58 protein-coding genes (2 of these 58 cut by a window edge) are annotated in these 56,097 nt (G+C 59.1%); 26 read left to right on the top strand and 32 right to left on the bottom strand.

The genetic code is table 11. The features are described from left to right. The 7 genes from AACL53_RS02960 to AACL53_RS02930 all read right to left on the bottom strand — a co-directional run. On the bottom strand, window positions 1-750 hold the 5' portion of the coding sequence (locus tag AACL53_RS02960; protein WP_339082321.1) for an NAD(P)/FAD-dependent oxidoreductase. Its footprint begins 747 nt before the window's first position; 750 of the gene's 1,497 nt are visible here — the first part of the coding sequence; its start codon is at window positions 748-750; the stop codon falls past the left edge of the window. Between the two features lie 31 nt (window positions 751-781). After that, entirely contained in the window at window positions 782-2,113 is a 1,332-nt protein-coding gene (locus tag AACL53_RS02955) for a glutamine synthetase family protein (RefSeq protein ID WP_339082320.1), read from the bottom strand. Beyond that, a complete protein-coding gene (locus tag AACL53_RS02950) occupies window positions 2,114-2,908 on the bottom strand; it encodes an ABC transporter permease (protein ID WP_339082319.1) in 795 nt (264 codons plus the stop codon). A gap of 8 nt (window positions 2,909-2,916) precedes the next feature. Next, window positions 2,917-3,828 carry an ABC transporter permease gene (locus AACL53_RS02945; protein WP_339082317.1) on the bottom strand — a complete coding sequence of 304 codons (912 nt, stop codon included), beginning with the start codon at window positions 3,826-3,828 and terminating at the stop codon, window positions 2,917-2,919. 1 nt (window position 3,829) lies between these two features. After that, a complete protein-coding gene (locus AACL53_RS02940; protein WP_339082315.1) occupies window positions 3,830-4,918 on the bottom strand; it encodes an ABC transporter ATP-binding protein in 1,089 nt (362 codons plus the stop codon). 82 nt (window positions 4,919-5,000) lie between these two features. Then, complete coding sequence (locus AACL53_RS02935; RefSeq protein ID WP_339082313.1) at window positions 5,001-6,059, bottom strand: ABC transporter substrate-binding protein; 1,059 nt, start codon at window positions 6,057-6,059, stop codon at window positions 5,001-5,003. Continuing rightward, window positions 6,049-6,810, bottom strand: coding sequence for a GntR family transcriptional regulator (locus AACL53_RS02930; RefSeq protein WP_339082311.1), 762 nt, complete (start codon window positions 6,808-6,810; stop codon window positions 6,049-6,051). The genes AACL53_RS02935 and AACL53_RS02930 overlap by 11 nt, the downstream gene beginning before the upstream one ends. 328 nt (window positions 6,811-7,138) lie before the next feature. Here AACL53_RS02930 and AACL53_RS02925 point away from each other — a divergent pair, with 328 nt between their 5' ends. Further along, window positions 7,139-8,251: an alpha/beta hydrolase gene (locus AACL53_RS02925; RefSeq protein WP_339082309.1), complete on the top strand. Its 1,113-nt coding sequence runs from the start codon at window positions 7,139-7,141 to the stop codon at window positions 8,249-8,251. Next, window positions 8,248-9,438, top strand: coding sequence for an iron-containing alcohol dehydrogenase (locus AACL53_RS02920; protein WP_339082307.1), 1,191 nt, complete (start codon window positions 8,248-8,250; stop codon window positions 9,436-9,438). Before AACL53_RS02925 ends, AACL53_RS02920 begins: the two co-directional genes overlap by 4 nt. A 217-nt stretch (window positions 9,439-9,655) precedes the next feature. Here AACL53_RS02920 and AACL53_RS02915 read toward each other — a convergent pair whose 3' ends face one another. After that, entirely contained in the window at window positions 9,656-10,015 is a 360-nt protein-coding gene (locus AACL53_RS02915; RefSeq protein ID WP_339082305.1) for an SPW repeat protein, read from the bottom strand. A gap of 345 nt (window positions 10,016-10,360) precedes the next feature. Between AACL53_RS02915 and AACL53_RS02910 the strand changes: the two genes are divergently transcribed. The 8 genes from AACL53_RS02910 to AACL53_RS02875 all read left to right on the top strand — a co-directional run bounded on the left by AACL53_RS02910 (window position 10,361) and on the right by AACL53_RS02875 (window position 18,490). Then, window positions 10,361-11,191 (top strand): cytidylate kinase family protein, encoded by an 831-nt coding sequence (locus AACL53_RS02910; RefSeq protein ID WP_339082303.1) that lies wholly within the window; start codon window positions 10,361-10,363, stop codon window positions 11,189-11,191. Between the two features lie 62 nt (window positions 11,192-11,253). Beyond that, the gene (locus AACL53_RS02905; RefSeq protein WP_339082300.1) at window positions 11,254-11,964 is read left to right on the top strand and encodes an SDR family NAD(P)-dependent oxidoreductase; all 711 of its coding nucleotides are present in this window, start codon (window positions 11,254-11,256) and stop codon (window positions 11,962-11,964) included. A 71-nt stretch (window positions 11,965-12,035) separates the two neighbouring features. Next, the gene (locus tag AACL53_RS02900; protein ID WP_339082298.1) at window positions 12,036-12,470 is read left to right on the top strand and encodes a CBS domain-containing protein; all 435 of its coding nucleotides are present in this window, start codon (window positions 12,036-12,038) and stop codon (window positions 12,468-12,470) included. 632 nt (window positions 12,471-13,102) lie between these two features. Then, a complete protein-coding gene (locus AACL53_RS02895; protein ID WP_339082296.1) occupies window positions 13,103-13,402 on the top strand; it encodes a hypothetical protein in 300 nt (99 codons plus the stop codon). A gap of 117 nt (window positions 13,403-13,519) precedes the next feature. Beyond that, on the top strand, window positions 13,520-14,089 hold the full coding sequence (locus tag AACL53_RS02890) for an HdeD family acid-resistance protein (RefSeq protein WP_339082294.1): 570 nt from the start codon (window positions 13,520-13,522) through the stop codon (window positions 14,087-14,089). Window positions 14,090-14,158: 69 nt separating this feature from the next. Further along, complete coding sequence (locus tag AACL53_RS02885) at window positions 14,159-15,211, top strand: patatin-like phospholipase family protein (protein ID WP_339082292.1); 1,053 nt, start codon at window positions 14,159-14,161, stop codon at window positions 15,209-15,211. A gap of 4 nt (window positions 15,212-15,215) precedes the next feature. After that, complete coding sequence (locus tag AACL53_RS02880) at window positions 15,216-16,667, top strand: GntP family permease (protein ID WP_339082290.1); 1,452 nt, start codon at window positions 15,216-15,218, stop codon at window positions 16,665-16,667. A gap of 56 nt (window positions 16,668-16,723) precedes the next feature. Then, window positions 16,724-18,490, top strand: a complete 1,767-nt coding sequence (locus AACL53_RS02875; RefSeq protein WP_339082288.1) for a metallophosphoesterase — start codon at window positions 16,724-16,726, stop codon at window positions 18,488-18,490. Here the strand turns inward: AACL53_RS02875 and AACL53_RS02870 are convergent. The 5 genes from AACL53_RS02870 to AACL53_RS02850 form a co-directional block, all read right to left on the bottom strand. Next, the gene (locus AACL53_RS02870) at window positions 18,477-19,571 is read right to left on the bottom strand and encodes an AI-2E family transporter (protein ID WP_339082286.1); all 1,095 of its coding nucleotides are present in this window, start codon (window positions 19,569-19,571) and stop codon (window positions 18,477-18,479) included. The two genes, AACL53_RS02875 and AACL53_RS02870, sit on opposite strands and share 14 nt — an antisense overlap. Window positions 19,572-19,655: 84 nt before the next feature. Then, window positions 19,656-19,874: a hypothetical protein gene (locus AACL53_RS02865; protein ID WP_339082284.1), complete on the bottom strand. Its 219-nt coding sequence runs from the start codon at window positions 19,872-19,874 to the stop codon at window positions 19,656-19,658. Window positions 19,875-20,198: 324 nt separating this feature from the next. Next, window positions 20,199-21,026: a transglutaminase family protein gene (locus tag AACL53_RS02860; protein ID WP_339082282.1), complete on the bottom strand. Its 828-nt coding sequence runs from the start codon at window positions 21,024-21,026 to the stop codon at window positions 20,199-20,201. Window positions 21,027-21,060: 34 nt separating this feature from the next. Then, window positions 21,061-21,288: a hypothetical protein gene (locus tag AACL53_RS02855; protein ID WP_339082280.1), complete on the bottom strand. Its 228-nt coding sequence runs from the start codon at window positions 21,286-21,288 to the stop codon at window positions 21,061-21,063. Between the two features lie 207 nt (window positions 21,289-21,495). Further along, entirely contained in the window at window positions 21,496-21,741 is a 246-nt protein-coding gene (locus tag AACL53_RS02850) for a hypothetical protein (protein WP_339082278.1), read from the bottom strand. Window positions 21,742-22,139: 398 nt separating this feature from the next. Between AACL53_RS02850 and AACL53_RS02845 the strand changes: the two genes are divergently transcribed. Then, window positions 22,140-22,400 (top strand): hypothetical protein, encoded by a 261-nt coding sequence (locus AACL53_RS02845; RefSeq protein WP_339082276.1) that lies wholly within the window; start codon window positions 22,140-22,142, stop codon window positions 22,398-22,400. Window positions 22,401-22,426: 26 nt separating this feature from the next. After that, window positions 22,427-22,624, top strand: a complete 198-nt coding sequence (locus AACL53_RS02840) for a hypothetical protein (RefSeq protein ID WP_339082274.1) — start codon at window positions 22,427-22,429, stop codon at window positions 22,622-22,624. A 202-nt stretch (window positions 22,625-22,826) separates the two neighbouring features. Here AACL53_RS02840 and AACL53_RS02835 read toward each other — a convergent pair whose 3' ends face one another. Beyond that, the gene (locus AACL53_RS02835; protein ID WP_339082272.1) at window positions 22,827-23,195 is read right to left on the bottom strand and encodes a hypothetical protein; all 369 of its coding nucleotides are present in this window, start codon (window positions 23,193-23,195) and stop codon (window positions 22,827-22,829) included. 135 nt (window positions 23,196-23,330) lie between these two features. On the opposite strand from AACL53_RS02835, the gene AACL53_RS02830 reads away from it, so the two are divergent. Next, entirely contained in the window at window positions 23,331-23,780 is a 450-nt protein-coding gene (locus AACL53_RS02830; protein ID WP_339082270.1) for a hypothetical protein, read from the top strand. A gap of 893 nt (window positions 23,781-24,673) precedes the next feature. Here AACL53_RS02830 and AACL53_RS02825 read toward each other — a convergent pair. The 4 genes from AACL53_RS02825 to AACL53_RS02810 form a co-directional block, all read right to left on the bottom strand. Then, window positions 24,674-24,961 carry a hypothetical protein gene (locus tag AACL53_RS02825; RefSeq protein WP_339082268.1) on the bottom strand — a complete coding sequence of 96 codons (288 nt, stop codon included), beginning with the start codon at window positions 24,959-24,961 and terminating at the stop codon, window positions 24,674-24,676. Window positions 24,962-25,271: 310 nt separating this feature from the next. After that, window positions 25,272-25,559 carry a hypothetical protein gene (locus AACL53_RS02820; RefSeq protein ID WP_339082266.1) on the bottom strand — a complete coding sequence of 96 codons (288 nt, stop codon included), beginning with the start codon at window positions 25,557-25,559 and terminating at the stop codon, window positions 25,272-25,274. A 132-nt stretch (window positions 25,560-25,691) separates the two neighbouring features. Beyond that, window positions 25,692-25,922 (bottom strand): histone deacetylase, encoded by a 231-nt coding sequence (locus tag AACL53_RS02815; protein ID WP_339082264.1) that lies wholly within the window; start codon window positions 25,920-25,922, stop codon window positions 25,692-25,694. 19 nt (window positions 25,923-25,941) lie between these two features. Beyond that, window positions 25,942-26,169 carry a hypothetical protein gene (locus tag AACL53_RS02810; protein WP_339082262.1) on the bottom strand — a complete coding sequence of 76 codons (228 nt, stop codon included), beginning with the start codon at window positions 26,167-26,169 and terminating at the stop codon, window positions 25,942-25,944. An 815-nt stretch (window positions 26,170-26,984) separates the two neighbouring features. Here AACL53_RS02810 and AACL53_RS02805 point away from each other — a divergent pair. The 3 genes from AACL53_RS02805 to AACL53_RS02795 all read left to right on the top strand — a co-directional run bounded on the left by AACL53_RS02805 (window position 26,985) and on the right by AACL53_RS02795 (window position 28,762). Beyond that, window positions 26,985-27,239, top strand: a complete 255-nt coding sequence (locus AACL53_RS02805) for a hypothetical protein (RefSeq protein WP_339082260.1) — start codon at window positions 26,985-26,987, stop codon at window positions 27,237-27,239. Between the two features lie 471 nt (window positions 27,240-27,710). Beyond that, a complete protein-coding gene (locus AACL53_RS02800; protein WP_339082258.1) occupies window positions 27,711-27,857 on the top strand; it encodes a hypothetical protein in 147 nt (48 codons plus the stop codon). A 167-nt stretch (window positions 27,858-28,024) separates the two neighbouring features. Further along, window positions 28,025-28,762, top strand: coding sequence for a lysophospholipid acyltransferase family protein (locus AACL53_RS02795; RefSeq protein WP_339082256.1), 738 nt, complete (start codon window positions 28,025-28,027; stop codon window positions 28,760-28,762). Between the two features lie 15 nt (window positions 28,763-28,777). Here AACL53_RS02795 and AACL53_RS02790 read toward each other — a convergent pair whose 3' ends face one another. Next, window positions 28,778-30,028, bottom strand: a complete 1,251-nt coding sequence (locus tag AACL53_RS02790; RefSeq protein WP_339082254.1) for a cyclopropane-fatty-acyl-phospholipid synthase family protein — start codon at window positions 30,026-30,028, stop codon at window positions 28,778-28,780. 162 nt (window positions 30,029-30,190) lie between these two features. On the opposite strand from AACL53_RS02790, the gene AACL53_RS02785 reads away from it, so the two are divergent. After that, window positions 30,191-30,544: a DUF3175 domain-containing protein gene (locus AACL53_RS02785; RefSeq protein ID WP_339082252.1), complete on the top strand. Its 354-nt coding sequence runs from the start codon at window positions 30,191-30,193 to the stop codon at window positions 30,542-30,544. Between the two features lie 30 nt (window positions 30,545-30,574). Here AACL53_RS02785 and AACL53_RS02780 read toward each other — a convergent pair whose 3' ends face one another. Further along, window positions 30,575-32,092 (bottom strand): glycosyltransferase, encoded by a 1,518-nt coding sequence (locus AACL53_RS02780; protein ID WP_339082250.1) that lies wholly within the window; start codon window positions 32,090-32,092, stop codon window positions 30,575-30,577. A gap of 133 nt (window positions 32,093-32,225) precedes the next feature. Between AACL53_RS02780 and AACL53_RS02775 the strand changes: the two genes are divergently transcribed. Both AACL53_RS02775 and AACL53_RS02770 read left to right on the top strand, forming a co-directional pair. Then, the gene (locus AACL53_RS02775; protein WP_339082247.1) at window positions 32,226-33,092 is read left to right on the top strand and encodes a transporter substrate-binding domain-containing protein; all 867 of its coding nucleotides are present in this window, start codon (window positions 32,226-32,228) and stop codon (window positions 33,090-33,092) included. 99 nt (window positions 33,093-33,191) lie between these two features. Then, window positions 33,192-34,577, top strand: a complete 1,386-nt coding sequence (locus tag AACL53_RS02770) for a glycoside hydrolase family 3 N-terminal domain-containing protein (protein ID WP_339082245.1) — start codon at window positions 33,192-33,194, stop codon at window positions 34,575-34,577. Window positions 34,578-34,615: 38 nt separating this feature from the next. Here AACL53_RS02770 and AACL53_RS02765 read toward each other — a convergent pair whose 3' ends face one another. Further along, complete coding sequence (locus tag AACL53_RS02765) at window positions 34,616-35,170, bottom strand: DUF4440 domain-containing protein (protein WP_339082243.1); 555 nt, start codon at window positions 35,168-35,170, stop codon at window positions 34,616-34,618. 290 nt (window positions 35,171-35,460) lie between these two features. On the opposite strand from AACL53_RS02765, the gene rpsU reads away from it, so the two are divergent. Beyond that, on the top strand, window positions 35,461-35,847 hold the full coding sequence (gene rpsU, locus AACL53_RS02760; RefSeq protein ID WP_339082241.1) for a 30S ribosomal protein S21: 387 nt from the start codon (window positions 35,461-35,463) through the stop codon (window positions 35,845-35,847). 69 nt (window positions 35,848-35,916) lie between these two features. On the opposite strand, the gene AACL53_RS02755 is transcribed toward rpsU, so the two are convergent. From AACL53_RS02755 to AACL53_RS02720, 8 genes are all read right to left on the bottom strand, one after another. Beyond that, window positions 35,917-36,741, bottom strand: coding sequence for an alpha/beta hydrolase (locus AACL53_RS02755; RefSeq protein WP_339082240.1), 825 nt, complete (start codon window positions 36,739-36,741; stop codon window positions 35,917-35,919). 12 nt (window positions 36,742-36,753) lie between these two features. Continuing rightward, window positions 36,754-38,142, bottom strand: a complete 1,389-nt coding sequence (locus tag AACL53_RS02750) for a YiiX/YebB-like N1pC/P60 family cysteine hydrolase (RefSeq protein ID WP_339082238.1) — start codon at window positions 38,140-38,142, stop codon at window positions 36,754-36,756. Between the two features lie 126 nt (window positions 38,143-38,268). Then, window positions 38,269-39,687: an NAD(P)(+) transhydrogenase (Re/Si-specific) subunit beta gene (locus tag AACL53_RS02745; protein ID WP_339082236.1), complete on the bottom strand. Its 1,419-nt coding sequence runs from the start codon at window positions 39,685-39,687 to the stop codon at window positions 38,269-38,271. A 72-nt stretch (window positions 39,688-39,759) separates the two neighbouring features. Next, a complete protein-coding gene (locus tag AACL53_RS02740) occupies window positions 39,760-40,158 on the bottom strand; it encodes a proton-translocating transhydrogenase family protein (RefSeq protein WP_339082234.1) in 399 nt (132 codons plus the stop codon). A gap of 11 nt (window positions 40,159-40,169) precedes the next feature. Continuing rightward, window positions 40,170-41,309 (bottom strand): Re/Si-specific NAD(P)(+) transhydrogenase subunit alpha, encoded by a 1,140-nt coding sequence (locus tag AACL53_RS02735; protein ID WP_339082232.1) that lies wholly within the window; start codon window positions 41,307-41,309, stop codon window positions 40,170-40,172. 112 nt (window positions 41,310-41,421) lie between these two features. After that, window positions 41,422-41,565 (bottom strand): aa3-type cytochrome c oxidase subunit IV, encoded by a 144-nt coding sequence (locus AACL53_RS02730; RefSeq protein WP_339082230.1) that lies wholly within the window; start codon window positions 41,563-41,565, stop codon window positions 41,422-41,424. A 171-nt stretch (window positions 41,566-41,736) separates the two neighbouring features. Then, the gene (locus AACL53_RS02725; protein WP_339082228.1) at window positions 41,737-43,653 is read right to left on the bottom strand and encodes a potassium transporter Kup; all 1,917 of its coding nucleotides are present in this window, start codon (window positions 43,651-43,653) and stop codon (window positions 41,737-41,739) included. Between the two features lie 194 nt (window positions 43,654-43,847). Then, window positions 43,848-45,611, bottom strand: a complete 1,764-nt coding sequence (locus AACL53_RS02720; RefSeq protein ID WP_339086863.1) for a M3 family oligoendopeptidase — start codon at window positions 45,609-45,611, stop codon at window positions 43,848-43,850. A gap of 421 nt (window positions 45,612-46,032) precedes the next feature. On the opposite strand from AACL53_RS02720, the gene AACL53_RS02715 reads away from it, so the two are divergent. From AACL53_RS02715 to AACL53_RS02705, 3 genes are all read left to right on the top strand, one after another. Further along, window positions 46,033-47,541, top strand: coding sequence for a sigma-54 dependent transcriptional regulator (locus tag AACL53_RS02715; RefSeq protein ID WP_339082225.1), 1,509 nt, complete (start codon window positions 46,033-46,035; stop codon window positions 47,539-47,541). A 446-nt stretch (window positions 47,542-47,987) separates the two neighbouring features. Next, complete coding sequence (locus AACL53_RS02710; protein WP_339082223.1) at window positions 47,988-50,108, top strand: murein L,D-transpeptidase; 2,121 nt, start codon at window positions 47,988-47,990, stop codon at window positions 50,106-50,108. Window positions 50,109-50,324: 216 nt separating this feature from the next. Continuing rightward, window positions 50,325-51,884: a DUF882 domain-containing protein gene (locus tag AACL53_RS02705; protein ID WP_339082221.1), complete on the top strand. Its 1,560-nt coding sequence runs from the start codon at window positions 50,325-50,327 to the stop codon at window positions 51,882-51,884. 5 nt (window positions 51,885-51,889) lie between these two features. On the opposite strand, the gene AACL53_RS02700 is transcribed toward AACL53_RS02705, so the two are convergent. The 3 genes from AACL53_RS02700 to AACL53_RS02690 all read right to left on the bottom strand — a co-directional run bounded on the left by AACL53_RS02700 (window position 51,890) and on the right by AACL53_RS02690 (window position 53,925). After that, window positions 51,890-52,819 (bottom strand): LysR substrate-binding domain-containing protein, encoded by a 930-nt coding sequence (locus tag AACL53_RS02700; protein ID WP_339082219.1) that lies wholly within the window; start codon window positions 52,817-52,819, stop codon window positions 51,890-51,892. 278 nt (window positions 52,820-53,097) lie between these two features. After that, window positions 53,098-53,391, bottom strand: a complete 294-nt coding sequence (locus tag AACL53_RS02695; RefSeq protein ID WP_092864014.1) for a DUF2312 domain-containing protein — start codon at window positions 53,389-53,391, stop codon at window positions 53,098-53,100. 225 nt (window positions 53,392-53,616) lie between these two features. After that, window positions 53,617-53,925 (bottom strand): DUF1244 domain-containing protein, encoded by a 309-nt coding sequence (locus AACL53_RS02690; RefSeq protein WP_339082216.1) that lies wholly within the window; start codon window positions 53,923-53,925, stop codon window positions 53,617-53,619. A 211-nt stretch (window positions 53,926-54,136) separates the two neighbouring features. Here AACL53_RS02690 and AACL53_RS02685 point away from each other — a divergent pair, with 211 nt between their 5' ends. The 3 genes from AACL53_RS02685 to pyk all read left to right on the top strand — a co-directional run. Continuing rightward, window positions 54,137-55,432 (top strand): glycerate kinase, encoded by a 1,296-nt coding sequence (locus tag AACL53_RS02685; protein WP_339086862.1) that lies wholly within the window; start codon window positions 54,137-54,139, stop codon window positions 55,430-55,432. Window positions 55,433-55,521: 89 nt separating this feature from the next. Further along, window positions 55,522-55,950: a DUF1036 domain-containing protein gene (locus tag AACL53_RS02680; protein ID WP_339086860.1), complete on the top strand. Its 429-nt coding sequence runs from the start codon at window positions 55,522-55,524 to the stop codon at window positions 55,948-55,950. After that, a protein-coding gene (gene pyk / locus AACL53_RS02675) for a pyruvate kinase (RefSeq protein WP_339082214.1) crosses the window boundary here: on the top strand, window positions 55,947-56,097 show its start. The gene runs 1,295 nt beyond the window's last position; only the first 151 of its 1,446 coding nucleotides appear in the window; it begins with the start codon at window positions 55,947-55,949; its stop codon lies off the right edge, out of view. The genes AACL53_RS02680 and pyk overlap by 4 nt, the downstream gene beginning before the upstream one ends.

Below are 56,097 nucleotides of genomic sequence, written 5' to 3'. Positions count from 1 at the left end.
GATGATCGCGTGGATCCAATTCTCGTCGATTTCCAGCGCGCGCAGTTGATCCGCCAGCGCGTCCGCGTTGGTCCCGGGATTGAAATACGTTGGCGACCTTTGCAGCATCGTCACGTGCGCTGCCTTCTCGGCAAGCGCCGGTATCAGCGTCGCTGCGGTAGCGCCGGAGCCGATCACCAGAATGTTCTTACCGGTGTAGTCGATGTCGGATGGCCATGTTTGCGGGTGGACAATCTGGCCTTTGAAGTCGTCCATCCCCGGCCAATCCGGCGTATAGCCCTCCTCGTGCCGGTAGTACCCCTGACACATCCAAAGGAAGTTGGTCGCAAATGCAAGATTTTCACCCGTTCGCTCGTTGCGAACAACCAAGTCCCAACGCTTGCCTGTGCTATCCCAATTCGCCGAAATCACGCGGTGACGATACCGGATATGGCGCTCGAGATCGTCCTCTTGAACGACGGCATTTAGATAGGTGAGGATTCTCTCGCCAGTAGCGATTGGTGACTCCACCCACGGCTTAAAGCTGTATCCAAAAGTGTACAGATCGCTGTCCGAACGCACGCCCGGATAGCGATGCGTATGCCAAGTTCCCCCAAACGTCTCCTGCGTCTCAAGAAGAACGTAGGATAATTCTGGGCAGTCCCTCTTGAGCTGGTGGGCGCTGCCGATGCCGGAAATGCCGGCGCCGACGATGATGACGTCGAAATACTGAACATCATCCGCATGCCCCTTCTGGGTCATCGTCTCCATTGGCATTTCGCTTTCTTGTGTGAAGATCGGGTCAGACGGTTTCCATGTACCGGCGCCGCTCGAGGTCCGTCACGGTTCGCTCGAATACGCCCAGCTCGAAATCGGCGATGCGGAGAGCGTTGTCGACGACCTCAGGTGAAAGCACCTCTCGAATTCCCTTGTCCGATGCGGCACATCGGACGGCCGCTGAGAGGGTCGCGGGCACCTTGTCCACGTTTTCGTCGTATGCATTCCCGCTAGACGGCGGCGGAGGGATCAGGCCAAGGCGAATGCCGCGCAATCCCGACCCAAGCGCAATCGACAACCCGTAATAGGGATTGACGTCCGCACCCGCCATACGGACTTCGAGCCTCGTGCTTCGCGGCGTTGCGTTTATCGCGCGAAAGCCGGTCGTGCGATTGTCGACAGCCCAGTTTCGCGTCGTCCCTGCGAACGTCATCGATTGCAGACGCTTGTAGGAATTCACGTTCGGCGCATAAAAAATCATCGAGGGCGCGAAAACATCAATGTTGCCGGCCACGAAGTTCTTGAACGTGTCGCTGAGACGGAGCGGCTTATCCGCGTCGAAAAATACGGGCTCCTTGCTGACGGTCTTTTGGAGGCTCATGTGGATATGGCCCGAGCATCCCGACAAGTCTTCGCGAAACTTTGCCATGAACGTCGCCATGGCCCCTGCCTGAGACGCAAGCTGCTTCGTCGCCAGCTTGAGCATGACCGAGGCGTCGGCCATTTTCACCGGATCGGAGTGATGAAGGTTCACCTCGAACTGTCCTTGCCCCCATTCGGGCAAGCATCCTTCGATTTCGTTCGGAAAGCACTCGCGTAGCTTGCCGATTATCGGCTCCCAGTAATGGCCTTCGAGAATTGAATAGCAGTGAATATCCCGAGAGGCAGGTTCGATATCAGACCATCGGCCTTTGCGGACTTCCGCCATTGAAATCGGCAGCAAGTAGAACTCGAGTTCAAGGCTGGCGCTGGAACTGAAGCCCATCGCCTTGGCTTCAGCTACCTTGCGCTTGAGCATGGAACGCGGACAAAGCGGATGGGGAGATCCTTCGGGCGTTGCCCAGTCCATGAAGACGATTGCGGTATTCGCCTCCCATGGCGCGACGCGGAACGTCGAAAGATCGATCATGCCTTTGACGTCTGGGATACCGGTGTCAAAGAGCCCTGGCAGCACTTCGTCCATCGTTGTCGTTCCCAAAAGAAACGATGCAAAGTGCAATCCATCCTCAATGGCGTGATAAAAATAGGGAACCGTCAATCGTTTACCGCGCAGAACGCCCGCCGCGTCGGTCGCCGCGATGATGACCGTGTTGATCTTTTCGCTCGCTATCAGTTCGCGGACATCTTGGATGTTCATTCAGGCCTCCCGTTCATTCGCTTGCCCACGCGAAGAATACATTCCGGCAACGATCAAGATGATCGATAGAAAGACAATGAGCGTGGCGACGGCATTTACTTCCGGAGTCACCTCGCGACGCAGGAGAGACCACAATGTCATCGGGAGGGTATTGTCTCGTCCTGTGAGCAGGAACGTCACGGCGATTTCGTCGAAGGAAATCGAGAACGCGATCAACATCGCGCCAAACAATGCCGAGCGGATGCCCGGGAAAGTTACGTTCTTGAAGACCTCCCAGTCGTTCGCACCAAGATTTGCAGCAGCTTCCGCTTGGCTTTTGCCCAGCTGCTGAAGTCGCGCGAATACCTCTGTGATCGTAACGCACATCAGCGCCGTGCCCTGGCCGAGCATGATCGTGTACAATGAAAGGCGCAGGTGGATCGTGAGATAAAATCCGAGAAGCGCGATGCCCGTGATGATGCCGGGAAGAACGATCGGCAACATTACGATGCGTCGGAACACGCCCTTCCCCGGGAACTCGTATCGATCGAGTGCGACAGCCGCCGGCAAGCCGAAAAGAACACTGATGGCAACGACGCCGAGGCCGACATAAATGCTGTTCCAGATGGACATCAGCATTTGTTCGTCCCGAAAGAGTTCTCCGTACCAACGGAGCGTGAATCCGTTGAACGGCAATCCGGTATACTGGCTGTCGTTGAACGAGAAGACCATCATCACCAAGATCGGCGCGTACAGAAATGCGAGCACCGACATGGCCAAGGCGGTCACGAGTGAACGATTGCCGAAGGCTCGCATGAGATCTCTCAAAACCGAGTTTGTGTTTTTTCCTCCAGCCATCCCGACGCCGAGATGAGCAGGAGGCCGAGCGTAATGATCACCAAGCCGATTGCGGCAGCCAACGGCCAGTCAAAAGCCACGCCGAGAAGATTGATGACCACGTTGGAAATCATGACGGAGTCTGGCCCGCCGACCAGAACCGGGGCGACGAAATCGCCGAACGCCAGCGAGAAGGTGATGATCGCTCCCGCCACGACACCGGGAACACTGATCGGCAGGATTATCCGCCTGAAGATCATCCAGCCGTCCGCACCGAGATTGCGGGCGGCTTCGATCAATGATGTCGGCACCCTCTCGAGCTGTGCGTAGATCGACAGAACCGCGAACGGCGTGAAGATGTACGTTAGCGTCATGTCCACGCTGAATTCGTTGTAGAGGAACAAACGCACGGGCTCGTGCACAAGGCCGAGATTCTGCATCCCGACATTGAGGATGCCGCCCGACCCGAGTATCGTTTTCCAGGCGTACGCCTTGACGAGATAACTGGCCCACCATGGAACGATCACGAGAAGATAGATGAGGAACTTCAGCCGCTCCGTACGAACGTGGAAAGCCAGATAGAAGGCCAGTGGATAGGCGACGATCGAGGAAAAGACGGCCGTCATCAAACCGATCCGAGCCGATTTGATGATGACACTGAGGTAGGGATCCACCGTGAAAACGCGCTCGAAATTGTCGAGTGACAATCCGGGAATAAACCGCATGTCATCCACATGCCCAAGGCTCGTGTAGAGCAGCGTGGCGTATGGGATCAGCATGAAGACCGTGAACCATGCCAACGGTGGCAGCAACCAAAGAAAGAGCCGACGCCGTTCAATCGCACGGGCGCTGCGGATGCTGGTTCTCTCGAGCTCGATAGGCTGTTCAATCGCCGTCATCTCAATGCACCACAACGTGGGCTTTGGCTGGATTCACCTTCAGCGCTACGGCTGAGCCATGCACGACCGGCGGCAGATCGGTGCGAGCATGGACGTGAACGACGCCCGAGTTACCGTTCAATGCGACGACATACTCGACATATTCGCCACGATAGAGGCTATCGACGACCGTTCCACCGATCGTATCGGCGGCGGCATCCGCGAATGCGAGATCTTCGGCACGAAGCATGAGACCGACAGCGCTTCCGGATGCCGCCTCGGCTTTCCCACGCAATCCGACACGATCGCCGTTGCGAAGACGGACCGTCACGGAGTCCGGCTGTTGACTCTCGATCGTCGCGTCGACGATGTGCGCGTGCCCGATAAAGGACGCAACATAGCGATTGGCCGGGCGATCATAGATCTCCCGTGGAGTGCCAAATTGCATGACCTTTCCTTGCGACATCACCGCGATGGCATCGCTCATCGCCATCGCTTCGTCCTGGTCGTGCGTGACATAGATGAATGTTTTGTTCAGTTCGCGATGCAGGCGAATGAGCTCGAGCTGCATAATCTTGCGCAAGTTGGCATCAAGCGATCCAAGCGGCTCGTCGAACAGAACAACTTTTGGATCGGTGACGAGCGCGCGTGCCAACGAAACCCGCTGCTTCTGGCCGCCAGAGAGCTGATGGGGCTTCTTGTGTGCATGGTCTTGGAGATGCACGAGATCAAGAAACTCAGCGACCCGCTGATGAATCTGCGCTTCCGTATACTTGCCCCTCTTGCTTTTTACGCGCAGGCCGAACGCGACGTTGTCCTGGATCGTCATGTTCGGGAACAGCGCGAAATCCTGAAACACCATGCGCATATCGCGGTCGGTGACCGGCTGATCCGTGATGTCCTGGCCGTCTCGAAAAATTTGGCCTGACGTCGGCATCTCAAGGCCGGCAATCATTCGCAATGTCGTCGTCTTCCCGCATCCGGAGGGTCCGAGAAGAGTGACGAACTTGCCGGCCCCGATTGTCATGTCGACGCCGTCGACCGCCCAAGAAGCGTGCCCGTGACCCTCAAAGAGTTTGCGAAGATTTCGAAGTTCAATTCCAACAGTCATCGCACCCAAAGGTCCTATCTCTCAGTGGCTTGGAATAACGGGCACGCCTCTCGCGGCGCTAACGTCCTTTGACGATCAACAACTACTTGTTCGCCGCCTTCACTTGGTTCCAAATTTCGAGGTACTTTGCTCGGCGCTTCACCGGCTGCCACCAATCAATGTTGGTAAGCGTTGCGGGGTCGGTCATACCCAGTTCGGTATAGGCCGCTCTGGTTTTCTCATCGAGCTCATCGACCATTTTGGTATTGGGATAGCCAAAGCCCGTGACCTTGTGCGCCAGAGCTTGCGCTTTCGCCGACGACACGTAATCGAGGAACGGATAGACGCAGGGATTGTTTTCGGCTCCCTTGACGATCATCCAGCTATCGCTCCAGCCTCCCCGGCCCTCTTTCGGCATGAGATCGGCGACCTTCTTGCCGTCGGTCCGCAGCTGAACGATCGTGGACTCCCACGAATTTCCGCCGACCGCTTCGCCGGTGGCCATCAAGGTCCCCATCTCGCCGGTGGTGAACCAGTATTTGCGGATGTTCGGTTTCATCGCGATGAGCTTGGCCTTGACTTGCTCGAGCTGCTCGTCGCTCAGATCGTACGTGTTTTTGAATCCGAGATAACGCGAAGCCGTGTAGACAGTCTCGATATCGTCCCAAACAGAAAGCTTGCCTACGTATTTCGAGTCCCAGAGGAAGCCGAGCGTATCCGTCTTCGGATCGACGAAAGCAGGGTCTGCGATGACGCGGATAACGCCCCATCCGTAAGGAACTCCCCAAAGCTTCCCGTCCTTCACATCCCACGCCGGCCGCTGAAACTGTGGGAGAAAGTTCGCCAGGTTTGGAACTTTGCTTTCATCGATCGGCGACACGGCATCGGCGCTCACCAGCCTCATGGTCGTGTCGTTGGATGGCGAGATGAGATCGGCGGTTCCTCCACCGCTCATGATCTTCGATACGATCTCATCGTTTGTGCCGACATAGACCGCATTCACTTTACAGCCGGACAGGGCTTCAAAGGGCTCGACGAAGCTTTTGTCCGCATACCCTTCCCAACAGAGAACAGTTAGCTGTCCCCCGGCCATCACAGAGCTGGAGAATGCAAAACTTCCAACAACCGCGGCCGTAACCAGACGGTGTAATCTACGCGTCACGCAGTCCATTACTCTCCTCCTTCGTCAGCAGTTGAATGGGAATTTCGCCAATTCGGCTCACCGTGTTGACACGGAATTTGTTCATGATGGCGTCGTAGGCTTCCGAGATGTGACGCGCGATCTCGGTGTCCAGGGCGCGAGCGTCACGTCGCCGGATCGCTTCGATAATCGGACCATGAGATCGCGCCGTCGCGGCCTGCGCCTTGACGTCGTTGGTGTTGGTCATGAACCAGAGGCGGTACGTGAGGCCCGAAAGATTGTAGAGCGCCTGGGTCAGAAAAGGATTGCCGCAGTCCTGATAGACCCGGACATGAAATGCAAAATCGAGATGAAGAAGGCCTTCGACATCGCCTTCCCGCGTAAGCGCCGGCACGCTGTCGAAGGTGTGCGACAGATCGCTGATCTGCTTGCTGGACGCCGATTCAAGCCAAAGCCGCCACGCGAGCCTCTCCAAATGAAGCCTCAATGTGTAGAGGTTGTTGACTTCCGAAACCTCGACGGGCGCAACCTCGATCACCTGGTTGCGCGGGAAGAGAACGAGCCTTTCACCCGCGAGGCGAAGCAACGCTTCGCGCAGCGGTGTGCGGCCGTAGCCGATTTTTTCAGTAAGGAGACGATCGTTGATCACCGAGCCGGGCTGAAGCTCGCAACGAAGGATCATCGCGCGAACTGCATGATAAGCCTGTGTGGCTTGCGTCTCTCGCTCGCCCTCGGCCTGGGGCAGTCGAAACGGCTCTCTCTTTTTGGGCACAAAAACCCTCGATCGCGAAATCCAAGATCGCGGCAGTAAGGCCTCTCAAGAATATATTGTCAATATTTTTTAGCAGGAACTTCGCTCGAATTTCTGGCGCTGCACTGCATCAAGAACTATCGCATTTACAGACATAACTTGCGAATTGACGACACCAATATACTACTAATATACCTGAACGGCCGGAAGTGATCGCCTGATCGCGTTCGTGCGATCGTCGGTTCCGAGAAGCTGAAATGACCCTTCGATTGTTGAAGAAGATGCACGCACAAAGGCTCCGTGTGATCGGCTTGCCTGACCGATCGCTCAGATCTTGAGGCGCAAAAGCATGGCGGTCTCAGGTGAAGCCGACAGCGTTCTCGCCGACGATGCGGATGGCTGGAATCGAAAAAGTTGGAAAATGCTGCGGTGCGGATTCCAAGCAGCGCTGCCGATGGTCTCCTATTTTTTCCGGTTCACATCGCTTGCCCGCCAGATGCGGGGAATAGATCCGCGAGCCGGTATCCATGCCTGGATTATGAAGCGCTTCGCCAGGTCGAGCGGGGACACAGTCGAGGACCGCAGGAAGCCGGCTTTCCTGTCGCTATCCTTGCTGGAAGGACCTGCATCGAGACAAACCTCAGTCTCAGATCTTGAGATCGATGATCCGGTTACGGCGCTTCCCGCCCGTCTTTACCGGCCGAAGGGCGAGCGTAGAGATCGAAAGCCGGTGTTGATCTATCTCCACTTTGGCGGCTGTGTGCTGGGCGATCTCGAAACTTGCCATACCGCATGCAGCATTCTCGCGGAGCACAGCGGTTGCCTCGTGTTGTCCGTTGGATATCGGTTGGCTCCCGAACATCCCTTTCCGGCGGCAGTGGAAGACGTTTTGACCGCGTTCCGCTGGGTTCGATCAACGGCTGATCGCATCGGCGCGGACGCGGACCGCGTTGCGATCGGTGGCGATTCCGCGGGCGCATACCTTGCCATCGCGGCATCGCTTTGCTTGCGCGATCAATGCCAGCCCATGCCCTGCATGCAACTGCTCATCTATCCGGTGGTTGATATGGACCGGCGCGCGATGCCGGTCACTCCTTACGATCGCAATTACCCCTTATCCCGTGAAGACATGATTTGGTTCGCGGACCAATATACCCGCGCTCCAACAGATGCCGACGATCCTAGGTGCTCGGTCAACCGAGCTACAAGCCTCGCAAATTTGCCCCCAGCGATAATGGTCCACGCGGGCAACGATTTGCTGCGTCCTGAAGGCATTGCGTTCGCGCAGCGTCTCGCGCGGGAAGGCAATCCGGTCAAGACGCTCGACTATCCGTCGCTGCCACACGCCTTCACTGCGATGTCGGGCGGAGTGCCGCGCGCGCGTGAAGCGCTGATCGAAATTGCCAAAGCCATTTCTGCAAATATGCAAACAACCGCACACGAAAGAAGGATCGAGAGATGACAATTGCGTCTGCGAACTGGAGCTACCCCACCAAGGTTTGGTTCGGTCCTGGTCGAATTGGCGAACTGGCTTCGGCGTGTAAGGAGATTGGCATCTCCCGGCCGTTGTTCGTCACCGACCCAGGCATCACAAACCTTCCCATGGTGCACTCGGCCTTGGCCTCCTTGCAGGACGCCGGGATCGCGGCCCGCGTCTTCGATGCACTGCAGGGTAATCCGACCTCGGTCAATCTCGCGGATGGCGTGACGGCCTATCGCCAGGGAGGACACGATGGCGTCATTGCTTTTGGCGGTGGAAGCGCCCTCGACGTGGGCAAAACAGTTGCCCTCATGATAGGCCAATCGAGGCCGGTATGGGACTTCGAAGATATTGGCGATAACTGGCGGCGCGCCTCCGCGGATGCTATCGCGCCCATCATTGCGATCCCGACAACGGCGGGAACCGGCTCGGAAGTCGGACGCGCCACCGTCATCAGCGACGCCGACAACCACGTTAAAAAAATTATTTTTCACCCTGCGATGCTGCCTCGCATCGCAATCCTCGATCCCGAGCTGACCGTGGGCCTGCCACCTTCATTGACCGCCGGAACGGGCATGGACGCCCTATCACATGCGATCGAAGCGTTTTGCGCACCGAGTTATCATCCGATGGCCGATGCGATCGCGATGGAAGCCGTGCGCCTGGTGAAGGACTATTTGCCCCGCGCGGTTCGCGCTGGAGATGACATCGAGGCTCGCGGTCAGATGATGTCGGCGGCAACGATGGGCGCAACTGCGTTCCAGAAAGGCCTAGGCGCCGTCCACTCCGTCAGCCATCCCATCGGCGCGATTTACGGCGTGCATCACGGACTGACTAACGGCGTGGTGATGCCCTATGTTCTCGCATTCAATGCGCCAGCCATTGGTGAGAAAATGCAGCGGCTAGCCGCTTATCTCGGTTTGTCAGTAGGCAAATCAGGGAGTGCGGCCGTGCGAGCCATCAACGACTGGATACTCGAATTGAGATCAGAAATAGGTATCCCCGCGACGATCGCCGATCTGGGTGTCGAGAAGGAGAAATTTGGAGATATCGCAAGGCTCGCGGTCGTTGACCCGACGGCTGGCACAAATCCAATTCCACTAACTGAAGAAAACGTTCGAGAGCTTCTCGGTGAAATGCACTCAGGGACAGTCCGAAAGGTTGCATGAGCCGCGAACGATAAGCAGCATGATCCTCAACAAACCGATCCGGGAACAATCAAGAATTGAGGCCCGGATTTTCGCGCGTGAGTGCCGCCCCGCAAGGCGCGAGATCAGGAGGTCATCGATCCTTCAACCGAAGAATCCTGCACCGTAATTTCGCTAGGAGGCCAACACGACGCGAACGATGCCGTCAGCGCCGCAAATTCGGCATTTCCCAAAATGCTCAGGCGCTCATATGGCCTGATGTGTGCTCGTTCGCCGACCACAGCGCGAGCACGACGGCGGCGATGCCGATCACCAGGCTAGTACGCGTCGCGACCGCATGGCCACTGAAGTTCAACACCCACGGCGCTACGATCAGCCAGGCGCCCAAGACGGCACTGATCCACTCCTCCCAGACGCGGAAGGCAAACAGAGCCGCCAGAGCCAACAACGTGATGACGGCCCCGACGATGTGTGCATTCAGTGCTGCGTTGCCTTCCGTCGCATAGTTCAGCGCCCAAGGTGAGACGAACAACGCTATTCCGAGCAGGACGTCGACCGAGTCCTGCCAGTCGCTTGTGATGTTTTGTCTTGCATCCATTGCCAACCTCCTCTGGTTGACATCGCGAGTCCCAGCAGGGGGATTCGCGTCTGTGTATTTGAAGTAATTGACCGTCTAGCGCGTTCAAGGACGGGGACGCCGGAATCGGAAAATTGGATCGATCGCGCCCGCGTTACCGCGATGCAATACACCGCCCGAGCCGAGCTTCAGTAACCCTGGCGCGGCACTCCCTCCGAGTTGCGGGGGCGCAAACAACGGCCTAAAATTTTCCGAATGGATCCATTGAGCGGCGAGCGCGAGGTCTAAGTATCTGCATTGTTGCTTGGCGGGCCGTCGGGCCCACAAGCACATCCTCCGGCACGCGATGCCGCAAAGGAGGATACGATGGCTGTCATTGCCATGACGCGCGAAACGGCGACGCGCGGAAGTGAAGTTGCGGCGGGCCTCGCAAATCGATTGGGCCTCGCTATCGTTCACCATGAGATCGTCGAGCATGACATCGCCGACCGAGCCGGCATGCCGGAAACCGAGGTGCATCGATTTCTCGAAGGCGAGACGTCGTTGTTTGAGCGGTGGACGCTCGATCGCAAGCGAATGTCCCGGTATACGGCTCAAGAAATCCTGGAATTGGCGGCGAAGGGAAACGTCCTGATCAGGGGCTGGGGCGCCACTTACCTCCTGAAGTCCGTTCCGCATGTCATATGCGTGCGCATCTGCGCGCCGATGCTATTTCGCGAAAGTGTCCTGATCGAGCGGCTCGGCATTGGGATCGCCGCAAACGCACGGCGAGAAATCGAGCGCAGCGACGCTGCTCACAATCGAACAATACAAAGGCTCTTTGGCGTCGACTGGGAGTATCCGTCGCTCTATGCGATCGTGCTAAATACCGCGCGGGTCCCGGTGGCAGATTGCGTCGAACATATCGTTCGCCTGGCGGAGAGCTCGACATTTCAGGAGACCGCAAGATCCCGCGGCGTGCTGATGGACCAGATCATCTCGCTTCGCGCGCGGACTGCCGTGGAACGACAGTTCGGCGCCAATTCCACTCAAAATTGCTTTGACGTGCATGTTTTCAGCGGCAAGGTGCTGCTCACGGGAGCAACGACGGATGAACAGATGATCGTTGAAGCCGTGCGTTTGCTACAGGGCGTGGAAGGTGTGACATCAGTCGAGAGCAAGGTCGCTCATGTTGCATTCGTTCCGCATGAGGACTGACTGTCAATCTGCACTCCGATCTAGAGACAGAGGGGTAACAGGAGATGGCCATGGCGAGCGGGTTGAACGGCAAGATCGCTCTTGTCACGGGGGTTAGTAAGAGCGGACAGATCGGGGTTGCGGCATGCCAAGCGCTGGCCGAACTTGGCGCGAGTCTCGCAATCTCGGCTCGCAATCGGGCCAATGTCGAGGCACGGGCGGCAGAGCTTCGCTCAAGGGGTGCTCGCGTTCTGGCGCTGGCCGCCGATCTGTCCAACGAGCAAGAAGTGGACGAGGCGATCGATCAGACGATTCGGGAATACGGTCGAATCGATATTCTGGTGAACTTGGCGGGTGGGCTCACGGTTTACAAGCCGGCAGTAGAGCACTCCTTGGCCGACTGGCAGCATGAAATGAGCAACAATCTTTTGTCGTCATTTTTATGCTCGCGCGCCGCCTTTATCCGCATGCGGGATAGTGGGGGTGGAACCATCATCAACTTCGCCCGTGCCGGACTGCCTCAGGCCAATATGGTCGCCTACAATTGCGCCAAAGCGGGCATCGAGGCCCTTACCAGAACGTTCGCACTCGAAGGTCGTGACGTGGGTATCCGAGTCAATGCTGTAGCGCCCGGACTCGTAGATACCGAATCCAACATCGCCGCAATGAAGCCCAAAGACCTCAAGCATTGGGCGAGACGCGATGATGTTGCTCAAGCCGTTGCGTTTCTGGCAAGCGACGCGTCTGCCGGAGTGACAGGGCAAGTCCTAGCAGTCACTGGAGGGGGGATTTGAGCCTCCGTAACGGATGAGGTTTTTAAGATACCCGTGGATGGTTGCCGCAAGATCTCGAGAGGTAACGTAAGATGGCAACCGTAAGAGATGTGCTCGAACAGAAAGGGCGTGAAGTCTATCATATTCATCCAGACGCTTCCGTGCTGACCGCACTCGAGATGATGGCGAAGCATCACATTGGGGCGTTAGTCGTCATCGACGATGGCAATCTCACCGGGATCATCACCGAACGAGACTACGCGCGAAAGATCGTGTTGAAGGGGCGGACCTCTCCCAGAACGCTAGTGCGGGAGATCATGTCGACGACAATCATCTGCACCCGACTCGATCAAACCGTCGAAGAGTGCATGGCGATCATGACAGCGAAGTCTGTTCGCCATCTTCCTGTCCTTGAGCACACGACGCTTGTCGGATTGGTTTCGATAGGCGATTTGGTCAAAAGCGTCATTGCAGATCAAAAGTACATTATCGAGCAGCTCGAACATTACATCAAAGGCGACCGCTGAGCATACCGGCCGTCTCCGCTGTAGCGCTGGCCGCCCTAGATTGTGGGAGATCCGAGATGCAAATCGAAGAAACAAAAGGCCGCTTTGGGTTCCACTTTTCTGCAGGCGATGACGACGCCCGTCCGACATCGGCTTTTGTCTAAATCTATGTGAAATCCAGCGCCCTTAGCCGAGTGGCTGATCTACCCATTTCTCCGCATTTGATGACAGCAATAGAGATTGATCGTTTTGTCGACAATGCGATCCTGGCTCTAGAAGCCGTCCGGAACGACGCGAAAAGTGCGCTGGCGACGGCCCGCCCGTGACGGATACGAGGGCTCGAATCCCTTCCCCGCTCCAGCACTCGGATATTCGTCAAGCCAATCGGCCTCAGGGGCTGCACCCCGTTGAAGGCGAATGCTCAGCAGCAGCGATCGCGGACAGTACCAATCGGAAAAGGCTCTGCGCTGCGGAGGTGATGAATCCCGGCACTTCTCAACTGCGCCGTAAACCGCAAAATCCCTTCTAAGTTGGCGATTCCCGGATTAACGCTATTAGCCATTAAAAAATTATTCTTCACGACGGATAACGCATCGTCTCTATACTGGGGAATAGACGGGGGACACTTGGAGAAATAACCAAGGAGTCCAAAGATGAAATATATTCTTGCGACTGCAGCTGCCACGCTTCTCATGGGCGCGGCGACTATTCCCGCAACAGCTGAAGATACTCCCGCCGCAGCCGGCTCATCTCATACCATGGGCGACAGCGGCAAGCTTCCGGCGAGCGGCGCCGTCAGCGACCGCGTTCCGGATATGGGCGCCGGTACAGGCTCGAGCACCGGCACGGATGGCACCGCCCACAGAATGGGTGACGACGGGAAACTCCCGGCGACGAACTCCATGAGCAACGAGGTGCCTAAAATGACCTCGCCAAACGCTACCGATAAGTAACGAATTCCAAGCTCATCCTCGTCATCGCGATTGTGATCGGCGCCTCGTCCCAAACGAGGAGGCCGATTACAGGCCATCGTTTCAACAGCCATTTTTTCGAAGTTCGGGAGGTTCGTCATGACAGCCAGACCAATGCTTGAGACGCGTTCGGAAGCGGCAGATCCCAGTTGGTGGGGCGCTATTCTCGTCGGCGCCATCTTCATTTTTGCCGGCCTCTTCGTTCTCGGCGATGTCGTTGCGGCGACCGTTATCAGCGCCTTTCTCATCGGCATCCTGCTCGCCGTCGCGGGAGTAGCCGAGGTGTTTCAGGCCTTCTCCGCGCAGCATTGGCGCGGCTTTGCCTTCAGGATTCTCGTCGGTTTGCTGTACGTGATCTGCGGGTTGATGCTCATAACTGACCCTGCTCGAGCTTCCGTCATCCTCACGCTTGTCTTCGCAGTATCGCTGATCGCCTCCGGCTTCGTACGCATCTTCCAAGCCTTTCAGTACTGGGAGTGGTTCGGATCGCTTCTGCTCATCTCCGGCATCGTCGGCATCGTTGCGGGTCTTGTCATACTCGCGCAATGGCCAGTGAGCGGCTTGTGGGTTCTGGGTCTTCTGGTCGGTATCGATCTCATGCTCCACGGCGTGTGGTGGATCTCGCTCGGTGGCCGCTTGCGGCAGGAAAGAAATTCTGTCCCGGCATAACGCCGTCGCCAGTTGTTTCTTGCGGTCCGGCAGGCGGGCGACGAGTTTTTGGGTCCAACGTGAGCGACGATGGCGACTAAAAATTCTAACGCTCGCCGGAAAACCGGCCGAGAGTCCTGCTCGATCGACCTCGCCTTGCAGGGCGGCGGATCCCACGGTGCGTTTACCTGGGGAGTCCTGGATCGCCTGCTTGAGGAAAGCTGGCTGAATATCGACGGCATTTCCGGTACCTCTGCCGGCGCCATGAATGCCGCCGTTCTCGTCGATGGCCACGCAGAAGGTGGCGCCGCGGGAGCGCGCGCCGCGTTGGAAAAATATTGGCGCAACGTATCGCACGCGGCGTTGCTCAGCCCCTTTCAGCGAACGCCTCTCGATGTGATGCTCGGACGTTGGACGCTCGACACCTCCCCGGCTTTTGTTGCGATGGATCTGATGTCTCGCGTGTTCTCACCGTACGACTTGAACCCGTCAGGATCGAATCCGCTTCACGATATCCTGCTCCAAAACATTGATTTCAATCGGCTGGCGCAGGCGCATATCAAGCTGTTCGTCACCGCGACCAATGTGCGAACCGGTAAGGGCCGCGTGTTTCGAAACGCCGATATCTCTCCTGAAGTCCTCCTCGCGTCCGCTTGCCTGCCGACGCTGTTCCAGGCCGTCGATATCAATGGCGAAAGCTATTGGGACGGCGGCTATTCCGGCAACCCGACGATCACGCCTCTCGTCCGCGAATGCACGTCCAAAGATACGATCCTTATTCAGATCAATCCGATCGAACGTCCTGAAATACCCCAATCCGCGCGCGATATTCTCAACCGGCTCAACGAGGTTTCGTTCAATTCCGTTCTGATGAAGGAATTGCGCATGATTGCAATTTTACGGCAGGTGGCCAATACGGGCGACTGCGAGGGCGCACTTTGGGCCGGTATGCGCATTCATCGCATATCAAGTGAGGCGATGGTCGCGCTCGGCTATTCCTCCAAGCTCAACGCCGAGTGGCAGTTTCTGTGCATGCTGCGCGATGAAGGGCGCCGCGCGGCGGAAGCATTTCTAGAGACGGACGGAAAAAACTTAGGCCAACGGTCCTCTTTCGACCTCGACACTCTTCTCGAAGGAGTATGACGCTGTGGGTCTTCTCGGCATCCTGATCGGCCTGGGCCTGCTCGTTTTTTTTGCCTTCCGTGGCTGGACCGTACTCTTGCTGGCGCCCGCAGCCGCCCTCATTGCTGCTGCATTCGCGAGAGAACCGCTGCTCGCCAACTGGACGCAAACCTTCATGGGGAGCGCGGCGCAATTCCTGGCGCAGTTCTTCCCGATTTTTCTGCTGGGCGCGCTCTTCGGCAAGCTGATGGAAGACAGCGGCTCGGTCGCTGCCATTTCCGGCTTCATGACAAAGAAGCTCGGAGCGAAGCGCGCGATACTCGCTGTTGTCCTGGCCGGCGCGATCGTTACCTACGGGGGCGTCAGCCTTTTCGTAGCGTTCTTCGTACTGGCGCCGATGGCCCGAGCGTTGTTTGATGACGCTGGAATTCCGCTTCGGCTCATGCCCGCGGCGATCGTCCTCGGCACCTCGACTTTCACCATGTCCGCGTTGCCGGGAACACCCGCGATCCAGAACGCGATCCCGATGCCGTTCTTCGGCACCACACCGTTCGCCGCTCCCGGCCTTGGCATCATTGCGTCCGCCATCATGCTCGGCTTTGGCCTGTGGTGGCTCCGTCGCGCCGAAACCGCAGCACGCCGCGCCGATGAAAGCGGCGGCGCTCCGGGCGCGGACGTCGATGCGGCAGTGACTAATGAACGTGTGCGCGAACTCGCAACGACCGCTCGAGAATTCGATCCGGCCGAAATCCATCGGGGCCATCGCAGCGAAGCTTTGCCGCCTATTGCCCTGGCAGCGCTGCCTTTGATCGTGGTCGTGAGCGTCAATTTTCTAATGTCGATGTTGGTCCTGCCGCGCTTGAACGCCGCTTTCTTGGCGGATCCCCGGTGGGGTTCGACATCTCTTTCAGCCGTTGGCGGTGTGTGGGCCGTGGTCGTCGCGCTCTTCACCGCGATTTTGACGCTCGTCTTGATCAACCGGAAACGACTGCCGGCCCTTCGCGAGAGCGTGGACGCCGGAGCCAACGCGTCCGTCTTGCCGGCTTTCAGCGTCGCAAGCCTTGTGGGCTTTGGCGCGGTCGTGGCGGCGCTGCCAGCCTTTGCGATCGTACGAGACTGGGTTCTATCGATCGGTGGCGGTCCGCTCGTCTCCCTCGCCGTCGCCACCAACATTCTTTCCGCATTGACCGGATCGGCGTCGGGCGGCTTGACGATTGCGCTCGATGCGCTCGGCCCGACCTATATGGCTCTCGCCGCACAACACGGGATTGATCCGGCGCTTCTGCACCGCGTCGCCGTGATAGGCTCAGGAACACTCGACAGCCTGCCGCACAACGGCGCGGTCGTATCGCTTCTCGCCGTCTGCGGAACGACGCATCGCGAAAGCTATTTTGACATCGTCATGGTCGCAATCGTCGGCGCAATCATTGCCTTGGCTGCAGTGATTGTTCTGGGTTCGGCGTTTGGAACATTCTGATGGGCTCCTCGTCACCCGCCAACCAGCCGATCCAGTTGCATAGGAGGCAAGACGCAATGCTCCCGATCGTCGACCCGCGTCAGGGTGATGTCGAGGATGACGCATCAAGCACCAAACGGCGCACGCTGATTTCTTTGGCCGGAAGTCTATTGGCCGAAATAAGCTTGCCGAAGCTCGTCGCCGCGTGGGTAATTTTGATTGTCTTGCCGGCTTTACTGCTCGGAGCGGGGCCGCTGCTCGCGTCGATCTGGATCAGTTCCGTCTCGTCGAAAGCGGCCGAAATTTATACGGGCCTGTTGGCTCCCATCCTTTTGGCAATCCTTATTGTCATTGGATGGTTTGGCGGCAAGCCGCTGTGGCGCCTCATCGAGGCGAACTTCTGGTCATTGAATGCGCTCGCTGTTCAACCTGCCTATGCGTTATCGCGCGAAGCGCTGCGCCAACTTGCGGAGCGCTTTCTGCCGGCCAATGTCGATCAACGCTCGCGCGATATCGCACGCGCCGTCAGCGCCGCCGTAGCGGGCCTGTTGATTTGCGCTGCGTCGCTATGGATTATCGCGCTCGCTTGGCCCGGCACGCGCTGGATCGGATCGCTGGCCGATCTCTCGTCCCCATCAAATCTTGCGCACATCGCGCTTCACAACAGTGTCGTCATCGTCGCCGCCTATCTGGCCGTTGCTGGATTGGTTTGGGGCCTGGCGGACACCATCATGCCGCAGCCGCGCGATCTTCCGCGCTATCCACCAACGCCTGCTACAGGACGAATTTGGCGTGTGGCGCATCTGTCCGACATTCATGTCGTTGGGGAAAGATTCGGCTTTCGCATCGAGGGCGGACGTTCTGGTCCGAGAGGCAACGAACGCCTGAAGCAAACGCTCGAAAAGCTCGACGCGGAACATCGAGAACGCCCCCTCGATATCATCTTGATCACCGGAGACATCACGGATGCAGGACGCTCTCCGGAATGGGCGGAATTCATCGACGCGTTGTCACCTTACCCGCATTTGGCGGCGTTGACGGTTATCCTCCCCGGTAATCACGACCTCAACGTCGTGGACCGCGCCAATCCTGCCCGCCTGGATTTGCCGACGAGCCCCAAGCGGCGACTGCGTGAGATGCGGGCGCTCTCGACGATGGCGAGTCTGCAAGGCAATCGCGTGCACGTCGTCGATGATGCAACAGGAAAACTTGGCGCAACGCTGGAAGAATTTCTTGAGCCTCACGCCGAAAAGATCGCCGAATTCTCAGACAGGGGAACTGTGCGCCTGTCGTGGGGTCTCGCGGGACTATGGCCTGAGGCGTTTCCCATGGTGCTCCCTCCGGAAAACGACGATGGGATCGGCGTGATACTTCTCGATTCAACCGCTGAAACGCATTTCTCATTCACAAACGCACTCGGCTTGGTAACGCAGGAGCAGACGCGCGCCATCGAGAAGGTCACCGCGCAATTTCCAAACGCCCGTTGGATACTCGCGCTCCACCATCACATGGTCGAATATCCGACGGCCGCGAAGGCAATGTCCGAACGTATCGGCACCGCGCTCGTCAACGGAACCTGGTTCGTACGCCGCCTGCAGCGACTATCAGGCAAAGCGATCATCATGCACGGCCATCGCCATATCGACTGGATCGGCTTGTGCGGCGGCCTCGTCATCGTCTCGGCGCCATCGCCCGTGATGGACGTGACCAATGACCGGGATACCTATTTCTATCTTCACAATCTCTGCATTGGCGCCGACGGCAATCTCGCATTGCTCGAGCCCGAGCGCATCGATCTCAAGGCAGACAATGATCTGACGGTCGCGGCGCCTACCCCCAATTAGTTCGAGGCGCTCCGAAAAGGTCGGCAATCCATTGCGTCGACGGATGCTCCTCGCAAAGCGTGAGAAGAGCGATCACGATAGGAACGCCGATGAAGGCTCCGGCCAGACCCCAAAGAAAGGTCCAGAAAAAGACCGCGAACAAAACCACAAAGGGCGAAATCGACAATGCGTTGCCGACGAACCGCGGCTCCAGATAACTGCCCACCACGAATTGAATGACGTTGAGGCAGGCGAATACGAGAACCGTCATCTGCCAAGATTCGAACTGCGCCATGGCAAATACCGTCGGGAACATAGTCGCGATAAACGGACCTATGAACGGGATGAAGTTCAGCGCGAATGCGATGACGCCCCATTCCGGCGCAAGCGGCAGCCCCGCCAGCGATGCGAACGCCCACACCAGCAGACCCGTGACGACGCTCATCAGCGTCCGCACGAGCATGTACCGCCGCAGCTTGACGGCGGTCTTTGCGCCGCCGGTAAGCAGCACTTCGCCAATTTTTCCGTGCTTCCAGCCCTGAAGTTTAACGCGTGCATCGTCCACCTCTAAGAGGCCCAGCAAAACATAGATGAAGACGATGACCGAGAAGCTGACAGCCGTATTGAGGCCCGCAGTGACCTGCTGGGCGACGCGGATCAGTTGGTCGACGTTGAAATAATTCGCCCACAGCCCGGAAAGCTCAATGCCATGACTTTCGAGCCATCCGGCAACCGAGCGATAAAGCGAATGCAGGCGTTCGGCGTCGCTGGCAACGAAACGGGCAACGCGAGCCGTTGCCCAGCCGACCAGTGACGCGAAAACGAACACCACGAGAATGGTGGCCGCCATGGTCAATGCGAGAGCGATGAGCTGCGGAACACGAGTCTGCAGACCCTTCTGCAGCGGCCACGCGATCGCCATGATGAAGAGAGCAAAAGCCAGTGGTGCGAATACCGACTGTGCAAGCGAGAGGGCGCCTGCAACCAGCACAACAGTGCACAAGCCGAGCATCGCCAGAAGCGTGTGGCTGGCCGGGGACTGAGGTGAGGGTTCAGGAGCTGTCACACTGGAAAGTCTGTGCTTGGAGCTTCCGGCGGTCAAGTCATCCTTGTTTGAGGTGCAGATACTTTTTGTTTAACGGCGGATGCCGCCCCGTCGGCAGTTGCAGCCTCAACCGCGCCGACCTCATACGGCGGACGCTGATAGCAGCTCGCTCTCGCGGGCAACGCGCTCGAACGCTTCAGCGATCGTCTTGATCCGGTATTGGCGCTCGCGCCCGTCGGTCGGAAGAACGCGCGTAACCTTGTACAGCCTCGCCGACGCCGCGAGCCCTCGCAGCGACGGAGAAAAATCGACCGTCTGCCCCACTCTGAATTTCGGGATGGACACTCTAGGGTTGGACATTTCTTACCTCAATCTCGCGCCCGATCCGATTTGAGACCAGCGCATTAAAATTCAACGATTTGTCGCGACACGTAACGCAGCACGCGACGCCAATTCGGTGGTGGATTGCGCGCGCCCTTAGCCGATGAAGGACATGCCTTCGACGGCCTTCTGCGACACTTCGATTAGGCAAGTTCGCGGCGGAGAATTCGCTTCGATTCCACTGAGCGAAGAAACGGCAGGCAAAGGCACCAGCGACTGGCGCGACGCATCTGTCACGATGGATACTCTTTTAGCACCCTATCGCCCGAAAACCTAATCGCGACCGCCAACAGAGGTCTCAATTCAAGCCGGCAGCAACGCGCTGTCCGTGATTTCATCCGTCCACACACGGAAACCTTCAAGCGTATTGGGTCCGAATGTTGTCGTCATCGCAACGTCTGCCGCGTCGCGTCCGCGTGCGACAAGTACCCGGCCGATGCGAGGAACATTGTTCCGTGGATCGAACGTGTACCAATGATTGCCGAGATAAACCTCGAACCAAGCCGCGAAATCTCCGGGCGGGTAAGGCGGCGGCATACCCACGTCACCGAGGTAGCCGGTGCAATATCGGGCCGGAATGTTCAATGCCCGGCAGAACGCGACCGCCAAGTGTGCGTAGTCGCGGCACACACCCCGGCGTTCTTCATAGGCTTCCGAAGCCGTCCTCGTGACGCGCGCATGCTCGTAACCAAACGCGATGTGGTTATGCACGAAATCGCAGATCGCCTGCACGCGCCCCCACCCCGGCGTCGCGTGACCAAATAGGCTCCAGGCTAAATCCAGCAGCCGGTCGCTGTCGCAGAAACGGCTGGCGAGAAGGAAAACAAGCGCCTCTTCAGGAAGCTCTTCGACCGGAACCTGCCACGCATTGGCCATCACCGGATCGGGCAGACCGGAATCGCTCACAATTGCATCCGTCGAAATCCGTACACGTCCCGCAGGGGCGACGATCCGGCTGCACCAATTGCCGAACCCATCGCGGTAACCGGAGACCGGCACCGACGGACTGACGATGATGTTGTCAGGCATCGCGAGGTCGGAAACGCGTGTGTAGTGGATATTGAGCATTAAAATGGCGGGGGTCGCCTGAGGGAACATATAGTTCAACTCGCAACCAACCCTAAGCTTCATCGAATAATCCCTGATGTGACTTGCCTCGTCGCGCTCAATGCTGGGCCAAGTCGGCAAGCGCGTGCCGCTTGAGACCCGAAAGATCGCGCACGCCGTTCGCCGACGCCTCTATGACGCGCAGGGCGAGCATAAGGCACATGCTGTCGGCCAGCGGCGCCCCGTTCGGCTCATCCGGTTGATTTTGAATGTCGAGTAACGCCGCGGCATATGCACGATAGCAAAGTGCGAATTGGTCGGGAGTGAACGGGGGTCGGGCGTACATGGCTTCCTCCATGGGCAGGCGGGAGCACGAGCATCTCTCAGCCATCGACGCCGGCGGAAATTTGCCGATGATCGAATGACCTTGCGCGGTTGTGGCGCGCATAGCTACCTTTTTTATTTTTTAAGTCGAATGGCGCGCCGCGCCGGCCCGAACAAAACGGCCGGCGCACATGGCAATTGTCTAATGCTCAAACGAGCCGCTCACCAATCACGCTGGAGTTCGATGAGCATCCAGATCGATGATGTTGTCGCCCGGCGCATTGATGGCGGAGAAGTCCGTCACTTTGTTGCTGTCGCAAACATAGAGCCACTTCGCGTCGAAGAGTTCGCCGTCCCGGATATAGCCGAGGATGGCCCCGTGCTTGGGACGCCAAAAAAGTGTCGGCGGCAACGCCGTTCCCAGTTTGACCCAATTGGGCTCGATGTATTCTCCGACAGGCTTCCACTGAATCATTATCCGTCCTCAGCTTCCTTCATTATGAACGCGACCGGGCACAGAGCCTCGGCGAAGTCGATACGAAGGTAGGGTTATAGGCATCTTCTGCCAGGGTGTCCTGACCGAATATCGAAGCAAAGCGATGGGCTTAGCCCCGCTCCGCCCCACCTCGGGGCTCACTTTGAAGTCATCCTATCGTGGAGCGCTTTTGCTACGGCTCGAGCGCGGTGGGAGATGTCTCCGCGCACCTTGAAACGAACTATGCGCTAACGGCGATCCAATTGAAACGGGGCGGATTCGGACCTTTCGCGAGAGCCGCGAGACAGTTTGGGATTGCACAATGGACCCCGAACCCCCATTTAGAGCTCATGTGGAACTATCCGAAGCCCGTCCAGCATCAAACGGCAATTGATGCAATGAAGCCCGAACGCGATCGCGAAGCTGCAAAATCGAGAGTTGCTGAAGCGAAGCTCCGTCGCCAGCGCGAAGCCATTCAGGCCGTGCAGGATCGCGAATCCGAGCGGCTCGCTGTTCAGACCAAGACGCAACGGCTGCGTGCCGAACGTCTCGCACGCGAAGCTCTCGAACCGCCGCCCGTCAAGAAAACGCGCGTCGCAACTAAGAGCATCGCCGATCGCGCCGTTAAGCCGGCCAAGCGATCGACTTCAAAGTCGTGAAGCCGGATTAGACCGCCGGAGTTCCCGTGCCGAAATTTCTCGAATGCACTGACTTGGCCACCGGCGAGGCTATCAACGTCAATTTCGACAACGTTGAAGTATTCGAGAAGGCCGATCAATCGGGCCGGTCGGGAACGAAAATTAGCTTCGTAGGCGGCCGCTATATCTTCGTCCAACAGACGACCAAGCAACTCGCCGACAGCGTTAACGGCGACCCGTCCTAACTTTCTTGGCTGATACTCACTACGGCTCGCATCGACGAGCTGCTCCCGTGTACAGCACAGCGTAGCGAGACTACGTTCCAGGACCGGGCCCGCGATGCGATTGCCGAGTGCTTCGATTTTGGCGGCCCCGCGCGACGCGAAAGCACTACCCAATCGGCACGATGAACCACGCCATCATCTTGAGGCTGCTTCATGCTGCCCATCATCGCACCGCCATCCGCCGCATGAAGCGATCCGATATCATCGCAATCATCGCGATGCTCAGGCCCACGGGCAGCCCCACCCCCGAATCTGCCTTGCTGAGCGCGATGTAGACGTCCTGGCCAAGACCAAGCGGGCCGACGAGTGCGGCGATTGCCGGCATCGCGAGAGCCGCCATGATCGTCTGGTTCAGCCCGAGGATGATATCGCTCCTCGCAGCCGGAAATTTCACGAGGAAGAGCAGTTGCAGCGGGGTGCAGTCGGCAGGTGACCAGAATCGATCTGCGTCGCGGGCACATGCCGCAACCCCTGTTCCGTGTATCTCGCCCATTGGCACGATTGCGTAGGCAACGCAATTGCGGCGATCCACGACTTAATCCATCCGGCCTGATATATTTCCGGGCGTAGGATGAATGTACATATTCTCGACATATGAACTGCCCAAAGCAGTTGTCCCGACGCGTTACCGCTTTGCACTGATGAACGATATAGAGGATCGCCGCCCATGAAATTTCTTACCAAGCAAATACTGATAGCTGTTGCCGCAGTTGCACTTCCGTTCTCGGCGCACGCGGCTGACGCTGACGCCGGCATCGAGTTGGCATTTATGCCGAGTGCGATGGACGTCACCCTGCTCAACGAAGGCGGCAAGTTCGTCACCGTCGACATGAAGAAGCTTGCGAAGGGCGACAAGTGCCATCTGGAAAAGGATGCAGTTATCATGAAAGTCGGTCCGGGCGCTGCACCGGCGACGACTCGCGTTCGCTACGCCGCGCCGAATCTCAGTCACGGGGGCTGCCCGTTCATGACGGAGTTCGAACTTCCGGATGCCGATTACACCGCTGCCCGCGCCGCGTTCACGGCCAAGACGGATGAGGCTTCCAAGAAGGTTGACGATCTCAAGAAACAGCTCGGAGACAAGTGGAACGAGCTGACCACCCAGCAAAAGCAATAGGCCACACGGAGCGAAAGGCTGGCCTGCTATTTGGCCTTTCGCTTCCTTCTCACCGAGTCGTTGCGCAGAAGAGAAATCAAATAGATCCCTAGAACGAATGGCACCCCCAGTGCCAAAACCATCTTGATATCCTCAAGCATGGCAGCAACCCCTCCAACGTAACCCCATCATTTCTAGCACATGCACGCGCGAAACGTCGAAGCGTCTCGTGATGCAAAATATTTATCCGCTGCCTCGCGTTTCTCTCGGCACCTGATGTCCCGCACATCATCAGCTTACGGATGATATGTTACAAGCATCCCCCGAGAAAACGGCCGGGAAGATTTCACCTCCCGGCCGCGAAACACCCCTTCAGCTGGCGCACCGATCAGCACCCCCTTAGCCACATGCATCGATTGAACCAGAAGCCGCCCATGCCCCATTGATTGGTGCACATTTGCTGCACGGAATCGCATCCCCATGCAGGACCGCCCGGAGGAGGAGGTGGTGGTCCGACACCCGGCGGCGGAGGCGGCGGACCTCCCTGCGCCTGTTGAATCATTGGCGAGACCGCAGGGGCCGTCGTGAGCCTCGGCTCTGCGACTGCAACCGTCGCGATCGCGCTGCTGCTAAACGCAATAAACCCGAACACAATTTTTCTCATTGCGCGTCTCCATTGCTTGAAAGCAGGACGACTCTAACGGCGCACCGGAGGGAGCATGAAGTTCCCGGCTTCCAAGCTGAACATCGGGTTCACAGTCGCTCTCCTTTGATCCGCACTCCGCGGCACTTCTAGCATCAAGTCGAGCGCGGAGCAGACATCATCCGCCGGCGGAAGTTATCGGCAGCAACCAGAGGAAAGGGCCGGAAAGGCGAACCCTCCCGGCCCCGAAATTCAATTTTCGATTTGCCACCTATTGGCAGCCGCGCGATGCCATGCAGACGTTGTACGGCCCGCCACCGGGAATCCATTGCTCAGCACAGATTTGCTGCGCCTCATCGCAAGAGTTGCCACCTGCTGCAGCCCATCCCGGCCCTGGTTCAGGACCGGGTCCACCCGGACGGTCAGGCCAGCCGAACTTTTGAACCTGCTGAACCATCGATTGAGCAGCTGGAGCAGCTGGAATTTTCGGCGCGGCGATTACGGCCGTCGCGATAACGCTGCTGCTGAATGCGATACACCCGAACACAATTTTTCTCATCACGCCTCTCCTTCACTTGGAAGCAGAGAGACTCTAACGACACTTCAGAAAGAGGATTGAAAACCGGAGATCGCGCTGAACATTGAGTTCACCGGCGCTCACCTTTGGGCCGCTGTCCATGACGCGCCGCACACGATAAATCGAGGAAAAACAAATTGCATTTCGATTGCCATCGAGGCGCTCGATCATCCGCGAAAAACGGCTGAAGATATTTTCTTGGTAGCGTGAATACAAAACTTCAGACGACGCATTAAAAAAGGCCGGGAGGAAAAGCTCTCCCGACCTCCCGATTCAAATTTGCGGACCGCTATTAGCAGCCGTGACGCCACATGCAGCGCCGGAATCCGGGGCCGCCCCACCCCCAACGATCGGCACAGAGATGTCGAGCACCGTAGCAACCACCGTATCCATAGCCCCATCCAGGACCACCATAGAACCGTGGACCGCCGTGCCAACGGCGATGCCAGCGATAATAGTCGGCTTTTTGAACCATGGATTGAGCGGCCGGCGCCCCCGTCGGGAAAGCTGGCTCGGCCAACGCCGACGTCGCGATCAACGTGCTGCTGATTGCAATAAATCCGAACACGACTTTTCTCATTGGGTGTCTCCATTGCTTAGAAACAAGGAGACCTCTAACGCGAAAATTCGCAAAATGTGTGCGCTTACGAGAATGTATTTAAGCTGAACATCCGTTCACGGACCCGCCGCACTTATCGACGCCGGACTCGTATCAAGGCGCCGGTTCAGTTGTATAAGGATGAACCGCATCTGCGCGAGCCGCGGGCGCCGGAGCCGGGGCATTGATCGTCGCGGGCGCAACCCTCGGATTCATTTGGCCATAATAATAACTTGCCGCCGACAATGCGAACGCCACCAACAGCAACGCGAGAAGAACGTTCAACGTGTTGTCGGTTCTGCGAACGACTTCACCTAGCCCTCGGCCTTCGCTCCACAAAGCCATGATGAGTAGATCTCCTCGGCTAATGCTTGCTATGTGTCGGTCCGTCGAGCGCCACCGACGTGGCTGGGAATGCCGAAACAATGCCCGCGTCATCGGTAAGGATCCGGCCGTACATCAACACCGAGAAAAGCACGACGCCGAGAACGAACAAGGCAAGTACCCCAACGAAGATCACGCGTCGCGCATCGCGTCGCGCGATAGCTTCGTCTGCGACATCTATAAAATCGCGGTTTTGGTCTAACGCCATGGCGTTATCCTCCAAACGTTCCTCAGGAGAATAACGGCGCTGCTTGTACGTGGTTCCTCGGCAGCGCCTGCATGATCCGCACAAAGAAAAAGAGAGCGGACATTTAAGCCGCTCTCTTCTTTGAGCTTATCGCTCATGGACAGAACCATTTGGGGACGGCGCGGCTCTGTCAGCTGCCGATCAAACCTCGGGGTAGAGATTGCCATGTAGATTCATGGGCAACAACTACTCAGCACATACGCTGCTGTCGGCATCCGATAAGCAATCTGATTTGGGTACGGATGGTCAAGCCCAAGATGCGCGATACCTTGGCGCTGCGCTGCGGCTGCCACAGCCGATGCGGCCGGACAGCCACTCGGCGCGCGAAAACGCGCATGCGGGAACCACCAGTCATTAAACGCGTTTTTGGCCCGGAGCGTGGCATCAGCCCCGCTCGTAGGGTGTCGGCTCGGTGCGGACGAGCCGGCATCCCGTTGGCATAGGAATAACATGCAGAACACTTGTTACAGCTCGGACGAATTGAAAAACCTCGCGCACATTATCAATAAAATTCTTACCGAGGCGCGAAGCCACCGCCCGGAACTTTCGACTGATGATGTCGTCCAGCGTCTCTGCGCCATTGCCGATAGAGGCGAGCGCGACATATCGAAATTTCGCGCCGCTGTGTTGAACCAAGCAGCTTGAGACACCCTCGCGATTACCTCGTGGGCGCGGCGGTTCGTTGCAACCGCCCGCTACGATCCTGATCGACGTGTTCGGCGGTTCCGCAGCGGAGTCGAGGAACCCTCATGTCCTTGACGCGTTGCGTATCGAACATGCGCCAGAACGTCGACTGGGAGCAGGCGATGACCTATGAAAGCATTGCAGTAAGCAATAATCAGCCAGCGGAGCTTTTCGATGCGCGGTCCCGCATCGCGCGCCTCGAAGCCAAACTCGAGCAGGCCGACTATCTTATTGCCGAAGCGCTCGAGTCTGCAGTTGATTACGAAGATATGATCCGCAAATTGCAGATGGCCCAGCAAACGCTCAAAGAGGCATTGAGCCAGCAAAGTGATCTGATGCGGGCGTAAAAATCTGCAACGATCCGGTGTGGACGATACGATATTGGTACGGCAGCTCGGCGCAGTAGCGAACACCGGCCTTGTCGGCATCCTCCCACGACTCGAACGCGCCATCGAGCAATCCAGCCCCTCCGCCAAAGCATCCCTCATCGTCGCCACGGCATGACTGACACCACACGACCACGCGAAATTTTTCCATTGCGTCACCCCGTAAAATGCTTCGCGCGAGCATGCTGAACTCCATGCCGCGCCTGCTTTTCTTCTGATTTTGCTTCTGAATTTCGGATGAACGTCGCCGTGAGATTGGTTACCGCCGATCACGTTAGTCGACCACGGGCGAGCAACGACACCGCCATGCCCAATGCTTGAATATGTGCCGCACGCATTCGGGCAATTCGGTCGCACCCAACTTGAATGTACCTGACGGGAGCTTTATGTGGCCGAGTTCGTTACGAGGCCGCAACTACTTCGAGTTTCAGTATGCCAAAGCATGCAGGAAAAATCCGGTTCGACGAGGTCAAGCATCAAGCCTCCGACGGATACTATGTTTTCATAGCTTTGATCTGCGTCGTCGCCTCGACAACGCTCGCGGTGCTCATAAGCTTCGGCATCGAAATGCTCGGCTGAAGCGTTGTCGAAGTGAGCATTGTTGCTCGAAAGTTTTATCCCGACACTTGCAACTGTTGCCGACCGGGGGACAATTGCGTCCTCGCATGAATTCGCTACCTTCGGATGACGCGAGGCTCGTCTACTCGCGGCCAAATCTCCCAACGCATCACGCCGGTTAAAACCAAATGACCCGTGTATCGAAAAAAAATAAGATTCTGGCGGGGATCGCTGGCCGCATCGTAGCCGGATTGATCAACGCGGTTAAAAAGACGTCGCGCCCCGTCTACCAGCCCTCCACTTTTTTCGATGATCTGCGCGCCGAGGCGCCCTTCATCATGGCGATGTGGCACGGGCAATTCATGATGCTGGCTGATCTCAACACACGCGAGTACGCCGTGGCGGCGATGGTCGCGCGTCACGGCGACGGTGAGATCGTGGCGCACTTTTTGAGCAAATTCGGCATCTCGGCAATTCGTGGCGCCGGTGCAGGTCACCGAAAAAGGGATCGCGGCGGCGCATACGCGCTTCGCGCAGCTGTGCGAGCACTCGAAGAGGGCACCATCGTCGCGATGACGGCGGACGTTCCTCCATCCCGGCCACGCCACGCAGGCAATGGCATTGTTACTTTGGCTCGCCTCTCCGGCCGCCCGATCATTCCCGTCGCGGCCGCCACCTCGAGATTCATCGTGCTCAATTCCTGGAGCCGGATGACGATCAATCTTCCATTCTCCAAACTCGCCCTTGTCGCCGGCGATCCGATTTTCGTCGCACCCGATGCCGATGAAAACGAGATCGAACGCAAGCGGCGCGAAGTTGAGAAGTCTCTCAACGCGGTGACGAGCAGGGCTTATGAAATCGCTCAGGCGGCCGAGCCGAGGATTCATGCCGAGCCGTCTGGCACAACGTCGAGTCGCAACGGCTGAAGCAGCCCCGCGAAGTCACTCGGCGGCCATGCTATGCCCCATGTCCTCTTCGCGCCGGCGCAATCTTTCCTCTTCGGCCGCCATGTAATTGCGGACACGCGGAACTGCATCGATCGTTTTCGCGAGCTGTATCTGAAAGACCACAAGGCCCCCGTAGCGGAAACCTGCTTCCGCCGCCGCTAGATAGTATTCCCACATCCTGCAGAAACGTTCGTCGAGCACCGCGGCGGCCTCTGCGCGCCGCGCCATAAACCGGCTTCGCCAAGCGGCGAGCGTATCGGCGTAGTGAAGCCGGAGGATCTCGATATCGGTGACGACGAGACCCGACCTTTCGATGGACGGAAGAACCTCTGCAAGCGACGGAAGGTAGCTGCCCGGGAAGATATACTTTGCGAACCAAGGATTGACCGCGCTTCGGCCGTCGATACGCCCGATCGAATGCAGCAAAGCAACGCCGTTATCGTTGAGGCTCCGCCGAACGATGTCGAAGTATGTATCGTAGTCCTTCGGACCGACGTGCTCGAACATGCCGACGGAGACGATCCGGTCGAATGACTCATGCAGCGCTCGGTAGTCTTCCAGCCGGAAGTGAACCCGGGAGCTGAGACCTCGCTCCCTCCCCCGCCGTTCCGCGACCTTCAGTTGCTCGGGCGAGAGCGTCAAACCGGTGACGTCCGCGCCGTCGATGTCGGCAAGATAAAGCGCCAATCCACCCCACCCGCTCCCGATATCGAGAATTTTAGCTCCCGGCGGAACGAGAAGCTTTGCAGCTATGTGCCGCTTCTTGGCGAGTTGAGCGGCATCCAAGCTTTGCCCGGGAGCCTCGAAATAAGCGCATGAATATTGCCGGTCGGCGTCGAGAAACAATTCATAGATTCGATCGTCGATGTCGTAATGGTGATGGACGTTGTCACGCGCCAGTCGTTCGGAGTTCCGCCGCGTCCATCGCCCGACCGTTGTGCGCAAGACGTTGCGAAGGCGTCCGAACTGCGGCGGCGTCAGGCTGTGAAGATTGCGACCCAAGAGGTCGAGCAAATCGTAAACGGAACCGCCCGAGACTTCCAATCGGCCATCGGTGAAAAGCTCGCCGAGCGCCATTTCTGGATGGAAGAAAAGTTTCAAAGCCGCTTTTGAATCCGTCAAGCGTACTTTGAGGGGTAGGCCCGTCCCGTCTCCGGCCGAGACGCGATCGCCTCCGGGAAATTCCAACGTCAACGAGCCCTCACGGACGCATTGGCGTACAAGCGATTGCAACGCACGTTTCATCGGACGGGCCGCTTGGTTTGCGCACAAACGACAGAAATAACGACCGGAAAGACCTTTTGGTTCCTGGCCAAACGCTCCCCGGTGATCGGAACTTAGGCGACTAACTTCGGTTTTTCACGTGCATTGGATCAACGCAGTAAAATCAGTCTAAAGGACCATATTTTGCCTCAGCGCGGAAAAAATTCCAAGCACCCGGTAGCCGATCACCCGAAACCGGATCGTAAGAGCGGCGGTCAGAGCCGGTCAAAACACCTCTGGTCTGCGGACGTTACCGCGCAAAGCGACGCGCTCGATCTCGAAAACCACGTGTTCGCGCGCAAACCGGCGGAAATCGCCCAATCACTGAAGCGTTCGGCAGAACGCAGCCACCGGCGAAAAACGACGCCGTTCCAATCGGCGATGTCGATGCTCAACTTTTATATTAATCGTGCGGGCAAGAACCTGACCGCCAAGCGCCGGCAGACATTGGATCGCGCCAAAGACGAATTGCGCAAGGCATTTGGCCGGACGAAATAATGAGACGAAATAATGATTTTCGCTCGTGCGTTACACACGCATGCCGGGCGTTCGAGCCCGGCTGACCCCGTGTGTGGTCTTCTCCCAATAGAAAGGCCGAAGCATCAAATCGAGAACCGCGCGATAAGCGGCAAATGAAATTGCGAGCCAATAGACCGGCAGAAAGAATACGGAGAAAAGACGTAGCGACGTGCCGGGCCCGGCGGACGTAATCGCGATAAGCGATGCGGCGGAAAGATAACCCGTCGCGAGGTTGGCTCCGCACAGCCAAAGCAGAAAATCGCTCTCGGGTAGAACCCCTATTCCAAGCACGCTGTATATCGCGGCCAGAACATAGAACCAAGGATGGCAGAGCATAGAGACCAGCATGGCGCAGATCGTCACCTGAAAACCGGCAAACTTCCACGGGCCGAGATCCCGCCAAAGCCGGGAGGGACGACGCATATGAACGAGATACGTCTGCATCCAGCCCTTAATCCAGCGTGTACGCTGACCGAGCCACGCACGCCACGTCGTCGGGGCCTCTTCCATCGTCTCCGAGTCGACGAGAGACACTTCGTACCCGAGGCGAGCCAATCGAATTCCGAGATCGGCATCCTCGGTGACGTTGAATGGATCCCATCCGCCGCATTTGAGAAGAACGTCGCGCCGGAAATGATTTGAAGTTCCACCGAGAGGAATGGGCCACCTGAGATAGTCCAACGCCGGAAGCAAACCCCTGAAGAGCGCCGCGTATTCGAGCGCGAACTGCCGGCTGAAAAAGGACTCGTCGATGTTCGAGACCGACAGCCGCGCTTGCACGCACGCAAGACGCGGTCCGCCTTCAATGAAGGCGTGAGCCGCGCGGCGAAGCTGATCAGCGTCCGGAACGTCCTCGGCATCGAAGACCACCACGAGCGCGCCGCGCGCATCCTGCAAAGCGTAGTTGAGAGCCCGCGGCTTCGTTTTAGGCTGCCCCTGCGGAACCGTTACCGTTCTCATGTTCGGATAAAGCCCGGCATTCGCGATCGCTCGCCGCGTCGCCTGATCGTCCGCCTCGGTGATGAAAAGTATTTCGAGGAGTTCGCTCGGATAATCGAGACGCGCGAGCGCATCGAGCAAGCCCGGCACCACGGCAACTTCACGGTAGAGAGGGATGAGCACGGAGAACGTCGGCAACCGGCTGTCGAACCGTCGGTCGAAAGACCGCCGCTCCGGTCGTCCCTTCGGGTTCCTCCACGCCTGCCAAAACGCGACCAGCCGAACCGCCGAGATCATGAAGAACGGCAGCGTGATGGTCAGCGACCAGAGGACGAGGCCGAAATCGTTGAGCAGGATCAGCCCGGCCGTCAGCGCCGACAGTGCCGAGAAGAGAAAGGCGCGCTGCCATGCAAGAAGCGGAGAAGCCGCGGAAAAGTCCGGCGCCCGCCGCCGCAAGTCGTTGACCGCGCGGTCAAGTTGCCCAATATCGCGTTGAAACTGCGATTGCGACGAACCGAGTCCGCGGACGAGAGCGCGCGACGTGCGTACGGCACGCGCAGTCGGCGTTTTTGACCGAGCCCCAAACATTCAGCCCCTGGTTGGCCCCCACGGCGACCGCCTCGCCCAGCCAGTGACGAAGTATATGCTCAAGGTGTTCAGATTTGAAAGCTGGAAGACACGCGGATTTGCGATCTGTCCGCGAGGGGAGCAAGAAGAGCGGATGAAGATGAAGATACAGAAATCAGTCCAGAACGCCCTCCTTGCTTTTACCGCCGTCGTGACGTTGGCGCTCGGCTGTGCCGTCTCGGCCTTCTCCGAAAATGCAGGGCCACTACGAGTTGCAGCGGCGGCCACGGAAACAGCGACGGACACCGCACCCACGCGCCGGGTCGTCATTCGGTTTCTGACCGACAGCGATTTCCCGCCCTTCAACTTCTATGACGAGGACGGCGTACTCGTTGGATTCAACATCGACCTCGCGCGTGCCATTTGCCTGGAGCTCGGTACGTCCTGCGATATCAAGGCACGTCCTTGGGAGGATCTTTTCGCAGGCCTGAAGAAGGGCGAAGCCGACGCCGTCATCGCCGCTCACAAGGTGACGGGCGCAGCGCTCAAAGACGTCGACTTCACGGACCGCTACTTCCATACCCCCGGACGGTTCGCCGGACGTAAGGAGCAACCCCAAGTCGAGATGACACCGAGCGGCCTCGACGGAAAGCGCATCGCCGTTGCGCGTGGCACCGCACACGAAGCCTTCCTCAAAGCCTTTTTCCGCGATAGCCCGCTCGCGATCTACGAAAACGCCGACTTGGCCCGCGAGGCGTTAGCGGCCGGCAAAGCCGACTTCATTTTCGACGATGGAATATCCCTCGCCTTTTGGCTGAACGGAACTTTATCGCGTCAGTGTTGCGAAATGCGGGGTGGCCCCTTCTTGGAACCGAAGTTCTTCGGCGACGGTATCGCAATTGCCGTTCCGAAAACCGATCCTGGCATTAGGCTCCTGTTGAACAAAGCTCTTGAGCGAGTGAGGGCATCGGGGCGATTTGAAGAACTCGTTCAACGCTACTTTCCCGTCAGAATTTATTGAGAATAATTATCCTCGAAGCTGGGCGTCGCGCAAAAGCAAGCCTAATACTTTTGCATTCTCCCAGCGGACGGGTCTCAAAACCGCGAACCCTTATCGAGCATGATTCAAACCATTGCCCGGGCCGTTATTCTTGCGTTCCTGTCGGTCGCGCTTCTCGCGCCGATTGAAGGCGGCGGAGACGCTCATGCCGGATATTCCAAATCGGGGGCGCGTAAATATTCCGCGAGATCTGCGCGCGCAAAATATAAGGCCGCCCGCCTCTATCGAAACCGCTTGGCCCGACGGGCCGCTGTTGCCGCCAAAGCGCAAGCCGCGGCGGCAAAGGCGGCCCAGGCATCGGCAGAGGCCGCCACCAGGCGACCGCAGAAGCTCCTGACGAGAGCTGAGATCTTAGCGTCCGATCCTGCGCGCCTCGAACGGCTCGGCAGCCGCCTCGTCGTGGGTTTTGCAAGCTTCTCCGAGGTCAAACCCCTCGTCGAGAAAAAAGCCATCGCCGGCATCTTCATCACCGATCACAACGTGCGTGGCCGAAAGGCCGCGGATGTGGCCAAAGACATTCAAGATCTGCAGGACATCCGCAGGGCACAGGGTATGCCACGTCTCATCGTGGCGGCCGACCAGGAAGGCGGCTACGTTTCACGGTTATCGCCGCCGCTCAAATGGCAGCCCACGCTCGGAATGATCATCGCCAAACTCAAGACTGATAGCGAACGCGAGAAAGCCGTGCGCGAATATGCCGAAACGCAAGCTCGCGAACTCGACCGCCTCGGCATAACGATGAACTTCGGCCCCGTTGTCGATCTGCGGCTCGGGCAGCCTTCCCGTGACGACGGTGAAACACGCATCTTCTGGCGGGCCATCGACAGCGACCCCTATCTCGTGGCCAAGGTCGCAGCTTGGTATTGCGATACGCTGACGAAATTCAACATCATCTGCACGCTCAAGCATTTCCCCGGCCTCGGCCGGGTCGCGCGCGACACGCACGTCGCGTCCGGCGAACTCGCCGCAAAGGAAAGTCAGCTCGAGCTGAGCGACTGGCTGCCGTTCCGCCGCGTCATGACCCAGCCCGGCATCGCGACCATGGTCGGCCACGTGCGCGTCGATGCCGTCGACAAAGCGACGCCCGCGTCCTTCTCGGATGCCGTAGTCAACACGGTGATGAGACCGCGCTTCGAAAACGATGGACTGCTGATTACCGACGATTTCAGCATGGGCGCGGTGACGGGATCGAAAGACGGACTCGGCGGCGCCGCGGTCAAAGCCGTCAATGCCGGGATCGACTTGATCCTTCTATGCGCGCTCGATGCGCACTTCGACATCCTCATGTCGGCACTGATCGAGGCCGACGCCAAGGGCGAGATGGCACACGCCCGCGAGGCGGAATCCCAAGAACGGCTGAAGCGATACGTCTTCGTCGATGACCGTGAAATTCCACCCTCGACGCCGCTTCAGGCGGAACAGCTCGGTCCCTCAGTTTCGCCGTGATGCCAAGCCTGCCGCGTCCAATCTGTTTATGAGCAGCACTACTGCGGCAACGACGTGTTGCTTGCCGCACTGCCTATCGGCTTGGCCGCGCTTCGCGGATCAGCGGCGAGGAAATGGCGCACAATCCACCAACGGTCGCCGCGCAGCGCGTACTCCATCGAATAAATTCCGCCAAGCAATGTGCGGGTCCCCTTGCGTTCGCCACTGAGCCGGTAGACGACCGGCCCGCTGACCGTCGCAACACCGCAGTCCGACGTCAGCGACGAAGGCTTGATCGAAATCATCGGATGCTTGGCGAGCAGATCCTTGTAGAACGAGCGGATCTCCTCAGCGCCGTTCTGAAGATTGCCCTTGCTCGTCGTCAGTGCCGCATCGTCCGCATAGAGCGCCGAGAGCCGCGCCGGATCGCCGCTCGCAAATTCCACCCTCCACCTATTGAGGAGCTGAACGATCTCAACCTCCGAGAGCTTCGCGCACGCCGCTTCGGCCCGGACTGGGGGCACATGTATGCACACGGTCAACGCCGCGAGGCTAACGATCGAAACGGAAACCAGCGATTTGCGCGAGCGCCTGAAGGTTAAGGGTCCGTTCATGCCTTCCATCCCTAAAAAATTACACGGACTTTTCACGATTCTCGCTCAAAGACGAACCTGGCTTCCGTCGCGTCCGGCCGGCTCCCCGCAGGGCAGTCGCACGCCACAAACAAGGCACCTATCCGCGACAAACAAACACCCACCGAACACGCGCGCAGTCCCGATTGCCAAGCATCGTTGTGTTTGCTACAAGGCCCGCAGAAATGAAGCGCGGGCCCCGGCGGCGAAACCACCGGCGTCGGTGTTTTTGTGCATCCCGACAATCAGGATTCATTAGAGGATACAACCGCTTGCAGGTTCTCGTTCGCGACAATAACGTTGACCAGGCTCTCAAGGCGCTTAAGAAAAAGTTGCAGCGCGAGGGCGTCTTCCGCGAGATGAAACTTCGCGGCCATTTTGAAAAGCCCTCAGAAAAAAGAGCACGTGAGAAGGCCGAGGCGATCCGCCGGGCCCGTAAACTCGCTCGTAAGAAGCTTCAGCGTGAAGGCCTCCTTCCGAGCAAGCCGGCCGTGGCCCGTGGCGGTCCCGGTGGCAAGGGCCCGGGCGCTGGTCGTGGCGCCGGCGGTGGTTCCGGTGGTGGCTTCGGCGGCAGCAGCGGTGGCGGCTTCGGTAGCGGCGGCAGCAGCGGCGGTGGCTTTGGTGGTGGCGGCGGCGGTTTCCGCAGCGGCGGCGCCTGAGCCCAACGTCTAGCTAATCGAATATTTAAGGCTCGCGATCTTCGCGGGCCTTTTCGTTTTTCCGGCGCGTCAGTTCTTTTGCGGTCGCGCCGCACGCAGCCTACTGATCCAGTGGTCGATGATGCCGAACGAAGGCCCATCATGAATGACGTGCCCGCCTCCCGGTATCGTCCTGATCTCTTTGGGTTCGTTGGCAGCCTGAAATAGCCGCTTCCCCATCTCTACCGGCACGACGTCATCGGCTTCGCCATGCAGGATAAAGAGCGGCGCGTGGACGTCGCGGATGTAGCCGATCGAGTCGTAGCGATCCTTCAGCAGCCAGCCGACCGGCAGCCACGGATAATACATCGAGGCGAGTTCGACGATCGACGTATAGGGGCTGTCCAAAATCACGCCCGCCACTTTGTTCTCGCGCGCGACCTGAATAGCGACGCCGCTGCCGAGCGACTCTCCATAAAGAATGATGTCGTCGGGACTGACGCCCTCTTTGACCAGCGTGTCGTAGGCAAGCTTCGCATCGGCGACGTTGGCCGTCTCGGAGGGCTGACCCGTGGAGCCGCTGTAGCCCCGGTAGGCCATCATGAACATCCCGCGTCCGCGCTCGATATACCGGCGAATGGTTTCGCGCCTCAGTTCCAGCGCGCCGCCGTTGCCGTGGAAATAGAGAATGGTCGGCTGCCCGGGTTTCGCTTTGCCATACCAGGCGACGATCTTTTCACCGTCCGGCGTCGATAGTATCCGCTCCGATACATGCGGCAGGCTCGCAGCAGCCGGCGTCGTCCGCGCCGGATCGGGGAAATAGATGAACTGGCGCTGCGCGATGTACATGACTCCCAGAACCGCCGCGTAGATGGCCGCGGCAGTCGCGACGACGGCTTTAAGTATCAGAAGCATACCGAGCTTGTTCTAGCGACCGCGCCGGACAAGGTAGCCAATCCTGTTGCCCTCCCGCTCCCGAATGTTTTCGAGCGCCGCCATTACGTCAAGACCATGCAACGGCACGCCGGTATCGGCGACCGCATCCTGATTGAGTTTCAGCAGTTCGTGATAGATGGGCTCGGCCGTCTTGTGCAGCATCGCGACGACGGCCACGGTCTTCCTCGGCATATTGATCGGAACGCGTGGAAAAACCGAGGAAAGAACTTCCTTGGCACCATCCGAAAAATGCGAGGCGAATCGGCCGAGCGTCGAGACGAGCTTGATCGCAGCCGTCTCTTCGAACCGGTAGTTGAAGCGCTCCATCCATTCGAACAGCTTGTCCATCGTGAAATCTTGGAGCCGGATACCCGCCGTCTCCCGGTAGTCCTGCCATTCCGCGACGAGGTCGAAACCCGATTCCATATCGATGTCGGCCGGTGCGAACGTCAGATCCGTCGCGACACCGACTCGGTCGAGAAAATCTCTGTTTTTCCGCGCGATCTTGGTCGGATAGGTCGGCAGTTTGAACATCCCGAAGCTGCCCTGCTCATAGGCAAGCCTAACGAGCTTCGAGCAGAATAGGTTGCGCGTGTCGTCCGTCCGCATCGAAAAATCGTAGAGGATGCGCTTGCCGCCCTTCGCGCGCGACGCGGCGACATAATCGAAGATGCATTTGGCGGCCCGGGCCGCCAGGTCCGCATCGCGATTGCGATAAAGCACCGCCCGGACGATGTTGTGATCGAGCGCCTTCGCCAGAGGATTGATGACCGCGCCATCCTCTATCAGGCTTTCGACCATCCAGTGATCGCCGGCCGGATCGATGTACACGATGCCGATGTGGCTGAACTGGCTGTCGACATCGCCGATCCGCGCGATAGCAGCACTGTTGTGAGCCGTGCCGCGAACCAGAATGACGTCACCCGACCGGAAATGCTGCGCGGTGCCGCTCCGGTAGAACGGATAATTCACGAGCGTATTGTTGTCCGAGCCGGTGAACCCTCGCAGCAGGTAACCACCCTCGGACACGCGCGGATGCCCCGTGGTGATCTCGCCGAGCATGTCGGAGACGTAGCGGAGCACGCGAAACACGTCGCGAAAGCCCTGCGTCACGTCGGGCGTCATGAGCCCTAGCATCTCGTAGTGCTGGAGATGATTGCGCAGGCCGACCCGGAGATCGAACAGCCGGTACATCAGGCTCTGCGCGTTCTTCGCAATTTCCGCGACCTCGTAATCGTCAAAACGCGCTTTGGCTGCCCGTTCGTAGATATACTGGAGATTGCGCGCCAAGAGGTCCGCACTCGTGACCGGCGTCGCCGCAAGGATTTCGATGTGCTCGATATCTTTTTCGAAAGACGCCGACGCCACGGGAGCCAACACGGAAAAAACCCTCAAACCTGCATTCAACTGATGCAGAAGGTATAGCAGACCAAATCGGGCGCTGCCGGACAACCGATCAATCGGCAAACGCATGTTGCCGATCTGCCCCTAAGCCCGCTCGGATCTCTACTCAGCCAGAGCCTTAACGATCTCTTCCGTCATTTTCTTGGCGTCGCCGAGAACCATGACAGTGTTGTCGCGGTAAAATACCGGGTTGTCGATGCCGGCATAGCCGGAAGCCAGCGAGCGCTTGTTGAAGAACACCGTCCCCGCCTTCCAGACCTGGAGCACTGGCATACCGTAAATCGGCGACGACTTGTCGTCTTCGGCCGCGGGGTTGACGACGTCGTTCGCCCCAATGACGTACACGGCATCGGCCTGGGCGAACTCGCTGTTGATGTCCTCGAGCTCGAAAACCTCGTCGTAGGGAACATTGGCTTCCGCCAGCAGCACGTTCATGTGCCCCGGCATACGGCCCGCAACCGGATGAATGGCGTATTTCACTTCCACGCCGGCCTTTTTGAGAGAATCTCCCATCTCACGCAGCGCGTGCTGGGCCTGCGCCACGGCCATGCCGTACCCCGGCACGATGATGACCTTCGCCGCGTTCTTCATGACGTAAGCGGCGTCTTCAGCCGACCCGAGCTTCACGGGCTTTTGCTCGCCCCCGCCCGCAGCGGCAGCGACCGTCTCACCGCCGAACCCGCCCGCGATGACGGACAGGAATTGCCGGTTCATGGCCTTGCACATGATGTAGGAAAGAATGGCGCCCGACGATCCGACGAGTGCGCCGGTGATGATCAGCGCGACATTGCCGAGCGTGAACCCGATGCCCGCGGCCGCCCAACCCGAGTACGAGTTCAGCATCGACACGACGACGGGCATGTCCGCGCCGCCGATCGGGATGATGATCAATACGCCGAGCAGGAGGGCCAGGACGACAACCAGCCAGAACAGCCATGCCGAACCGGCGGACATGATGAAGCTGTAGATGACGAAAATCAAAAGCAGGGCGAGGCCGCCGTTGATGACATGCCGCATCGGCAACAGGATCGGCTTGCCGGACATCCGCCCTGAGAGTTTTGAAAACGCGATCACCGAGCCGGTGAACGTGATGGCGCCAATCGCAACGCCGAGCGACATCTCGAGAAGGCTCCCGGCTTTGATGCCGAAACTCGGATCTGCAGGATCGACGAGGATACCGAATGCCGACGGCGCATAAAGCGCGCTGGCCGCCACGAACACTGCCGCAAGGCCAACAAGCGAGTGAAACGCCGCGACGAGCTCGGGCATCATCGTCATCGGAATTTCCCGCGCAGTCTTCGCGCCGATGAAGCCGCCGATGCCGAGGCCGAGTACGATGAGGATCCACGACGTCGCCGTCGGCTCCGCAAGGCCGAGCGTCGTCAGGATGGCGATCGTCATGCCGATCATGCCGTAGAGATTGCCCTGCCGCGAGGTCGCCGGGCTCGACAATCCTCTGAGCGCCAGAATGAATAGAACGCCGGCGGCGAGGTAGAGCAGTGCGGCGACGTTTGCGGACATTGGATCGATTCCCCGGGGCCTAATATCGAATGTCTTCGGCGTTTCTCGTTGAGTGATTCAAGAAAGAGAGCGTCAGCCGTCCTTCTTCGCCGGCGCGTCCTTTTTCTTGTACATCGCAAGCATGCGGTTGGTGACGAGGAAGCCGCCGAAGATGTTGACCGACGCCATCGTCAGCGCGAGGAAGCCGAACACTTTGGCAATGCTGCTGTCGGACGAGGTCAACGAAACGCCGACCGCGAGAAGCGCGCCAACCACGATGACCGATGAAATCGCGTTGGTAACGCTCATCAGCGGCGTGTGCAGAGCGGGCGTAACCGACCAGACGACGTAGTAGCCCACGAACACCGCGATCACGAAGACCATGAATTCGTAGACGGAGGGGCTGATCAGCGCGCCTTCGGCCGCGAAAGCCGACGATGCGGAAAAGAAGAACACTGCAAGCGCAGCAAAAAGCGGTGTCGTCACGCGCATGGCGAGGCTCCTCATGCCGTCTTCGTCGCGAAATTCGGATGCACGAGCTGACCGTCCTTGGCGACCAAAGTCCCCTTGATCAACTCGTCGTCCCAATTGACCGCAAGTGTCTTTTCCTTCTTGTCGATCATCGTTTCGATGAAGGCCAATAGGTTACGTGCGTACAAGCTCGAGGCATTGACCGCGATCGTGCCGGCCAGATTGAGCGGCCCGAAAATCTTGACGCCGTTCGGCGTCTCGACGGTCTTGCCTGCTTCGGTCAGCTCCGTGTTGCCGCCCCGTTCGACCGCAAGATCGACGATGACGGACCCCGGCTTCATGCTGTCGATCATCGCGCGCGTGATGAGCTTCGGCGCCGGACGCCCGGGAATGAGCGCCGTCGTAATCACGAGGTCCTGGTTCTTGATGTGGTTCGCGACGAGTTCGGCCTGCTTCGCCTGATATTCGGCGCTCATCGGCTTTGCATATCCGGCAGCCGTCTGCGCCTGCTTGAATTCATCGTCTTCGACCGCGATGAACTTCGCGCCGAGCGACTGAACCTGCTCTTTCGTTGCCGGACGCACGTCCGTCGCGGTCACCTGCGCGCCGAGCCGCCGCGCCGTTGCGATGGCCTGCAGCCCGGCAACGCCGACGCCCATGATGAAAGCCTTGGCCGCCGGAACCGTACCGGCTGGCGTCATCATTAACGGCAGCGCCTGCCCGAACATCGCGGCACCGTCGACGACGGCTTTGTAGCCCGCGAGATTGGCCTGGCTCGAAAGCACGTCCATGGATTGGGCGCGCGTCGTCCGCGGCATCAACTCCATGGAAAAGACCGTCCCGCCGCTGCCCGCGAGCGCTTCAAGACCCGCTCGTTCGCCGAACGGATCGATCATCCCGGCGACAATCGCACCCGGCTTCAAAGCCCGGATGTCTTCGGCGGATGGCCGGCGCACGGCGAGCAGAATATCGGCGCCGGAGAGCGCGTCAGACCGGCTGACGATCTCGGCGCCCTGAGCCCGATAGGCCTCGTCGGAGAAACGAGATCTGAGACCCGCACCCTGCTCGATGCGCACGCGCGCGCCGAGGGCTGAGAACTTTTTGACAGTGTCGGGCGAAACCGCAACGCGCGGCTCGTCGGCCGGTTCACTGGTAACAGCTATCGTAACCATGTCTCGGTCCAATTGAGCGGAAGGGACTGCGCGGCCGATATGAAAAAAAAGGGCAGTCCTTGATCGGCCCGCCCTGTTTTGAGGTTGTCTGTTACGCTTGGAAACCCCCGCGTCAGACCAAGAAGAATTTCATTCCGGCCAGCAGGACGACGACGAAAACGACGCCGTACTTCGATAGACGCACAAACCTCTGGTAGGTGTCGACGTGCTGCTCATAGTCCATGGACGGACTGCCCTTTGACGTATCGATGCTCAAGGCTTTCTCCCCTAGGCGGTTGGTTCGTTTCCTTGGTTGGTATCTTAAGTCGCCGCGAGCTTCAAGGTGTCGCAGATCAATCGCCGCAGGCGAGCGCTGGACGGCCGTTGCCGCTCAAACTGCAGAATCACCAAGCAGGAATGACGAATCGACGTGGACCGGCTTGAAGCGTTAGACCGCGACCTGCGTGCCGACCTCGACGACCCGATCGGTCGGAATCTGGAAATAGGTCGTCGCATCCTCGGCGCTACCTGCAAGCGCGATGAACAGCCGCTCCTGCCAACGCGGCATTTCGGATTTCGCCGTCGTCCGCAACGACCGCCTCGACAGGAAGAACGAGGTCGAGCCGATATCGATGTTGAAGTCCTTGCGGCGCGCGTGCTCGAGGATCTTCGGAACGCTCGGCGTCTCCATGAAGCCGTAACGCGCAATGATGCGAACGAAATGATCCGAAATCCGCTCGATCGTCAGCCTCTCCTGCCGCGCGATGCGGGGCGTCTCCTCGGTCCGGATCGAGAGCAGAATATTGCGCTCATGCATGACCCGGTTGTGCTTCAGGTTGTGCATCATAGACGTCGGCGCGGCATAGGGATCGCCGGTTAGGAAGACAGCGGTTCCCGATACGCGATGCGGTGGCTTCGCTTCGAGTTTGCGCACGAGCCAATCGAGATCCGCCTCGTTGCGCTTCGTGACTTTGGCGAGAACGCGCGTTCCGCGAACCCACGTGAACATGATGATGGCCAGCATGCACGCAATCGCGAGAGGCACCCAGCCGCCTTCGAAGAGCTTCAGGATGTTGGCTGAGAAGAACGCCTGTTCAATGAGCAGAAGCGGAATGACGATGAGCGCCACGCGCCAGAGCGGCCATTTCCAGCACTTCCAGATGACGAAGAACGCCATCAGCGTGTCGATGACCATGGCGGCCGTAACCGAAACGCCGTACGCCGCCGCCAGATTGGACGACGTGCGGAACGCGAAAATCGCAACCAGAACGGCGATGAAGAGGATCCAGTTGACCCTCGGCATGTAGATCTGGCCTGCCATGCTCTCGGACGTATGCCGGATCTCGAACCGCGGCACGAGACCGAGCTGGATTGCCTGCCGCGTGAGTGAAAATGCGCCCGTTATCACGGCTTGGCTGGCGATCACCGTTGCGAACGTCGACAGAATGAGCATCGGGATCAGCATGAAATCGGGGTAGAGGCGGTAGAACGGATTCTCGACCGCGGCCGCGTCGTTCATGACGAGCGCGCCTTGCCCGAAGTAATTGAGAACGAGCGCGGGCATGACGAAGTACACCCACGACGCCGTGATGGGACGGCGCCCGAAGTGCCCGAGATCGGCGTAGAGCGCTTCCGCACCGGTACAGGCCAAAAACACGAGGCCCATAACGGTCAATCCCAAGAACCCATGATGGTAGACGAACATCATGCCGTAGACGGGGTTCAGCGCGTAAAGCACATGCAGATTATCGGCTATATGCGCGAGACCGCCGAGCCCGAGCACGATGAACCACACCGTCATGACCGGACCAAAGAAACGAGCGACCCGATCGGTGCCGCGCGATTGCATCCAGAAAAGAAAGGCGAGAACGATGATTGCGACCGGAATGACCGCGCGCTCGAATTGCGGCGCGATCAGTTTCAATCCCTCGACAGCGGAGAGCACCGAGATCGCCGGGGTGATAACGGCATCGCCGTAGAAGAACGACGCACCGGCAATGCCGAGCGCGCCGAGCAACGGAGCGCTGCGCCGGGCGACGGTCTGCCCGAGAGCCATCAGGGCGAACATGCCGCCTTCGCCCTTGTTGTCGGCACGGAGCAGCAGCAGCACATATTTTATGGTGACGACGAGCGTCATGGCCCAGAAAATGAGGGACAGCACGCCAAGCGCAGCTTCGGCGGTCGTCAAACCGCGATGTGCGGCGGCGGTTATGGCCTCCTTGAAAGCATAAAGCGGGCTGGTTCCGATGTCGCCAAAGACGACGCCGACCGAGCCGACTGCCAATGCCCAGAAGTTCTTACTATGATGCCCTTCGCCGGCGCCGAATTCGGCAGCGGACTGAACTGAAGCGGGCGCTTGTGCCATTCAGGCACCTCGACCTTATTTTAAGGCTGCATCGCAGCAAAGTGGCGGGCTTCTACTCCCACGTCAGGTCGTTGGGAAGCGGCAAATTCGCCTCCCGCTCCCCGTAAACGCCCCTTCTCGGCTTGACAATGCGCCGCAGAAGGATTCGTTGCACTGCCTCGCCGAGGATTTCCGCCACCGTCCTAACGCACGCCTCAGCCGATTTTTTCCAGTTCATCGATCATGCCTTCGATGACCTTGAGCCCCTTGTTCCAGAACTTCGGATCGCGGGCATCGAGCCCGAATGGAGCAAGAAGTTCGGAATGGTGCTTCGAGCCACCGGCCTTCAAGAGGCTGAAATATTTCTGAACGAATTCGGGGTGTGCTTCGGCGTAAAGACCGTACAGCGAGTTCACGAGGCAATCACCGAAAGCGTAGGCATAGACGTAGAACGGCGAGTGGATGAAGTGCGGAATGTAAGTCCAGAAGACTTCATAGCCGGGCTTCAAGTCGATGGCCGGTCCTAAGCTTTCCGCCTGCACCTCGAGCCACAGGCTGTTGATCTGGTCGGACGTCAATTCGCCCTCGCGGCGCGCCTCGTGAACTTTGCGTTCGAATGTGTAGAACGCGATCTGGCGGACGACGGTGTTGAGCATGTCCTCGACCTTGCCGGCGAGCATGGCTTTTTTCTCGCGCGGATCCTTGGTTTCGGAAATGATCGAATTGAACGTCAGCATCTCGCCGAAGACCGATGCCGTTTCGGCAAGCGTCAACGGCGTCGGCGCGAGCAGCGGACCCTGATCGCGCGCCAGCCACTGGTGCACGCCGTGACCGAGTTCATGCGCGAGCGTCATGACATCCCGGGGCTTGCCCAGATAATTCATCATCACATAAGGGTGCACCGACGGGACTGTCGACGCCGAGAACGCGCCGGGCGCCTTGCCCGGCCGCACCGGAGCATCGATCCAGTTCTTGTCGAAAAACTGCTTGGCGATCGACGCCATCTCGGGCGCGAAACCATTGTAGGCGCGCAGTACGATCTGCTCGGCTTCCGGCCATGAGATCGTCCGCTCTGGCTTGTCCGGCAGCGGCGCGTTCCGGTCCCATGACGCAAGCTTCTTCTTGCCGAGCCACTTCGCCTTCATCGCATAATAGCGATGCGAAAGCAGCGGATAGGCAGCCCGCACGCTCGACACGAGCGCGTCGACCACCGGACCCTCGACGCGATTGGCGAGATTGCGGCTATCCGCAACGTCCTTGAAATTGTGCCAGCGGTCGGAAATTTCCTTGTCCTTCGCGAGCGTATTCGTGATCCGCGTGAACAGGGGCAGATTGGCCTTGAAAACCTTGGACAACGCTTCTGACGCAGCCTTGCGCTTCTTCTCATCCGCGTCCGACAGGAAGTTCAGCGTCGGCTCCAGCGACAACGGCTCCTTGTAGCCTTTGATCTGGAAGCGGAGCGACGACATCGTCTCGTCGAACAGCCGGTTCCACGCCGCGCGGCTCGTCTGCGATTTTTCCGTGAAAAGCGTCTCGATCTTCTCGTCGAGCTGATGCGGCTTCTCTTTCCTGAGATCGTCGAACCACGGCTTATACCGCTTGAGGCTTGCGTGCTTCAGCGCCTCATCGATGACGGCGTCGTCGATCTGGTTGAGTTCCAGCTCGAAGAAAATGAGATCGGTATAGAGCTTCGTCAGCGCTTCCGAGATATCGGCGTTGAACTTGGCGCGCACCGGGTCCGTCTGGTTCAGAACGTAGTACAGCCCTGAAAAGGAACCGAGCTTGCCCGTCAGATCGGCAAGCTTCTCGTAGTCCTTGATGGGCTCGATCAGTTTGTCGCCGTCTTTCGCGAGTTCCGCGAGGCGACCTTGATATGTCGCCTTGATGCGCGTCGCCTCAGCGGCAGCCTCTTTGAGATCCCGCCGGATTTCAGGCGCGTCCGGACCCGAGTAAAGATCGCTCAGATCCCATTCGGGCATCGCTCCTAGCGGCTGCTGATCTGCGGGCAATTGCGAAGGAGCGTCGGGGGCGAAGTTGATGTCCGAAAAAGACTGGCGGCGCATGGGTGTCCTTTACAAACGGAAATTTCGTGGTGGCTTACCACAGGCTCGCCGAAGATGAAATTCGACCGGCCCACTGCCCCTTCCGCGAAACTGACAGCACATCGAGTGGGCTCTGCAACGTCCAAACAGTCATCGCGAGCAAAAACTTCCGCGCCACATCAGCCGCTTACCGATGAGCGAAGAATATTGTGCCAATCCGAAACCTTACATTTACCCTTGTCGGGCAATCTCCACTCGTTGCGTAAGTTCTAGGTCACCGCGTGTTTGAAGCTGGGTCAATTCCAGCATCGCCCGCCGCAGCTGACCGGTGTATCCGTAAGAGTAAAGTTGCGTGCAAATGTCCAAGCGTATTCTCATCGTCGACGACGATCCTGCCCAGCGTCGCATTCTCGAGGAAACGATCAAGCGGTTTGGTTTCGAGACCAGAACTTGCGGTTCCGGCGAACAGGCTGTCCAAATTCTCGAAGGCGCCGAGCATTCTCAGATTGGCTTGGTGTTGCTCGACCTCGTCATGCCCGGCATGGACGGCATGGCGGTTCTCGATCGCATCGGCCGTGTAGCCGGCATGCCGCCGATCATCGTACAAACGGCGCACGGCTCGATTGAAACGGCCATCAACGCGATGCGCCGCGGCGCCGTCGATTTCGTCGTCAAACCGGCTTCACCCGAACGGCTCGACGTATCGATCAAGAGCGCCCTCAAGATCGAAGCGCTCGCTGACGAAATCAATCGCATCAAGAAGACGGTCGACGGCACGCTGACCTTCGGCGATCTCGTATTGCGTGGCGAAGCCATGAAGCGCGTCATCACGCTCGGCAAGCGCGCCGCCGCTTCGAACATTCCCGTCCTGATCGAAGGCGAAAGCGGGGTCGGTAAAGAGCTGATCGCACGCGCCATCCAGGGCGAAAGCGATCGCGCCGGGAAGCCGTTCATCACCGTGAACTGCGGCGCCATCCCCGAGAACCTCATCGAAAGCATCCTTTTCGGCCACGAAAAGGGGGCCTTCACCGGCGCCGTCGACAAGCGCACGGGCAAGTTCCAGGAAGCTGACGGCGGCACGCTCTTCCTCGATGAAGTCGGCGAGCTTCCTCTCGACGCGCAGGTGAAACTGCTGCGCGCCCTGCAGGAAGGCGAAATCGATCCGGTCGGCGCCAAGCGTCCGGTGAAAGTGAACTTCCGCCTGATCTCCGCGACCAACCGCGACATGATTCAGCAGGTGAAGGACGGCAAGTTCCGCGAGGACCTCTATTACCGCCTGAACGTCTTCCCGATTTTCGTGCCGCCGCTGCGTGAGCGCGTGGAGGACATTCCCGAGCTGGCCCGGCACTTCATTGCCCGCTTCGCGGCCGAAGAAGGCAAGCGCGTCGCGACGATCTCCGACCGTGCGATGAGACTGCTTCAGTCGTATTCGTGGCCCGGCAACGTCCGCCAGCTCGAGAACGCAGTTTTCCGCGCCGTCGTTCTGGCCGATGGACCGGAACTTTCGGTCGCCGAATTCCCGCAGATCGCAGCCCACGTCGAAGGCTTCGAGACGGAAATCCCGGCAGCGCCCTCAGCCGTTCAGAAGCCGCCCGCCTACACCGGACCGGCGCTCCTCGGCGCCGAGAACACTGTGCCGCACACAGTCGAAATGAAGTCGCAGATTTCCGGAAGCTCCTTGGGCATCCAGGCAGTCGCTGAGGACGGCGAAATTCGCTCCCTCGAAGCGATTGAAGCCGACATGATCCGATTGGCCCTCGGCCGTTATCGCGGACACATGACGGAAGTGGCGAAACGGCTCAACATCGGCCGCTCGACGCTCTACCGGAAGATGCAGGAATACGGATTAGAGCCCCGCACCAACTAGCCCCGAAATAATCCGGTGTGAATTCGGCAGAGTTCTCGTGGCGTGCCGAGTACGCCTGAGTCTTGCCCGACGAGCTTCCCCTCGTCGTCACATTCTCGCCGGGCAGTCGAAATATCGAATTACGTGAGAGCGGAGGCCCCTTCGTCCTCACCCGCAAAAGCCCTGGCTGCATCCGGGGCTTTTGCATTTTTGGGATACCGCGACATGAAGCTGCGCCCCGGCACGGCACAGACTTCAATAAAATCGCAACTTTCTTCGCCCTATTTTGTTAGCTAACCGCATACGTCGGACGGGTGGCGTTTTTATTGCCGGCATACGCTTCGAGAGCACGAAACAGCAACAGTTTCGCCACAGCGCTGTGCAATACAGCCATGTCGCGCGATCGGGCTGGTAAGGCGGAGTGCTGGCGCGTATCTAAGGCCGGTAACCAAGAGGTGAAAATTTCTATGCGTGTCGCGACACTTCTGGCGGTCGGTTTGATGCTGACCACCGGCTCGGTATCTGCAGCCTTCGCTGTTGAATCCGATACTGCACAAACCGATGGAGCGGATCGCGCATCGACTGCAGGCCCCGCACCCGATGGCGGCACGTCCGACGCAGCGCAAACGGCGATGCGGCCCGAGCCGACACCTGCTGTGACACCCGAGGTTGCACCTTCCCCACCGGCACCCGCCAAGGCAGATGAAGCGCCGGCACCTGCACCCGCTTCCACTGAAGCCGCGCCAGCCAACACCGCTGCGCCCGAGCAAAGCGCAGCGCCTTCAGCGCCCGCTGATGCTGCTGCACCCGCCCACACCGCGGACGAGAGCACCACTGCCGCGCACACGATCGTCCCCACGAACGACCTCGTCTATCTTCCCGTTTCCCGCTACCTGCAGGACAACGCCAAGAAGGCGCTGGCAGGCACCGACCAGGCGGACCGCCAGGTGCTGATCCAGTTCTACGATTCCCGCGTGGGCTCGACGCTCTGGGTGACCAAGAACGGTTACAACGACGCCGCAAAAAACCTCATCGCGACCCTTAAAGACGCTGACAGCTGGGGCCTCCGCGCGGCGGACTTCAAAATCGCCGATCTGAAAGCCGGCCCCGACGGCGCATTCAATCTCGACGATCTGACCGTCGCCGAGGCGCGTCTGTCGCTCGCGGCAATGGAATACGCGCGCGACGCACGCGGTGACCGGATCACGGACCCCTCTTCACAACTCGGCACGTATCTCGACCGGAAGCCGGTAGTTCTCGATCGCAGAACCGTTATCGATAGTTTGGCGACCGTCCCAGACAAGGGTGCGTATCTGACCGCCCTTCACCCGAAGCATCCGCAATTCATTCGTCTGCGCGAAAAGCTGCTCGCACTCCGCGCCAACGCAAAAGCCGAAGAAGCATTGAAGATCCCGGACGGCCCGATTCTGAAGCCCGGCACCAGCAACGCGCAGATCGCGATCCTCCATAAGCGCCTCAAGGTCGCCGCCGCGACCGTCACGGACGACGGCAAGCCTGCCGACGACACCTACTACGATAAGGCGCTCGCCGCGGCAGTCGTGGCTTACAAGGAAAGCAAGGGAATTCAGCCGGCCAATCCCTCGATAACGGCAACGCTGCGCCGCTCACTGAATGCCGGCAACGACATCAGCGATGCGAAGCTTGTCGCCAACATGGAAGAGTGGCGCTGGATGCCGGACGACCTCGGCAAATACTACATCATGGTCAACATTCCCGAGTTCAAAGTCCGCGTGATTTCGGACGGCGAGGTCATCCACGAGGAGCGCATCGTTTCCGGCCGCCCCGATACGCAATCGCCGATCTTCTCCGAAATGATGCGGACCGTCGTCATCCAGCCGCGCTGGAGCGTGCCGGATTCCATCAAGATCAAAGAGCTGTTGCCGAGCCTCAGATCCGGCGGCGATCCGCTGCGCCGTCAGGGCCTCGTCATGGAGCGCAACGGCCGCAAGATGGATCCCTACAGTGTCGATTGGAATCGCAACGACATCCGCAACTTCAATGTCTATCAACCTCCCGGCGGCGGAAATGCCCTCGGCGTCGTGAAGTTCCTGTTCCCGAACAAGCACGCCGTCTATCTTCACGACACGCCGAGCAAGAGCCTCTTCAACGAAAGCACGCGTGCATTCAGCCACGGCTGCATGCGCGTCCGCAATCCCGTGAAGCTTGCTGAAATCATCCTGGACAAGGACAAGGGCTGGGACCAATCGATGGTCCAGAACCTGGTCGCGAAGGGGCCTGAAGAAAACGAAATCAGCCTCGACCACCCGATCCCCGTGCACGTCACCTATTTCACGGCTTGGGTCGACGACAGCGGCGAAGTCCAGACCTTTGGCGACGTCTACGGTCACGAGAAGCGGATCAATCTGGCGCTAGCCGGCCGCTGGAACCAGATCGTGAAAGCCGACGAAAAGAAAGTCTCTCCGGAAGATATTCCGCAGGGTGACGGTTGGGGCGGTGACGGCTTCGGCTCGCTGTTCGGCAGCTATGACGAACGCGACAGTCGTGGCCGCAAGAAGTACGACCCGGGCCTCGGCAACTTCTTCAAGCAGGTTTTGGGCGGGTTTTAACCTCCGCAAACTGATCTTCCGCAGCCGGCCGGTCCCAGAGCGGCCGGCTTTCCTTTGTCCGGACCTGAGCATTCCGGCCTTTTTATCGCCCCTTCCAACCCTTTAAATGTTCGAACAGGATAGTTACCGCCTCTTAACGGTTCGGGATTAACCGTTAATGGCCGAGCATTTTTGGCCCCAGTCGGGCTCGGGGATTTAGTAGGGACGGGGGAATTCGTGGCCTTTCGCCGATCAGGCCTGGTTTTGGGCTCGTTGACGCTTGTTGTGTCCGTGTTTCTGCACGCCGATAAGATGACGGCGGCAGGCGAACCCGAAGAACGCACGATCTCGTTCTTTCACATCCACACCCAGGAGCGCTTGACCGTCACGTACAAGCGTAACGGCCAATACATTCCGGAAGCCCTGAAGCAGATCAATTGGATCATGCGCGATTGGCGCAAGAACGAGGTCAAGGAGATCTCTCCCGCAACGCTCGATATCGCGTGGGAGATGCACGAAGAACTCGGCTCCAAGGAGCCCATAAATATTATTTGCGGCTACCGCTCCGCAGACACCAATGAAATGCTGCGCCATACCCGCGGCGGCCAAGCCAAGCAGAGCCAGCACATCACCGGCAAGGCGATCGACATCACGTTCCCCGACATTCCGCTGAAAAAGATGCGCTACTCCGCATTGATCCGCGAACGCGGCGGCGTGGGCTACTACCCGACGTCAGGCATCCCGTTCGTTCACATCGATACCGCAAACGTCCGCATGTGGCCGCGCATGCCGCGCCAGGAACTCGCCCTGCTCTTCCCGAACGGCCGCTCAAAGTATGTCCCTGACGACGGCCGGCCTATCACACCGAGCGACGTCAAGTCCGCCCAGAGCAAGTACAGCGAACTCGCAACTCAGGTCGCCGAATTCTTCCACGATCGCCGGACGCCCGGCACGTCCAGAACGATGGTCGCATCGGTCGGGATCAGCCCGCCGAAAAAGAGCCTGAATGTCGTCGCGTCTCTCGGGGCGCCCTCACGGCCCGCGGCCCAAACGGCAGACGGCTCGCTGCGCCGAAACGTCAACCTGACGACCGAACCCGATCCGGCCCTGACTGCGCCGCGCCCGTTTGCACCGGCACAAGTTGCTTCGCTTGAACCCGATGCTCGACCGCAGCCCCAATTGAAGTCCGCGCCGAAGCTCGTCGATCGCTCGTCACGCTTCACGCTGCCCTCGCAAGCGGATCGCGGCAAGCTCGACGCCTTGGTGACGGCCGCAGCCACCATGCCGGTGCCTGAACTCGTCCAAGGACCACGCCCGGCAGTCCGGCCCCAAAAGGCGCTGGCTGCCGTCGCGCTGGCTGAAACCCGTCAACCCGCAGCGCCGTCGCCAGCGGCGCGTGTCGCGAGCCTCGATCCCGCAGCCGGAACTGCGACGGACATGCGCCCCGCAAGCCTCGGCAATGGCTGGGCGCAGGCCCCGCAATTCGACGACGACCACCCTGACGAACTCGATTATCGGCCCTTCCCGCTCGCGCCGCTGCTGAGCGACACACCCGCTTCCCGCGACCAGCTCCTCGCCGAAATGCAGGCGCCTGACGTCGCGGCGACCCTCGACGTTCTAGATGACGTCGGCGGCATCGTGCCGATGAAGTTCAGACCCGGCCGGCAATTGGCGGAATCGTCGAAGTCCGACCAATTCCAGGGCAAAGCCGTGCACGCCGAAGCCCTGCTGGAGATCGAGCAAAACAGAATGCCGGCCGGTATCGAGAATAGGCCGGTCCAAACCAGCGCGCGCTGACCCGATCAGACCTGGACTGCAGAGGCGCCACGCTTCAAGGAGAGCTGACCCGCTTCACCCACAAGCTTTCCCAGCGCCAGAAAATCGTCGCGCCGCGGACTGGAACGCCGCCATGCGAGCCCGATGGATCGCGACGGCTCGGGGTCGACGAAGCGGATGATCTTGATCTCCCGGCTCCGGCCTTCCACGCCGAGGCAGATTTCAGGAAGCAACGTGATCCCGAATCCTGCCGATACCATCTCGACGATGGTCGACAGGCTGGACGCACCGAACGTATTGACGTCGTCGACCTGTTGCAGACTGCAATAGGTGAGCGCCTGATCGCGCAGGCAATGCCCCTCTTCCAGCAGAAGCAGACGATCGTGCTCGACCATTTCCTTCGTCGCGCGAACGCGCCCCGAGAGCTTCCGCGTCTTCGGCAGAGCCAGCAAAAACCTGTCTTCGAAAATCGACAGTGTTTCGATGTCGGGATTCTTTATCGGAAGCGCGAGAAGCAGAACGTCGAGCTTCCCCTCGACAAGTTCGTCCGTCAGAGGCTGCGTTTGCGTCTCGCGAACATGGAGCTCGAGGTCCGGATACTTGGCCTTGAGAAGTGGCAGCAGCGGCGGCAGCAGATAGGGCGCGACCGAAGGAATAACGCCGAGCCGAAGCGTGCCGGAGAGAATGCCGCCGGCGTGATGGGCATAATCGATGAGATTGCGCACATCGTTGAGCAGCCGCTGCGCGCGAATGGCGATTTCCTCGCCCTTCGGGGTCAGCTTGATGCCGCTGCGCGTGCGCTCGACGAGCGCGATCCCGAGAGACGCCTCGAGATCCTGGATTTGCATGGAGAGCGCCGGCTGGGTCACCGCGCAAGCATCGGCCGCGCGACCGAAATGCTGCTCGCGCGCGAGAGCATCGAAATACCGGAGCTGCTTCAGAGTAACATGGGTCATCAGCTAGACTAATGTGCAGGACAAGAAATCACGATTTGTCCTTATCATAGTCGCGCGGTACCGTGAATAATCGGACGCGTGGAATCGATATCACTTTTCCGCGCGCGGATAGACGACTGCCGCGAGGCCGTCATCGCCAGCACCGTCCCAGCCCCCAGCGCCGAATGGGGATGGGGCGGTGCTGTTTTCAGGTTGTAGCTGGCGTGACCGATTAAGTTCCACCCAGAGCGGCCCCGAACGGCACGTGAGCAAACGCGCCGCAAGCACGAGGCAGGTGCCTACTCGGCAGCCATCATCTTATCGACGACAGAGGTGTCGGGAACCGTATCGAGCATGCCGAGCGCATGCATGTAGACTTCCAGAATGCTTTCTTCTTCCTGCCGCTCCTCGTTCGACTTTTTGCGAAGCCGCACGATCTGGCGCAGTGCCTTGACGTCGAAGCCGACAGATTTCGCCTCGGTGTACTTGTCGCGAATGTCGCTCGCGAGCTGCTTCTTTTCCTCTTCCAAGCGTTCGATTTGCTCGACGAACTGGCGCAGCTGGTTTTGCGCCGAGGCTTGAAGCGTGCTCATGAAGGCTCCCTACTGATATCAAGTGCCGGCCGACGCTATCGGCGGAGCCTCTCCGCAGCAAGGCGACGAGCACGGCTATCCCAAGGGATAATATCGAGCCGAGGACTTGACGTTGTATATGTCGCGGCGCGACTCACTTGATCCCAGCCCGCGCCGACGGCCGGCGCGCGGAACGCGTGTCGCCGGCGCCAAACTAAAACTGTCGCCGGCGCGAAACCAAAAAGCCTAATGATCCCGTGGCCTGTTCTGCTCGAAGGCCGTCCGCTTCTCGGCGGGCGCATCGGTCTGATATTTGGCTTTCCACTCCTTGAATGGCATGCCGTAGACGATCTCGCGGGCATCGTCCTTGGAAAGCTCAAGCCCCTTGGCTTCGGCCGCATTCGACATCCAGGTCGACAGGCAATTCCTGCAGAACCCGGCCAAATTCATCATATCGATGTTCTGAACGTCCGTGCGCGACTGCAAATGCTCAACCAGGCGCCGAAATACCGCTGCCTCGAGCTCGATCGTCGTCTGTGGATCGAATGTTTTCATATTGAGCTCCTCGCTTCTCCGGCTGCCTAACAAGGCCATTACGACATAAGCACCGCGCCAGCCATCCGGAAGCCCTCCTCTGTCCCCTGCCAGCCCCCCCAGTCAAACCCGAAGTCTGGCTGCGGCCTCTGATGCCTTGACGCGCGTCGGGCGTTTGCGCAAACCAAGACCAACAATCACAAAACAACCAGGAACCGGCCAGGGCAATATGATGAATGACGGGTCGAACGGCGGCGTTCGTGAAACTTTGAGCACGCTGTTCGAAGCCGCGCATCGGACAGCTCACCCCTCGGTCTGCCTGCCGGCTCACCTTCCGCCGGTGCCGAAGGGTGGCCGAATTATCGTCATCGGCGCCGGTAAGGGCTCGGCCGCGATGGCCGTCGCCGCGGAAGCGCACTACATCGCAACCGGACATGACAATAAGATCTCCGGCCTCATTTCGACCCGGCACGGCTTTGGCCTCCCGACCGGCATCATCAAGATCCTGGAAGCGGGCCACCCGGTCCCCGATGCGAATTCGATCGTCGGCGCCGAACGCGCCATCGCGCTTGCCAAAAGCGCCGGCCCCAACGATCTCGTGCTCTGCTTGCTGTCGGGCGGCGCATCCGCCATCTGGTCGGCCCCCGTCCAGGGCGTCAGCTTCGAAGCGAAGCAGGCTCTGACCAAACAGCTTCTCAAATCCGGCGCGCCGATCTCGGAGATGAATTGCGTTCGCAAGCATCTGTCCGAAGTCAAAGGCGGCAAGCTCGCAGCCGCCGTTTATCCGGCGCGTCTTCTGACCCTCGCGATTTCCGATGTGCCGGGCGACAATCCCGACGAAATCGGTTCCGGGCCGACGGTCGCCGACCGCTCGACCCTCGCCGATGCGCGCGCCGTCCTCGAAAAATGGAAAATCACGCCGTCGCCCGAAATCGCGAAGGCCCTCGCGGACCCCGCGAATGAAACGTTGAAAGCCGGCGACCCGAAGCTCGCGAATTCGACATACGAGATCGTCGCGGCTCCGAGAGCTTCGATCGAAGCGGCAGCGGCAATCGCCCGCAAACTCGGCTATCGCGTCGTATCGCTCGGCGACGACCTCGAAGGCGAAGCGCGCGACGTTGCACGCGCACATGCTGAAATGGCGCTCGAAGCCAAGCGCAGGGGAGAGAAGGTCGCGATCATGTCGGGCGGCGAGTTGACCGTGACCGTCCGCGGCGACGGCTCGGGCGGCCCGAATCAGGAATACGCCCTAGGCCTCGCTTTGGCGCTCGATGGCGCGACGGGAATTGCAGGTCTTGCCGGCGATACCGACGGCATCGACGGCGGCGGCGGCAACGCCGGCGACCCGGCGGGCGCAATGGTCTTCCCCGATACGCTGAAGCGCGCGGAGGCCGCCAATCTCAATGCCGCCAAGTTCCTGGCGAACAACGACTCGACCGGATTTTTCCGTCCGCTCGGCGACCTTATTCTTTGCGGCCCCACCCAAACGAACGTCAACGATTTCCGGGTTATCCTTATTGACCCGTAAATTGCGAATGACATCGGCGACGGACTGGATTTACGACCGGAATTCTCCCCTTCGAGACCGGAGGCTCTGACGTGCCATTCCGCTTCCGCATGCGCACTCTCCGACGGAACTTTGCGCTTTCATTGGGCTTTTGCCTCTATGCGACGGCCGCTCACGCCGACCTGAAGCTATGCAACGCCACGTCAAGCCGGGTCGGCGTCGCAATCGGCTATCAGGACACGTCGGGCTGGGCGACGGAGGGCTGGTGGAACATAGCCTCGCAGACCTGCGAAACTCTTCTGAAAGGCGCGCTTCCGAGCCGCTTCATTTATGTGCACGCCGTTGACTACGATCGCGGTGGCGAATGGGGCGGCAAGAACGATATGTGCACGACTGAAAAATCCTTCGCCATCAGGGGTGTTCAGGATTGCGCGAAACGCGGATATAAGCGCACGGGTTTTTTTGAAGTCGATACCGGCGAAGCAAAAGAGTGGACCATCCGCCTCACTGATCCCGGGCAAGGAAAAGCAGACAAATGAGACGTAATAGGCGGGTCAAGATTGTAGCGACGCTAGGACCCGCGTCTGCTGCACCGGAAATGATCGAGCGGCTCTTTCTTGCGGGCGTCGACGTTTTCCGCATTAACATGAGCCACTCCACGCATGATGGCTCCAAGACGCTTTACA

Source organism: Hyphomicrobium sp. ghe19, assembly GCF_902712875.1.
GTDB lineage: Bacteria > Pseudomonadota > Alphaproteobacteria > Rhizobiales > Hyphomicrobiaceae > Hyphomicrobium_B.
Note: the sequence above shows the minus strand (reverse complement) of the source record. Positions and strands in the feature narration are given on the sequence as shown.

What these genes read in the sequence shown, in the direction of transcription:
- AACL53_RS02955 (WP_339082320.1), bottom strand. Translation starts at nt 2,113, where the DNA reads ATGAACATCCAAGATGTCCGCGAACTGATAGCGAGCGAAAAGATCAAC.
- AACL53_RS02950 (WP_339082319.1), bottom strand. Translation starts at nt 2,908, where the DNA reads ATGCGAGCCTTCGGCAATCGTTCACTCGTGACCGCCTTGGCCATGTCG.
- AACL53_RS02945 (WP_339082317.1), bottom strand. Translation starts at nt 3,828, where the DNA reads ATGACGGCGATTGAACAGCCTATCGAGCTCGAGAGAACCAGCATCCGC.
- AACL53_RS02940 (WP_339082315.1), bottom strand. Translation starts at nt 4,918, where the DNA reads ATGACTGTTGGAATTGAACTTCGAAATCTTCGCAAACTCTTTGAGGGT.
- AACL53_RS02925 (WP_339082309.1), top strand. Translation starts at nt 7,139, where the DNA reads ATGGCGGTCTCAGGTGAAGCCGACAGCGTTCTCGCCGACGATGCGGAT.
- AACL53_RS02920 (WP_339082307.1), top strand. Translation starts at nt 8,248, where the DNA reads ATGACAATTGCGTCTGCGAACTGGAGCTACCCCACCAAGGTTTGGTTC.
- AACL53_RS02915 (WP_339082305.1), bottom strand. Translation starts at nt 10,015, where the DNA reads ATGGATGCAAGACAAAACATCACAAGCGACTGGCAGGACTCGGTCGAC.
- AACL53_RS02910 (WP_339082303.1), top strand. Translation starts at nt 10,361, where the DNA reads ATGGCTGTCATTGCCATGACGCGCGAAACGGCGACGCGCGGAAGTGAA.
- AACL53_RS02900 (WP_339082298.1), top strand. Translation starts at nt 12,036, where the DNA reads ATGGCAACCGTAAGAGATGTGCTCGAACAGAAAGGGCGTGAAGTCTAT.
- AACL53_RS02895 (WP_339082296.1), top strand. Translation starts at nt 13,103, where the DNA reads ATGAAATATATTCTTGCGACTGCAGCTGCCACGCTTCTCATGGGCGCG.
- AACL53_RS02890 (WP_339082294.1), top strand. Translation starts at nt 13,520, where the DNA reads ATGACAGCCAGACCAATGCTTGAGACGCGTTCGGAAGCGGCAGATCCC.
- AACL53_RS02885 (WP_339082292.1), top strand. Translation starts at nt 14,159, where the DNA reads ATGGCGACTAAAAATTCTAACGCTCGCCGGAAAACCGGCCGAGAGTCC.
- AACL53_RS02875 (WP_339082288.1), top strand. Translation starts at nt 16,724, where the DNA reads ATGCTCCCGATCGTCGACCCGCGTCAGGGTGATGTCGAGGATGACGCA.
- AACL53_RS02865 (WP_339082284.1), bottom strand. Translation starts at nt 19,874, where the DNA reads ATGTCCAACCCTAGAGTGTCCATCCCGAAATTCAGAGTGGGGCAGACG.
- AACL53_RS02860 (WP_339082282.1), bottom strand. Translation starts at nt 21,026, where the DNA reads ATGAAGCTTAGGGTTGGTTGCGAGTTGAACTATATGTTCCCTCAGGCG.
- AACL53_RS02855 (WP_339082280.1), bottom strand. Translation starts at nt 21,288, where the DNA reads ATGTACGCCCGACCCCCGTTCACTCCCGACCAATTCGCACTTTGCTAT.
- AACL53_RS02850 (WP_339082278.1), bottom strand. Translation starts at nt 21,741, where the DNA reads ATGATTCAGTGGAAGCCTGTCGGAGAATACATCGAGCCCAATTGGGTC.
- AACL53_RS02845 (WP_339082276.1), top strand. Translation starts at nt 22,140, where the DNA reads ATGAAGCCCGAACGCGATCGCGAAGCTGCAAAATCGAGAGTTGCTGAA.
- AACL53_RS02830 (WP_339082270.1), top strand. Translation starts at nt 23,331, where the DNA reads ATGAAATTTCTTACCAAGCAAATACTGATAGCTGTTGCCGCAGTTGCA.
- AACL53_RS02825 (WP_339082268.1), bottom strand. Translation starts at nt 24,961, where the DNA reads ATGAGAAAAATTGTGTTCGGGTGTATCGCATTCAGCAGCAGCGTTATC.
- AACL53_RS02820 (WP_339082266.1), bottom strand. Translation starts at nt 25,559, where the DNA reads ATGAGAAAAGTCGTGTTCGGATTTATTGCAATCAGCAGCACGTTGATC.
- AACL53_RS02815 (WP_339082264.1), bottom strand. Translation starts at nt 25,922, where the DNA reads ATGGCTTTGTGGAGCGAAGGCCGAGGGCTAGGTGAAGTCGTTCGCAGA.
- AACL53_RS02810 (WP_339082262.1), bottom strand. Translation starts at nt 26,169, where the DNA reads ATGGCGTTAGACCAAAACCGCGATTTTATAGATGTCGCAGACGAAGCT.
- AACL53_RS02805 (WP_339082260.1), top strand. Translation starts at nt 26,985, where the DNA reads ATGCGCCAGAACGTCGACTGGGAGCAGGCGATGACCTATGAAAGCATT.
- AACL53_RS02800 (WP_339082258.1), top strand. Translation starts at nt 27,711, where the DNA reads ATGCCAAAGCATGCAGGAAAAATCCGGTTCGACGAGGTCAAGCATCAA.
- AACL53_RS02795 (WP_339082256.1), top strand. Translation starts at nt 28,025, where the DNA reads ATGACCCGTGTATCGAAAAAAAATAAGATTCTGGCGGGGATCGCTGGC.
- AACL53_RS02790 (WP_339082254.1), bottom strand. Translation starts at nt 30,028, where the DNA reads ATGAAACGTGCGTTGCAATCGCTTGTACGCCAATGCGTCCGTGAGGGC.
- AACL53_RS02780 (WP_339082250.1), bottom strand. Translation starts at nt 32,092, where the DNA reads ATGTTTGGGGCTCGGTCAAAAACGCCGACTGCGCGTGCCGTACGCACG.
- AACL53_RS02775 (WP_339082247.1), top strand. Translation starts at nt 32,226, where the DNA reads ATGAAGATGAAGATACAGAAATCAGTCCAGAACGCCCTCCTTGCTTTT.
- AACL53_RS02770 (WP_339082245.1), top strand. Translation starts at nt 33,192, where the DNA reads ATGATTCAAACCATTGCCCGGGCCGTTATTCTTGCGTTCCTGTCGGTC.
- AACL53_RS02765 (WP_339082243.1), bottom strand. Translation starts at nt 35,170, where the DNA reads ATGAACGGACCCTTAACCTTCAGGCGCTCGCGCAAATCGCTGGTTTCC.
- AACL53_RS02755 (WP_339082240.1), bottom strand. Translation starts at nt 36,741, where the DNA reads ATGCTTCTGATACTTAAAGCCGTCGTCGCGACTGCCGCGGCCATCTAC.
- AACL53_RS02745 (WP_339082236.1), bottom strand. Translation starts at nt 39,687, where the DNA reads ATGTCCGCAAACGTCGCCGCACTGCTCTACCTCGCCGCCGGCGTTCTA.
- AACL53_RS02740 (WP_339082234.1), bottom strand. Translation starts at nt 40,158, where the DNA reads ATGCGCGTGACGACACCGCTTTTTGCTGCGCTTGCAGTGTTCTTCTTT.
- AACL53_RS02735 (WP_339082232.1), bottom strand. Translation starts at nt 41,309, where the DNA reads ATGGTTACGATAGCTGTTACCAGTGAACCGGCCGACGAGCCGCGCGTT.
- AACL53_RS02725 (WP_339082228.1), bottom strand. Translation starts at nt 43,653, where the DNA reads ATGGCACAAGCGCCCGCTTCAGTTCAGTCCGCTGCCGAATTCGGCGCC.
- AACL53_RS02720 (WP_339086863.1), bottom strand. Translation starts at nt 45,611, where the DNA reads ATGCCCGAATGGGATCTGAGCGATCTTTACTCGGGTCCGGACGCGCCT.
- AACL53_RS02715 (WP_339082225.1), top strand. Translation starts at nt 46,033, where the DNA reads ATGTCCAAGCGTATTCTCATCGTCGACGACGATCCTGCCCAGCGTCGC.
- AACL53_RS02710 (WP_339082223.1), top strand. Translation starts at nt 47,988, where the DNA reads ATGCGTGTCGCGACACTTCTGGCGGTCGGTTTGATGCTGACCACCGGC.
- AACL53_RS02700 (WP_339082219.1), bottom strand. Translation starts at nt 52,819, where the DNA reads ATGACCCATGTTACTCTGAAGCAGCTCCGGTATTTCGATGCTCTCGCG.
- AACL53_RS02695 (WP_092864014.1), bottom strand. Translation starts at nt 53,391, where the DNA reads ATGAGCACGCTTCAAGCCTCGGCGCAAAACCAGCTGCGCCAGTTCGTC.
- AACL53_RS02690 (WP_339082216.1), bottom strand. Translation starts at nt 53,925, where the DNA reads ATGAAAACATTCGATCCACAGACGACGATCGAGCTCGAGGCAGCGGTA.
- AACL53_RS02685 (WP_339086862.1), top strand. Translation starts at nt 54,137, where the DNA reads ATGAATGACGGGTCGAACGGCGGCGTTCGTGAAACTTTGAGCACGCTG.
- AACL53_RS02680 (WP_339086860.1), top strand. Translation starts at nt 55,522, where the DNA reads ATGCGCACTCTCCGACGGAACTTTGCGCTTTCATTGGGCTTTTGCCTC.